Consider the following 55,879-nt stretch of genomic DNA (forward strand, 5'->3'; position numbering starts at 1 on the left):
GGCTGAAGGACGCCGGTGTCGACGGCATCGTGCTCTCCAATCACGGCGGGCGTCAGCTCGACCGCGCGCCGATCCCGTTCCGCCTGCTTCCGCACGTGCGCAAGGCCGTCGGCGACGATTTCACGGTCATGGTCGACACCGGCATCATGAACGGCGCCGACATCGTGGCATCCGTCGCCCTCGGCGCGGACTTCACGCTCATCGGACGCGCCTACCTGTACGGCCTGATGGCCGGCGGACGCGAGGGCGTGGACCGCACCATCGCGATCCTGCGCACCGAGATCGAGCGCACCATGCGTCTGCTCGGCGTCTCCTCGCTCGCCGAGCTGGAGCCGGGGCACGTCACGCAGCTGGCGCGGCTGGTGCCCGTCGCCGGTGCGGCATCCGAGGCCGCCGTCCGCTGACGTCCCGCGGCGATGCCACATGTCCCAGTAGCGGTGGGTCGCGATGCTGCGCATCCGCCGCTTCTGGGACACGGTGGCTGACCGGGCGCAGAACGGGCGGGTCGACGGATGCCTGACCCGCCGCTGCTGGGACACTGCTCCGGATGCGATCAGCGGGCGACGGGCGCCGGCAGCGTCTCCAGCAGCGCATCGAGCTTGTCGGCGGTGTCCTGCCAGCCCTCGACGGCCACAGAGGGCACGCCGATCGCGAGCACGGGGTAGTCGTTGCCGCCCTCGTCCAGCCGGTCGCCGTAGAAGAGCATGTCGGTGAGCGCGATGCCGGTGTGCTCGGCGAGCTGACGCATGCCGAACGCCTTGTCGATCCCCGCGCTCGTGATGTCGATCGAGGTGGAGCCGCCCGAGCGCACCTCGAGACCGGGCAGGCGCGCCGCGACGGCATCGCGCAGCAGAGTGCGCTTCGCGCCATCAGGATCCCAGGCGTGCTTCGCCTCGCCCGGCGCCTGCTGGCCGAGGGCCGAGAACGTGATCTGCGAACCGCGGTCCTCGAGGATCTCGCCCCACGGCTCGCTCTCCCACAGGCCCAGACGTTCGGCCTCCTCGCGCAGGGCGGTGAGCGCGGCCGACTTCTCGTCATCCGTCAGATCGTGTGCGTAGACGGCGCTGAAACCGGCCCCGTCATGACGCAGGTAGCGAGTGCCGCACGTGGGCAGCAGATGCAGCCGGGACAGATCGGATGCTGCCGCGTCGGCCAGCTGCGCGATCACCTGCGTGCGGAACTGGTCCTCATTGCCGCCCGAGATGATGGCGACCTCCACGCGCTGCAGCAGAGCCAGCAGCAGGCCGGCGATACGGGCATCGATCCGTGCCTTGGAAGGCGCGAGCGTGTCATCGAGGTCGAAGGCGACCAGGCGAGGTGTCGTCATGATGAATTCAGGATATCGGAGGGGGCTGTGGGGATGGCGAGGGGGCCTCGGAGGCTGCACCTGCGCCGGCATCCGTTCGCCCGGTGCAGGGGTGGGCGGGAGGGTGGGTGCTCGCCGCTTCGCGGCATCGCGGAGGGCTCGGGACGTCTCGCCGCTGGCGCGGCTCCCCTTGTAGACCGTCTTGCGACGGGGTGCGTCCCCACCGCGCCCTCCACCCGCCGCTCGTCATGGAGACTCGTTGCGTCGGGTGTTCGGCGGCGGGCGGAGCCTCCTGCGCGGCGGGGCCCCGCTGTAATCGCTCGCGCATACGCAGAAGGACCCGCCCTGGAGGGCGGGTCCTTCTGCGTATGCGGTCGGGGTGACAGGATTTGAACCTGCGGCCTCTTCGTCCCGAACGAAGCGCGCTACCAAGCTGCGCCACACCCCGCTGTTGCAACCGTTCGAGTCTACATGTCGCGGGCCGCAACTCCGAATCGACGCGTGCGATCAGGCCGACCGCGCCGTCAGCGTGAGCAGCGTCGCCTCAGGACGGCAGGCGAAGCGCACCGGCGCGTAGATCGAATGCCCGCATCCGGCGCTCACATTCAGCGGCACGGTGCGCCCGCCATGGCTCCAGGTGCTCAACCCCTTGGCCTGCTTGAGAGGGATGTCGCAGTTCGCGACGATCGTCCCGTAGCCGGGAAGGCAGACCTGGCCGCCGTGGGTGTGGCCGCCGAAGACGGCATCCGCTCCGAAATCCACGAACCGGTTCAGCACCCGCTGGTAGGGTGCGTGCGTCACGCCCAGGACGGATGCATCGGACGGGCGAGACCCGAGCCCGGCCAGTGCATCGGGCAGCACGTCCAGCTCATCCCAGTCGCGGTGCGCGTCATCGACGCCGAAGAGGTCGACAGTGTTCCCGGCGACGTCCAGGCGCGCCGCGGCGTTGTTCAGGCCCTGCCAGCCGAGCTCCGCGGTGAAGAAGTCGTCCATCGCATCCGTGTCCAGAAGTTCGGGCTCACGGTGCTTCTGAGATGGCCCGCCGAAGTACTTCAGCGGATTGCGGGGCGAGGGCGCCTGCACGTCGTTCGAGCCGTGCACGAAGACACCCGGGATGCCCGCGAGAGGAGCGAAAGCCCGACGGATGCCGACCAGCCCGTCCCGGTGGCCCAGATTGTCACCTGTGTTCACGACCAGGTCGGGCTCGAGCTCTGCGAGCGAGGCCAACCAGTCCTGCTTGCGATGCTGCCAGGGCGCCATGTGCGCGTCCGACAGGTGCAGTACGCGGATCGGACGGCTTCCCGGGGTGAGCGCAGGGGCCGTCACCTCCCGGACCGTGAACAGATAGCGCTCGATGCCGATGCCCCACACAGCCGCAGCAGCACCAGCGGCCCCCACCGCGCCGAGCGCGATGAGGGCCGGGTGTGCTGACCGGTCAGAGGTCAATGCCCGTCTCCGCAGACGAGCATGATCTTCGTCCCGGCCGGGACCTCGGAGTCCGCTCCCGGGTTCTGTCCTGTCACGTCATCGCCGCCCTTGCATCCTGCGCCGTCCACCGAGAGCCCGGCATCCTCAAGGGATTTCTTCGCCTGGGAGAACTTCGCCCCGGTGACGTTCGGTACCTTGACGGAAGGGGGCGCGGGTGCCTTGCCCGTGCTCGGCATCAGAGTGACCGTGGTGCCGCCGGGAACGCTGCCTGCGCCCGGAGTCTGCTCGGCGACCAGGCCGGCTGCGACCGTGCTGTCGACGGGGGTGCCGAGCTGCACGGAGAAACCGGCATCCTCGATGATGGTCGTCGCCTCTTCGACGGACTTGCCGATGACGCTCGGCAGTTCCTTCAGGACATTCCGCGTGAGGTTCTTGTCCGGGGCGGGGAACCGTTCGGCGGGGTAGAAGCGGTCGGCGGCGCGCTGAAGGTCGCGTGCGAGCGGGTACCGGATGTTGTTGAGCCGGGTACCGTTCGCCTGGAAATCCCTCAGCGCCTTCTGGCCGGTGACGTTTCCGACCCAGACAGCGGTCGCCACCCTCGAGCTCGACTCGACGAGCATGGTGTGCTCCAGCTCGGCCGTACCGGTCTTGCCGATCACCTGGGTGCCGTCGTTCGGGTTGGCGCCCGCGCCCGTACCGCCCTCCATCACACCGCGCAGAGCGAAGGCAGCAGTCGCGGCGACCTCGGGAGAGATGACCTGCGTGCAGCTGGTCTTCGGCAGATCCATCTCCTCGCCATCCGCTCCGATGATCTTGTCGAGTGCACGCGGCTCGCAGAAGATGCCCTTGTTGGCCACCGTGGCGTACGCCCCGGCCATCTGGATCGGCGCGATGGACTTAGAACCGAGCACCGTCGGGAACGGGTCGTTCGCGTCGGTGTGGACGCCGTCCTTCACGGAGTCCTTCAGCACGTTGTTCCCGTCGAGTCCGTAGGTGGTCACGTCGCCGCCGTCGCCCCAGTGCACGCCCAGGCGCTTAGCCATCTTGTTGATGTCGCACAGGTCGAGCTGCTGGGCCATCGCCAGGAATCCGGTGTTCAGCGATGCGGCGGTGAAACGCCGCACGTTGCTGACCGAGCCCCGACCCTGGCCGAAGTTGCCGACCACTTCGGTCTGGGTGTAGGTGCCGCCGCATTGCGAGAACTTCCCGAAGTTGCGAACCCGTCCATCGAGCACCTCGTTGACGGAATGGCCGTCCTCCAGCCACTGCAGCAGGGTGAACAGCTTGTATGTCGAGCCGGGACCGAATCCCGAGCCACCCGAATGGTATTTGTCGGCGGCGAACACCTGCGACGACTGCCCGTTGGCCAGGCTTGCGCCCGCCGATTCGTTGAACGATGTGTTCTGAGCGATCGCGAGGATGCGACCCGTGTTGGCCTCGATGGATACGCCGGCGCCGCCGAGCACGATGCCTTCCATCTTGGCGGGCACGCGCTTGTGCATGGCCTCGACGGCAGGCTTCTGCACGCGCATGTCGAGCGAGGTGTAGATCTTCAGGCCGCCACGCTGGAGCATGTCGCGACGCTCTGCAGACGTCTTGCCGAAGGCAGGGTCCCTCTTGATGATCGATGTGGCGTACTGGCAGAAGTAGGCCTGGTCGCCGGCGCCGCCGCACCCCTGCGTGGTCGGATGGATGTTCGGTGAGATGGGCAGGGCCACGGCATCGTCGTGCTGCTGCTTGGTGATCTTGCCGTCCTTGAGCATGCGGTCGAGCACGTAGTTGCGACGCAGCTTGGTGTCGGCGTAGCCGCTTTCCTCGGTGTTGCGCACCTTGCCGGTGCTGTCGGTCCAGGTGCCGGTCTTCTTGTCGAAGCGGAAGCGATTCGGATTCTGCACCATACCGGCCAGGGTGGCGGCCTGGTCGAGCGCGAGATTCTTGGCGGTGGTGCCGAAGTAATAGTTCGCCGCCGCCTCGATGCCATAGGTCTGACCGCCGAAGTTGGCGACGTTCAGGTACCCCAGCAGGATATCGTTCTTCGAGAAGTCCTTCTCGATCTGGATCGCGTAGCGCATCTCCTGCAGCTTGCGCTCCACGCCATCGGCGCCCTTCGCATTGGTGGCATCGGTCCAGCACTTCGCGAGCTCGGCCTCGTAGCCATCACCCGGCTTGGCGTCCTGTTCGCACTGCTGGATCAGCACGTTCTTGACGAACTGCTGGCTGATCGTCGAGGCGCCGCGAGACGAGGTCTGGCGCAGGTTGTCGACGACGGCCTTGACCGTGGCGCCGAGGTTCACCCCACCGTGCTCGTAGAAGCTCTTGTCCTCACTGGAGAGCACGGCGTCGTACAGCAGCGGCGAGACCTGGTCGAACGTGACCGGCACGCGGTTCTGGTCGTAGAACTTCGCCAGCTCGAACGGCTTGCCGTCCTCGCCCGTCCCGTAGACCACGGTCGGCTCCATCGGCGTCCCGGGGGTGAGGCTGTCGGGCAGGTTCTCGAAGATCGAGAGCGCCTGGGATCCGGACACGCCCGCGATGGCGATGGCGGGAGTGACAGCGGCGGTCGCCAGCACACCGGCGACTGCGCTCAGGCCGACCAGGCCCAGCAGCCCGCCGAGGACGCCCTTCACCGTGCGATTCTTTTGAGGCATACGCTTGATGCTAAGGGATTTCCCTGAATAGAAGCCTCGATGGGCGGCATCCGCTGCGCCCTCGTCGACCCGCAGGAGTGCCATGACCACGTGGGAGTATCTGACCACCCCGCTGCTGATCCACAACACCGCCGCGATCCTCAACAACTGGGGAAAGCAGGGCTGGGAGCTCGTCCAGGTGGTGCAGGGCCCGGAGGGCGGCCTGGTCGCCTATCTCAAGCGCCCCGCCACGACCGATCAGGCGACCAACGCCGGCCTCGCCGCAGCCGCAGAAGCATCACGCCAGTTCGAGGGAGACAGCAAGTGAGCATCGCCACCCGCCTGGAGGAGCTCGGCATCGAGCTTCCCGCCGTCGCCGCCCCGGTCGCCGCCTATGTGCCGGCCGTCGTGCACGGCGGACTCGTCTACACCTCCGGCCAGCTGCCCTTCGTCGGCGGCGCCCTGCCGGAGACCGGGAAGGTCGGCGCCGAGGTCGACGCGGATGCCGCCAAGGGTTACGCCCGCACCTGCGCACTGAACGCACTGGCGGCTGCGGCGGCTGCGGCCGGCGGCGTCGACCGCATCGCCGGTGTGCTGCGGGTGGGCGGCTTCGTGGCATCCGATCCCGCCTTCACCGGCCAGCCCGGCGTCGTCAACGGCGCCAGCGAGGTGCTCGGCGAGATCTTCGGCGACGCCGGCAAGCACGCCCGTGCCGCAGTCGGTGTCGCAGTGCTGCCGCTGGACACCCCGGTCGAGGTCGAGGTCACCTTCATCCTCGCCTGAACTCACCTTCACGCCGTCGGCGTGGATCAAAAATGCACCCCGGAACGTATTCCGGGGTGCATTTCTGATCCAGCCTGCGACTTCGGCGCGCGCTGGCAGTTCGCGTCTGCCTACTTGACCTGCTTCGAGATCGTGCTCATCACCAGGGTGTCGGCAAGCGTCGTCGTGTCGCCGACCTCACGGCCCTCCGCGACGTCGCGCAGCAGGCGGCGCATGATCTTGCCCGAGCGGGTCTTGGGCAGCTCGCCCACGATGTACACGTCACGGGGGCGTGCGATCGGGCCGATCTGCTCCCCGACCCACGCCCGCAGCAGGGCAGTCAGGCCCTCGGGGGAGTGCTCGTCGAGGTAGCTCTGCTTGATGATCACGAATGCCACCACGGCCTGGCCGGTGGTCTCGTCCGCGGCTCCGACGACCGCGGCCTCGGCGGTGGCCTCGTGCGCCACCAGCGACGACTCGATCTCGGTGGTCGACAGGCGGTGGCCCGACACGTTCATCACGTCGTCGACGCGGCCGAGCAGCCACAGGTCGCCGTCCTCGTCCAGCCGAGCACCGTCACCGGCGAAGTAGTAGCCCTTGTCCTGGAACTTCTCCCAGTAGGTCTCCTTGAAGCGCTCCGGATCGCCCCAGATCCCCCGCAGCATGGCGGGCCAGGGTTCGGTGATCACCAGCAGGCCGCCGTTGCCGTTGCCGACCTCGTTGCCGTCGTCGTCGGTGACATCGATCGAGATGCCGGGGATGGCCACCTGCGCGGATCCCGGCTTGGTGGCCGTGACTCCCGGCAGCGCCGACACCATCATCGCGCCGGTCTCGGTCTGCCACCACGTGTCGACGATCGGTGCGCTGTTCGCGCCGATCACCTCGCGGTACCACATCCACGCCTCCGGATTGATGGGCTCGCCCACCGAGCCGAGCAGGCGGATGCTGGACAGGTCGAACTTCTGCGGGATCTGGCGGCCGAGCTTCATGAACGAGCGGATCGCGGTCGGCGCGGTGTAGAAGATCGTCACGCCGTACTTCTCGATCAGCTCCCACCAGCGACCCGGGTGAGGTGCATCCGGAGTGCCCTCGTACATCAGCTGGGTCGCGCCGTTGGCCAGCGGGCCGTACGCGACATAGGAGTGTCCGGTGACCCAGCCGATGTCGGCCGTGCACCAGAACACGTCGGACTCCGGATGCAGGTCGAACACGTACTTGTGGGTGAACGCAGCCTGTGTCAGGTAGCCGCCGGTGGTGTGCAGGATGCCCTTGGGCTTTCCGGTCGTGCCGGAGGTGTAGAGGATGAACAGCGGGTTCTCTGCGGGGAAGGACTGCGGCTCGTGCTCGGCGGATGCCGCCGGAACCGCGTCGTGCCACCAGATGTCGCGGCCCTCGGTCCAGTCGACCTCGTTGTCGCCGCGCTTGACGACGAGCACATGCTCGACGCTCTGCTGCTCGCCCTCGCCGTTGCGGTCGCTGAGCGCCTGATCCACGGCGGGCTTGAGCGCGGAGACCTTGCCCTTGCGCCAGCCGCCGTCGGCCGTGATCACCAGCTTGGCGCCGGCGTCGTCGATGCGCGAGCGCAGGCTGTCGGCGCTGAAACCGCCGAACACGACGGAGTGGATGGCGCCGAGACGTGCGACGGCCAGCATGGAGATGACGGCCTCGGGGATCATCGGCAGGTAGATCGCGACGCGGTCGCCCTGGCCGATGCCGAGGTCCGTGAGCACGTTCGCGGCGCGCTTGACCTCGTCGGTGAGCTCGGCGTAGGTGATGCTGCGGGAGTCGCCCGGCTCACCCTCCCAATGGATGGCGACGCGGTCGCCATTGCCGGCCTCCACGTGGCGGTCCAGGCAGTTGTAGGCGACGTTCAGCTCGCCGTCGTCGAACCACTTCGCGAACGGCGGGTTCGTCCAGTCGAGGACCTGCGTGAACGGCTTGCTCCATGCGAGCAGGTCGCGGGACTGCTCGCCCCAGAAGGCCTCGCGGTCCGCAGCGGCGCGCTCGTACAGCGCCGGGTCGTCGATGGTCTGGGCGACGAACTCCTCGGACGGCGGGAACTTCCGCGACTCATCGAGGAGGTGGTCGATCTGGCTGCTCATGGCACTTCGCTCCTTTGCGCGGGCTGGTGGACGCGTGGGGGCGCGTCCGTGACACGGCGAATCTAGTCGGATGCCACGTGCCGGGCCTACCGCCGAAAGTCGGTAGTGCGTCTCGTTTGCGTCGTCCATCCCGCGTGCATACACTGACCTCAGCCGAATCTTATTCCGGCTTCAGCGCGCCCGATACCCCTTTGCGCGGCGCGCGCGTGGGCGGCATCTCATTCCCCCCGTGAGGTGCCGCCCTTTCGCATCCCCGAGGTCTGTGCGCCGGATGCGGGCATTCCTCCTGCACCGCGGTGGATCCTGCCGGCTTGTCCACAGGCGCCGGGAACAGTGCTCCGCGGCGTCCGCACGACGACCTACCGTCGTGGCATGCCAGATCCGTTCGTCCTCCGTCCTCGCTCCGCCGTGGGCCGCGCGCCCGACGCGTCGGCGCCGATGGCCGTCGACCCGGCCTTCGGTGCGCTCGCCGAGCACGTGCGCGACGAGCGCGTCACCGACATCTTCGTCAACGGCACGCAGGGGCTCTTCGTCGACCGAGGAGCGGGAGCCGAGCAGATCCCGGACTGGCGTGCCTCCGAGCGGGAGGTGCGCGATCTCGCGGTCGCCCTGGTGGGCGCCGGAGGCCGGCACCTGGACGACCAGTCACCCTGCGTGGACGTGCGACTGGACGACGGCATCCGCGTGCACGCCGTCCTCGCGCCGATCGCCACGTCGGGCACGGCGCTCTCCATCCGCGTGCCGCGCGTGCTGGGGGCCGATCTGGACGCGCTCGCGCGATCGGGAACGTTCTCACCGGCGCAGCGCGCGTGGCTCGGCAGGCTGGTTGCCGAGCGTGCGAACATCCTCATCACCGGAGGCACCGGCACGGGCAAGACCACCCTGCTCGCGGCGCTGCTGTCGGAGACGGGTCCGGGGGAGCGCATCGTCACGATCGAGGATGTCGCCGAGCTGCGGCCGCGGCATCCGCATCACGTCGCGCTCGAGGCCCGGCAGCCGAACCTCGAGGGCGCGGGCCGGATCACCCTCGCGATGCTCGTGCGCGAATCGCTGCGCATGCGCCCGGACCGGCTCGTGGTCGGTGAGTGCCGAGGCGAGGAGGTGCGTGAACTGCTGACCGCTCTGAACACCGGACATGACGGCGGAGCCGGCACGCTGCACGCCAGCGGATTGGTCGATGTCCCCGCGCGATTGGAGGCGCTGGGTGCCCTGGCGGGCATGGATGCCACGGCGCTGGCGCGCCAGGTGGTCAGCGCCTTCACGATCGTGCTGCACCTGGAGCGCTCCTCCGACGGGCGACGGCGCATCGCGCACGCCGGCAGGTTCGTCCTCGCCGACGACCGCCTCGGCATCGAGGAGGTGGCGCCGTGGTGAGGGGGCTGCGCCGGCGGGTGCCGGATGCCGGGACTGACGCCGCGGATGCCGCCGCGACCGTGCGCATGCTGGCCGTGCTGCTGCAGGCGGGGACGCGACCTCCTGCCGCCTGGCGACACCTCGCGGATGCGGGCGAACCGGTCGCCGTGCGCGTCGTCGAGCGCTGCGCGGACGGTGTCGAGCTCGCCGGCGCTCTCGATGCAGAGGGCGGCGCCTGGAAGGATGTCGCCGCGGCCTGGGAGATCGCCACGGTCGTCGGCGCGCCTCTGGCGGAGGTGCTGGGCTCGCTCGCGGAATCGATGCAGGACGCGGCATCCGCGGCCGATGATGTGCGCATCGCGCTCGCCGAGCCGGCGGGCACCGCACGGCTGCTGCTCTGGCTGCCGTTCGCGGGACTGCTGCTCGGCTTCGCGCTCGGCTTCGACACGATCGGCGTCCTCGTCACCAACCCGTTCGGCACCGCGTGCGTGATCGTCGGACTGGCGCTGGTTCTGATCGCGCGGTGGTGGACGGGGCGGATGGTGCGCACTGCCCAGCCGCGTGTCGGCACGCCCGGAATGCGCGCCGACCTCGTCGCCGTCGCGCTCTCCGGAGGCGCGGGGATGCCGCGGGCGCTGCGCCTGGTGGAGCAGTGCACCGCCGAGCTGATCGATGACGTCACCACGACCCAGGCGGTGCTCGAGCTCTCCCGCAGTGCGGGAGTGCCTGCGGGCTCGCTGCTGCGCGCGTCGGCTGCCCGGCTGCGGCAGGAAGCGCGCGTACAGGGACGCATCCGTGCCGCTCGTCTGTCATCGAAGCTGCTGCTCCCGCTGGGCGCCTGCACCCTGCCCGCGTTCCTGCTGCTCGGCGTCGCGCCGCTGATGCTCAGCGTGCTCGGCTCCACGCCCCTGCCCATCTGAACCTGCCCCAGCCCCGGGACGAGAAGCGTCCCCGAAAGAAAGAAGAAGCACATGGAAGAGAACGACCTGCCACCGCTCACCCGCAGACGCGCCGCACGGCTGTTCGCCGATGAGACCGGCGCCGCGACGGCGGAGTACGCGATCACCACGATGGCGGCCGTCGCCTTCGCGGGACTGCTGGTGGTGATCATGCGATCCGACGAGGTGCGGGGCATCCTCACCGACCTCATCCGGCGGGCACTGACGGTGTCCTGATGCGAGCGGCCCGGTGCGGACGCCTCGCTCGCGGGCTCAGCGTCCGGCTCGGCGGTGATCGGGGATCCGTCGCCGCCGAGCTCGCGGTCGCCCTGCCCGCGGTCGTGCTCGCGCTGCTGCTGGGCGTCGGCGCGCTCGGTGCCGCGGCCACGCAGGTCGGCCTGCAGGATGCCGCGGCCGATGCCGCCAGACTGCTCGGTCGAGGCGAGGCCCCCTCCCGCGCGGCCGGCGTCGTTCACGCGGTCCACGATGCACGGATGGCGTCCCGCGAGGCCGGCGACCTGGTCTGCGTCACGGCATCCGCCGACTTCCGGGTCGGCCGGCTCATCAGCATCCCGCTGCACGCGCAGAGCTGCGCCCTGTCGGGCGGCCTGTGAACCCGGGTGGGGCCGACGAGGTCTTGAGAGAAAGGAGTCCATCTGATGGCAGGAACCGCGCTCGCCGCCGGCGTCCTGACGGTGGCCGCGACCCTCTCGCTGGGACTGGCGGCCGTCGGCGGTGCGGCCGTCACGGCGCAGCGGACCGCCGGCGCGGCGGATGCGGCAGCTCTCGCGGCGGCCGACGCGGCATCCGGCGCCGTGATCACCGACGAGGATCCCTGCGGTCTGGCGGTCCGAGTCGCTGCGGCTTCCGGCGCGACCGTGGCTGCATGCACGGTGCGCGGCCTCACGGCGACGGTGGAGGTCCGTACCGCGTACGCTGGTCTCGTCGCCGTCTCCCGCGCCCGAGCTGGGCAACCCGAGGGCTGACGCGATTTCCGCTCACCGCAGACCTCTCCCCGACGACACCGTCCCCCGACGCTGTGTCCGCTCCTGGAGTGCGGTGTGTATGGTGTGCTTCGGAGAAAGGACGCACTCTTGGCACAAGGCAAGAAGCTCGTCATCGTCGAGTCCCCGACGAAGATGCGATCGATTCAGGGATACCTCGGCGACGGCTACGAAGTGCTGAGCTCCGTCGGGCACATCCGCGATCTCGCCGACAAGAAGGACATCCCCGCCGCCGACAAGCAGGCGTACGGGAAGTACTCCATCGACGTCGAGAACGACTTCGACCCCTACTACGTGGTCTCGGATCGCAAGACCAAGACCGTCGCCGAACTGCGTCGCGCCGTCAAGACCGCCGACGAGGTCCTGCTCGCTACCGATGAGGACCGCGAAGGCGAGGCGATCGCCTGGCATCTGCTGGAGACCCTCAAGCCCAAGGTCCCCGTCAAGCGCATGGTCTTCCACGAGATCACCAAGGACGCGATCCAGGCCGCTGTCGGCCGCACGCGGGAACTCGACCTGGCGCTCGTCGACGCACAGGAGACCCGCCGCATCCTCGACCGCCTGTACGGCTGGGACATCTCGCCCGTGCTCTGGTACAAGGTCAAGTCGGGTCTGTCCGCCGGCCGCGTGCAGTCCGCCGCCACCCGCATGATCGTCGACCGTGAGCGCGAGCGCATGGCGTTCGTCTCCGCCGAGTACTGGGATGTCGAAGCCTCGGCATCCGCGACCGGGCAGGCCTTCGGCGTGCGCCTGGTGCGCGTCGACGGCGGTCAGCTCGCCCGTGGCACCGACTTCACCGACACCGGTGCGCTCAAGAAGGCCGTCGTCGTGCTCAGTGAAGCCGATGCCACCGCGCTCGCCGCGGCCATCGACGAGGCCGGTGCCGCGACGGTCAGCAAGGTCGAGGCCAAGCCCGGCACCCGCAGCCCCTATGCGCCGTTCACCACCTCCACCATGCAGCAGGAGGCCGGGCGCAAGCTCTCGATGAGCGCCAAGCAGGCGATGAGCGCCGCCCAGCGCCTGTACGAGAAGGGGTACATCACTTATATGCGAACGGACTCGGTCTCGCTGAGCACGCAGGCCGTCCAGGCCGCGCGCAGCCAGGCCGTGGCCTTGTACGGCGATGCCGCCGTGCCGCTGAAGCCGCGCGTGTACAAGTCCAAGAGCAAGAACGCGCAGGAGGCGCACGAGGCGATCCGCCCGTCTGGTGAGACGTTCCGCACCCCGGCATCCGTCTCCTCCTCTCTCGACCGCGACGAGCAGCGCCTCTACGACCTGATCTGGAAGCGCACCGTCGCCAGCCAGATGTCGGATGCGAAGTACGAGACCACCACGGTGACGCTGGAGACCGTCGCCGACGGCAAGAAGGTCGAGTTCACGGCATCCGGAACCGTCTACACCTTCAAGGGCTTCCTCGAGGCCTACGAAGAAGGACGCGACGAGAAGCGCAACGCGCAGGACTCCGCCGAGAACCAGTCGCTGCCCGCCGTCGCCGTCGGCGACGAGCTGGCGATGTCGGATGCCACGGCCAAGGGCCACCGCACCGCTCCGAAGCCCCGCTACACGGAGGCCTCGCTGGTGAAGGCGCTCGAGGAGCACGGCATCGGCCGCCCCTCGACCTTCGCGAGCATCATCGGAACCGTCATCGACCGCGGCTACGCCATCAAGCGCGGTCAGGCGCTGGTCCCGACCTGGCTGTCCTTCAGCGTCGTGCGCCTGCTCGAGCAGCACTTCGCCGATCTGATCGACTACGACTTCACGGCAGCCCTCGAGGACGACCTCGACGCGATCGCCCGCGGCGAGCAGAACCGGGTGGAATGGCTGAAGTCGTTCTACTACGGCTCGGACTCGCACGTCGGACTGCGGCAGGTCGTCGACAACCTCGGCGAGATCGACGCGCGCGCGCTGAACTCCACCCCCATCACCGACACCGCGACGCTCCGCTTCGGAAAGTACGGTCCCTACCTGGAGGTCGCCGACCCGGCGAACCCCGACGACAAGCCGCGCATCGTCAACGTGCCGGAGGACCTTGCTCCCGACGAGCTGACCGCCGAGAAGGCGCAGGAGCTGATCGACGCTCCCGTCGCCGGCGACCGCGTGCTGGGCGAGAACCCCGAGAACGGCAAGGTGATCGTCGTCAAGGACGGCCGCTTCGGTCCGTACGTGCAGGAGAACGACCCGGTGTCCGAGGAGGACGCCGCGGTCGACACCGCCACCGGTGAGGTCGTGGACGCGCCGGCCAAGAAGAAGAGCACCAAGAAGGATGCCGCGCCCAAGCCGCGCACCGCATCCCTCTTCCGCTCCATGTCGGTCGACACCATCGACCTCGACACCGCGCTGCAGCTGCTCAGCCTGCCGCGCGTGGTCGGCGCCGACCCGGAGTCCGGCGAGGAGATCACCGCCCAGAACGGCCGCTTCGGACCGTACCTGAAGAAGGGCGCTGACTCGCGGTCGCTGGAGAGCGAATCGCAGATCTTCGACGTCACGCTCGAGAAGGCACTCGAGATCTACGCGCAACCGAAGTACGGCGCCCGCAAGGCATCGAGCGCTCTCAAGGAGTTCGAGGCCGATCCGGTCAGCGGCAAGCCGATCCGCATCCGCGACGGCCGCTTCGGCGCCTACGTCACCGACAGTGTGACGAACGTGACGATCCCGCGCGGTCAGACGCCCGACGACATCACCTTCGAGATCGCCGTGCAGATGCTCGCCGACAAGCGCGCCAAGGGCCCGGCTCCCAAGCGCGGTGCCGCCAAGAAAGCTCCGGCGAATAAGGCCCCCACGAAGACCGCCGCCAAGAAGGCTCCGGCGAAGAGGGCTCCGGCGAAGAAGGCGGCATCGAAGTCGGCGGCGACGAAGACGGATGCCGAGAAGGCCGCCGCCCGCTCCGCCGCAGCGAAGAAGGCCGCCGCAACGCGGGCCGCGAACGCCGCCAAGGCGAGGTCGTGACCGAGGGCCTCTGGATCACGTTCGAGGGCGGCGACGGCTCGGGCAAGTCGACCCAGGCCGCGCTGCTCGCCGAGTGGATCGCCGACCGCGGACGCGCCGTCGTGCGCACCCGTGAGCCCGGTGGCTCGGAGGTCGGCGTGCTGGTGCGGGACATCGTGCTGCATCACCGCGGCGACATCGCCCCGCGCGCCGAAGCGCTGCTGTACGCGGCCGACCGCGCGCACCACGTCGCCACGGTCATCCGCCCGGCGCTGGAGCGCGGCGACGTCGTCATCCAGGACCGCTACCTCGACTCCTCGGTCGCCTACCAGGGCGCCGGTCGGGTGCTGGATGCCCAGCAGGTGCGGGACCTGTCACTGTGGGCCGCCGACGGCGCGCTGCCCGACCTGACCGTGCTGCTCGACATCGACCCGATGCTCGCGCGGCAGCGTCTCGACGCGGACGACAAGCCGTTCGACCGCCTCGAGGCCGAGAAAGCGGACTTCCACGCCCGGGTGCGCGAGGCGTTCCTGGCTCTGGCCGCCGCCGAGCCGCAGCGCTTCCTCGTCGTCGACGCGACCCTCGATCCCGACGACCTCGCGGTGCTGATCCGCGCGCGCGTCGCGGGTCTGCTCTGACGGTCTGCGCGACCCTCGAACGGGGAGAGCGGATGTCGACCGCGCGGTTAGGCTGGAGACCATGACCGCCGCCCTGACCGCGCCCTTCCCGTGGTCCGACGTGTGGGGGCAGGATGCCGCCGTGCAGACCCTGCGTCAGGCCGCGTCCGATCCCGCTGCGCTGTCGCATGCCTGGCTGATCACCGGCCCGCCCGGATCGGGGCGCTCGACGCTCGCCTATGCCTTCGCCGCGGCCCTCATCGCCGATCATCCGGACGATGAGAACGCCATGCGCCAGGTGCTCGCAGGCACGCATCCGGATCTGACCGCGCTGCGCACCGACAAGATCATCATCACCATCGCCGAAGCGCGTTCCCTGGTCGAGCGCTCCTACTTCGCGCCGTCCGCGGGCCGCTACCGGGTGATCGTCGTCGAGGACGCCGATCGCATGGTCGAGCGCACCTCCAACGTGCTGCTGAAGGCGCTCGAGGAGCCGCCCGAGAACACGGTCTGGGTGCTCTGCGCTCCCAGCGAGGCCGACCTGCTGCCCACGATCCGCTCCCGCGTGCGCGCAGTGCGCCTGCGCGAGCCCGAAGTCGCCGACGTGGCACGCCTGATCGCGTTGCGCACAGGGATCGACGAGGCGACCGCCGAGCAGGCCGCCCGCCATGCGCAGCGCCACATCGGCATGGCGCAGCGCCTCGCCACCGACGAGGGTGCCCGCCGCCGCCGGGACGAGACCCTGCGCGCCGTACTGGGCGTGCGTGGCGTCGGCACCGCCGTCGAGGTGGCCGGACACATCATCCAGGCGGCGACCGACGACGCCAAGACGCTCACCGCCGAGCGCGATGCCGCCGAGCGCGCCAGCCTGCTGCGCACGGTCGGGGTCGCCGAGGGGCAGGCAGTGCCGCCCGCGCTGCGCTCCCAGCTCTCGGCGCTCGAAGACGATCAGAAGAAGCGCGCGACCCGCAGTCTGCGCGACGGCATCGACCGGGTCCTCACCGACCTGCAGTCGATGTATCGCGACGTCATCATGCTGCAGTTCGACCGCGACGACGCACTGATCAACAGCGAACTGCAGGCCGACCTCGCCGCCCTCGCCGCCGCCTGGCCGGTCGAGCGCACACTCATCGCCCTGGACGCCATCTCCGACACCCGTGAGACGCTGCAGCGCAACGTGTCGCCGCTGCTGGCGACCGAGAGTCTTCTGGTGACCATCTCCAGCGGAAGGACCCCGTGATCTCCCGAGCACCGCGCAGCCTGCGCCGAATCCTCGCCGTGCTGGCCGGACTGGCGGTGGCATCCGTCGCCCTGTCCGGCTGCCTGTACGCCCAGATCCCGGAGGCATCTCCCTCGGTGACGCGCACACCGGATGCCACCGGCGTGCCTCCTGAGCTGATGTCGTACTACACGCAGAAGCTGGACTGGTCCTCCTGCGGAGCAGGGCTCGACTGCACCGAGGTCACCGCCCCGCTGGACTGGGAGAAGCCCGCCGACGGGGACATCTCCCTCGCGATCGTTCGCCATCAGGCCACGGGCAAGGCTCAGGGGTCCCTGCTGATCAACCCCGGCGGACCCGGCGCGAGCGGCTACGATTTCGTGGCCGACAGCCTCACCTATGCCGTCGGCGAGGACCTGATCAAGAGTTTCGACGTGATCGGGTTCGACCCGCGGGGCGTGGGCCGCTCCACCGCCGTGGCCTGCCTCGACGCGAAGGCGATGGACGAGTACAACTACGGCGTGGTCGACGAGCCGCGCAACACCCCCGCGTGGGAGGCGGCACTGACCGCCCGCAACAAGACCTTCGCCGAGGCGTGCGAGGCGAACAGCAGCGGCATCCTGCCGCACGTCACCACCGTGAACTCCGCCCGCGACATGGATCTGATCCGCGGCGTGCTCGGGGACACGACGCTCAACTACCTCGGCTACTCCTACGGCACGTTCCTCGGAGCCACGTACGCGAAGCTGTACCCCGAGCGCGCCCAGCGTCTGGTGCTGGACGGCGCGCTCGACCCGTCCGTGCCGGGGCTCCAGGTGGGTGCCACGCAGGCGGCCGGGTTCGAGTCGGCGCTGCGCGCCTACCTCGAGAACTGCCTCACCACTCAGGACTGCCCGTTCAACGGCACGGTCGACGAGGCGCTGTCCGACTTCCGGGCGCTGCTGGCGAGCATCTCGCGCACACCGCTGAAGAACAGCGACGGGCGCGTGCTGACCGTCGACACGATGGTCACCGGAACCATCACCGCGATGTACAGCGAGCAGAGCTGGCAGTACCTCACCCAGGGGATCACCGCAGTGCTGCAGGGCGACCCGTCGGTGATGATGGCGCTGGCCGACCAGTACAACAGCCGCGGTCCCGACGGGAACTACATCGACAACACCGCCGAGGCGTTCCGCGCCTACAACTGCATGGACTATCCGGTCGAGGACGACAAGGCCGCCGAGGACGCCACGATCAAGGAGATCGAGAAGACGGCGCCGACGTTCGCCCCGTACTGGCAGGCGCCGGATCCCTGCGAGGTGTGGCCGTACCCGCCCGTCGGCGTGCGAGAGCCGATCGCCGCATCCGGTTCCGGGCCGATCGTCGTCGTCGGAACCACCAATGACCCCGCCACCCCGTACGCGTGGTCGAAGGCTCTGGCGGAGCAGCTCGACAACGGCGTGCTGGTCACCCGGGTCGGCGAAGGGCACACCGGCTACAACAAGGGCAATCGCTGCGTCGACACCGCGGTCGAGTCGTTCCTGATCGACGGGACGGTCCCGAACGACGGGCTGCGCTGCGAGTGACGACGGGACCTCGGTTTCGCGGTCACCACGTCGTCGTAGTAGGATCATTGATCGTGCCGCAGTTCGCTGCGCACGCCACCTTAGCTCAGTGGTAGAGCATCCCACTCGTAATGGGAAGGCCGTCAGTTCAATCCTGACAGGTGGCTCCAGCAAGGCCCGGGATGCATCATCCCGGGCCTTTCTCGTCCTACAAGAGCCCCGTCAGATGATGCTGCGGTTCTCGGCCTTCGCCTCGCGGGCCTCCTTGATGAAGGCGCGGACGATGATGTAAAGCGCCCCCGCGACGACCACGGGCCAGACCAGCACGTAGGCGGTCAGAGCGACGGTGGACAGTTCCATGTCATCTCCTCTCGTTCTCAGCGGCGGCTTCCGTGAGCTCCACCAGTTCCGCGTCGAGCTCGGCGGTGTCGACGGAGTCGAAGTCGCCGGTGCGCTGCTTGATCAGGTCGAAGTCGAAGTCCTCCTTCTTGCTGGGCAGCGTGAGGGCGACGCAGACGATCGTCGATACGGCGTACGCGATGAGCGAGCCGGACAGCACCGGATACGTGTGCAGGAAGCCGATCGCGAAGGGGCTCGCGATGACCGTGGAGGCGATGCCCACGATCAGGGCAACCCGCTTGCCGAAGAAGCCGAACGACATGAGACCCAGCACCACGCCGATCCCGATCGTCGCCAGCACGTCGGAGACGATACCGATCGGGCCGGTCAGGTCGATCCACTCGAAGCGGACCGGCAGGAACGCCGCGAGTGCCACGACGACGGACACCGAGAACGCCAGGTTGGTCACACGCTTCCAGTAGAAGCTCGCGATGACAGGGAACACCAGCGCGCCCCACAGGGCTCCCACGAACACCAGCAGGTCGAGGATGTTGAACTGGCTGCCGGCGAAGTAGAGCCCGATGACCATCGCGACGACCATCGTGATCCTGCCGACCAGCACCATCGTGCGCGGGTTGGCATTCCTCTTTCCGGCGAGGTTCTGCCCGTAGATGTCGGCCATCACGATCGAGGACAGTGCCGTCAGGTCGGCATCCGCCGTCGAGGACAGTGAGCCGATGATCATCACGAAGAACACGCACAGCAGCAGCGGCGACAGGTAGGTCGCAGCCATCTGCGGGATGAGATTGTTCACATCGCCGCCGACCGGGGAGACGCCCGCGTACAGGGCGATGACCCCGAGCATCCCGATGCCGATGATCGTGGCGCCGTAGCCGAAGGTCGCGGTGATGAAGGTCTTCTTGATCAGGTCCTCACGCACGGCGAACAGACGCTGCGCGATGGTCTGGTTGCCGATCGCGTAGGCGAGCACGGCGGCGATGTACGGCGCGCCCTGGTTGAAGAACGCGTCGGACGAGAAGAAGTCGCCCTGCTGCGGGGTGAGGTTCGCAGCGCCGGTCTCGAACAGGCCCGGACCGCCCGCGGCGAAGAACACGATCGGGATGATCACGACCACCGCACCCAGCATCGCGCACACCTGCGCGAAGTCGGTGAGCACCGACGCACGGAAGCCCGACCACAGTGTGTACAGCAGCACGCCCGCGCCGATCGCGAGGATGCCCTGGCTGAACGTGAACGGCGACAGCATCGAGATCAGCGCGCCACCGGCGATGAGGTTCGAGGTGAGGCTGATGATGCTGCCGAGCACGTTGGATCCGGCCAGCATCAGCTGGCTGGAGCGGCCGTGCCGAGCGAACATCACCTCGGCGATCGTGTGCGCCTTCGGTGCGACCTGGCGGATGCGTCTGCCGAAGGGGTAGATCAGGAGGATCATCAGAGCGCCCCACAGGCCGTAGTGAATGGGCCCGGAGATGCCGTACGTGTAGCCGGAGGTGGCGGAGGCGTACATCGATGACGCCCAGATCCAGGTGGCTGTCATGGAGGCGGCGGAGATGCCGAATCCGATCTTGCCGCCGCCGGTCATGTAGTCGTCGGCGTTCTCGGTGCGCTTGCGGATGCGCAGCGACATGTACAGGCTGCCGCCGAAGAACAGCAGGATCAGCAGGACCACGACCGGGCCTGCGAGGGTTTGCAGATTTTCCATGTTCGTCTCTCTCGTCGAAGGGACCGGCTTCGGTGCCGGATCGGGGAAGCGGAGAGCGAACTAACGTTGGGGGAGGGTGGCGAGCAGTGGGCCGGAGTCGAGGATGGCGTCTGTGGCGAGAAGGGGCGGTAGGCAGGCCGGCATGCAGTTCCGATCGTCAGCGGGCACGCGCGCAGTCGTCTCCTCTGCCAGCGAGGTGACGCGCGCATGCGCGAACGACATCCGCGTTCGCACGAGACCGGAGGAGCATCAGCGGCTGTCCACGACATGGCACAGTCATGGCGCACCTGCGACAGGGCTTTCAGGCCCTGATCGGGCGGGCGCGCGCACACGACAGCGGCGCTGCGAGCGCGTCCGGCCCGCCTCTCCAACGTAACAAGCCCCCGGGGCAAGTCAAATCCTCGACCGGGCGACCGGGCGACCGGGCGACCGGATGCCTGATGCGGAGCATCCGCGTACCCTCGAGTCATGAGCAGAGCACTTCTCATCGTCGACGTGCAGAACGACTTCACCGAGGGCGGGGCGCTCGCCGTCGCGGGCGGGGATGCCGTGGCATCCGGCATCAGCGATCTCCTCGCCGCCCATGCGGGGGACTACGCGGTCGTCATCGCCTCCCGGGACTGGCACGACGCGGACGGCGACAACGGCGGTCACTTCTCGGCGACTCCCGACTACGTGGACTCCTGGCCGGCGCACTGCGTGGCCGACACCGAGGGAGCCGCGTACGATCCGCTGCTGGTCACGGATGCCATCACGCATCACGTGCGCAAGGGGCAGGGCGTCCCGGCCTACTCGATGTTCGAGGGCGCCGCGGAGGACGGCTCGACCGTCGGCGAGATCCTCTCGGCGCACGGCGTGACGGAAGCGGATGTCGTGGGCATCGCCACCGACCACTGCGTCCGGGCATCGGCTCTGGATGCCATCGCGCACGGCGTGCACGTGCGGATCCTCACGGATCTGGTGGCGGGCGTCGGCGCGGACAGCAGCGAGGCCGCCCTCGCCGAACTGGCGCACGCGGGGGCAGAGCTCGCCGAGAGCCCTTCGATGGGCTCAGGGGCCCGGTGACGGTCCAGCGCTGCGCACTGCTGCTGCGCGCGGTGAACGTGTCCGGCCGCAATCGCGTGCCGATGGCCGAGCTGCGCGCTCTGCTGGCGGAGCGGACACCGCTGCAGAACGTCTCGACCTACATCGCCAGCGGCAACGTCATCGCCGATGTGCCGGGGGAGATCGACGCCGCATGCACGCAGGTGCGAACGCTGATCCACGAGGCCTTCGACGTCGAGACCCCGGTGATCGCCCGCACCCATGAGCAGCTGGTCGCGGCGCACGAGGCGAACCCGTTCCCGGACGCGGCGGCCGACAAGATGCTGCACGTCATGTTCCTGGAATCCGACCCGCTCCCCGGCGGACTGGAAGCCCTGCGCCCACGGCTGCTGCCCGGTGAGCGCATCGCCCTGAACGGGCGGGACCTGTGGATCGACTATCCGGCGACGGGGGTCGCGACCACCAGACTCACCAAGGCCGTGCTCGATCGCGCACTCGGCGTCGCCGGCACCGCCCGCAACCTGCTGACGCTGCGAAAGCTCGTGGAACTCACCGCCTGAGCATCCGGAACTGAGCGCTCGCGTAGCCTGAGGGGGTGCCGCAGCCCACCCGCCCCTCGACGATCGCCGCGGCCGTCGAGCACGAGCTCGTGATCCGCAAGTCGCGATTCCTCACGCACATCGCGCCGGTCGTGTCGCCCGAGCAGGCCGACGAGACGATCGCGGCCATCCGCAAACGGTACTGGGATGCCAGGCACAACTGCAGTGCGCAGGTGACGGGCCTGGACGGCGACCGCGCGCGCTCCTCCGACGATGGAGAGCCCTCCGGCACAGCGGGGATGCCGATGCTCGAGGTGCTGCGCAGGCGCGAGCTCACCGATGTGGTCGCCGTCGTCACGCGCTACTTCGGCGGCATCAAGCTGGGTGCCGGGGGACTGGTGCGGGCGTACTCGTCCGCGGTCTCCGAGGCGCTGGATCAGGCATCCCTCGTCGATCGCCGGGTGCTCGCACAGCTGACCATCGCCGTGCCGCACGCCGACGCCGGCCGCTTCGACAACCTCCTGCGCGACTGGACGCATCGCAGCGGCGCCGTTCTGGGCGAAGCGCGCTACGAGTCCGATGCCGTATTCGAGGTCTGGAGTCCGGCGGAGGGCACCGCTGGACTGCAGGCCGAGGTCGCCGCGGCATCCGGTGGTACCGTCACCGCATCCGTGACGGGCATCGAGCGTGTGGTGGACGTGCCGCGCTGACCGCGGTGCGAAGGAGAGGAGAATCGGCGCATGGACCTGGGACTCAAGGGAAGATTCGCGGTCGTCACGGCGTCGAGCGCCGGGCTGGGCTACGCCTGCGCCGCACAGCTCGCCGCGGCCGGTGCGACGGTGGTCATGAACGGCCGGGACGCGGCGACGCTCGGGAAGGCCGCGGAACAGCTGCGTCGTGAGACCGGCTCCGAGGTGATCGCCGTGCCGGGCGACGTGTCGGATGCCGCGGTGCAGCAGGCGCTCGTCGACGCAGTGCCGCAGGTCGACATCCTGGTCAACAACAACGGAGGTCCGCCGTTCCGCGACTTCCGCGAGGTCGATCGGGATGCTCTCCTCGCCGGAGTCACGGCGAACATGGCCACGCCCATCGAGCTCGTCCAGCGCGTGATCGACGGCATGATCGAGCGTCGCTTCGGGCGGATCGTGAACATCACCTCGTTCTCGGTGAAGATGCCGATCGCGGGTCTGGACCTGTCCAGCGGTGCGCGCGCGGGACTCACCGGCTTCCTCGCCGGCGTCGCGCGGGATGTCGCGCACGCGAACGTCACGATCAACTTCATGATGCCCGGCTACTTCGCCACCGGCCGGCTGCGCTCGCTGCATGCGCGGGAGGCCGCGGATCGCGGCATCGCCGCCGAGACGGTGAGTGCGGAGGGCGCCGAGAAGATCCCCGCCGGGCGCTTCGGCGACCCCGCGGAGTTCGGCGCGGCGTGCGCGTTCCTGTGCTCGCAGCAGGCGGGCTACATCACCGGGCAGAGTCTGCTCATCGACGGCGGGGCGTATCCCGGCATCCTCTGATCGGCCTTTAATCGGCACACGCGATGTGGCTCTGCGCTGTCGGAGGCAGGCTGCCGGCGCCGCGCAGGTCCACGCGTCGGGCGCCGCATCCGACGCAGCGCACGTAGACGACTTCGCCGGCCGAGGTGCGGTGCGAGGACTCACTGATCCACGCGTGCTCGTGCAGCAGCTGCGGGCTCGGGATGCTGATCGGAAGAGTGTGCGATGCGGTCATGTCTCCACGATGATGTAATGCTCTTATGCATCTCAACCCTTACGGCGAGTACGCGGTCCTGCTCGCGGCATCTCTGGCCAACGACTGGCCGACCGATCGGGAAGGGATCGAGCAGCGCACCCGAGACTTCGGGATGACGATGGCGTTCGATCCGATGCCCGGTGATCACGAGCGCTCCCGCGCGGTCCTGGAGGCCTGGCTCGGCGTGGTGGATGCACCTGACGACACGGCCCGCGCTGCAGCCCTGAACGCCCAGATGGCGGCGGCGGCCGCGTACCCGCAGCTGACCGACCACGACGAGGAAGGCTGGCACCTGCACTACCGCGCCGAGCGGCTCCGGTCACTTCCCGACGTGCTGGAGGCGATCTTCAGCGTCGGAACGGCACTGCACCTCACGGAACGCGGCATGCACCGGATCGGACGATGTGCGGCCTCACCGTGCGAGAACGTGGTCGTCGACGTCACCCGGAACGGGCGTCAGCGCTACTGCTCGGTGCGCTGCGCGAACCGGGACGCCGTGCGACGGCATCGGGCGCGCGGCGCTTAACGTCCGGTCGGCAGCGCCGCCAGCACGGCATCCGACAGCGGCGGCCACGCCTCGATCGCCCACGCCCCGAAATCCCGGTCGGCGAGAACCACGCACGCGACCTGTGCCTGCGGGTCGACCCAGAGGAACGTGCCACTCTGTCCGAAGTGTCCGAACGTGGCGGGGGAGTTCGCCGCCGAGGTCCAGTGCGGACTCTTGCCGTCGCGCAGCTCGAAGCCGAGACCCCAGTCGTTCGGGCGCTGCGAGCCGTAACCGGGCAGGACGCCGTCCAGCCCGGGGAACGCGACCCGGGTCGCGGCGGCGAGCGTCTCTGGTGCGAGGAGTGTCGGACGCTGCAGCTCGGCCGCGAAGCGCGACAGATCGGCGGCGGTCGAGACCGCATCCGCGGCGGCCGAGCCCTCCAGCCGCGAGGACGCCATGCCGAGCGGTGCGAGCACGGCCTCGTCGAGATAGGTCGAGAACGCGATGCCCGAGTGCTCGAGGACGGCATCGGCCAGCGCGTCGAAGCCGCGGTTGGAGTAGATGCGCCGGGTGCCGGGGGCGGCCCTCACACGGTCCTCGGTCATGTCCAGGCCGGAGGCGTGCGCCAGCAGGTGCCGAACGGTGGATCCTTCGGGTCCGGCGGGCGTGTCCAGCGCGAACACGCCCTCCTCGATCGCGACGAGAACGGCGTATGCCGTGAGCGGCTTGGTCACCGATGCCAGCCGGTAGGGCCGGTCGGTGTCGCCGTGTGAGGCGAGAATCGTGCCGTCGAATGCGATCACCGCGGCCGCCGCATTGTCCACCGGCCAGCCGTCGAGAAGGCCGAGTGCCTCGTCCAGGGTCGTCATGTCTCCTCCGCGGATCCTCGCGTGCCGGTCACTCGGGTCGCGTCCGAATCCTCCCACACCCGCCGGTGTCCTGCAGAAGGCAGGTCAGGATGCCGCCACGAGTTCCGCGTCGACGCGATCTTCCGAGACGTTCCGCTCCTGCGAGCGGAACGTGCGCCGGTAGCGAGACGGCGAGACGCCGAAGGTGGCGGCGAAATGGCGACGCAGCACGGCGGGGTCGCCGAAGCCGACCGCGGTCGCCAGCTGCTCCACGGGCGTGTCCGAGGACTCCAGCAGCCACCGTGCCCGGTCGAGTCGCTGCTGCGTCAGCCAGCGTGCGGGGCTCAGGCCCGTCTCGGCCCGGAAGCGTCGCGTGAATGTGCGCACGCTCATTCTCGACGTCGCGGCCAGCGCCTCCAGTGGCAGCGGCTCTGCGAGATTCTCCAGGGCCCAGGCGCGTGCAGGGGCCGTGCTGCTGTCGGCCGCCGGTGGTGTGGGCAGCTCCAGGAACTGTGCCTGGCCCCCGTCGCGCCACGGGGCTGCGACGCAATGCCGTGCGGCCGTGTTCGCCACCGCCGAGCCGTGGTCACGGCGCACGAGATGCAGGAGCAGATCCACGCCGGCGGCACCGCCCGCGCCGGTGAGGATGCGCCCGGAGTCCACGAAGAGCACATCGGGGTCGAGGCGGACGGCCGGGAAGAGGCTGCGGAATCGTGACACATGGGCCCAGTGGGTGGTCGCCGTGAGTCCGTCCAGGAGTCCGGCTGCGGCGAGGATGAACGCCGAGGTGCACAGGCTGACAATGCGCGCATGCGCCGGGATGAGCGCGAGGGCGGCGGCGAGCTCGGGATCGAGGACGCCTTCGTGCAGGAGCCGACCGGTCGGCTCCTGGGTCGCGATCACGACCGTGTCTGCTGTCGCCAGCGCGTGCTCGTCATGGGCGGCGGCCAGCAGCAGATCGGTATCGGTGCGCACCGGGCGGCCGCCGATCGTGCACGTGACGACCTCATAGAGCCGCTCGCCGTTCTCGCCCAGTGCCTCGTTGAGCACGCGAGACGTGATGCCGAGGTCGAAGGCGATGACGGAGTCCAGGGCGAGGACGACGACGCGATGAGTCATGTCCTTCAGCGTACCCATCGGACTATGCGGGATCACAGGAGGTGCACAAACTGGCTGGAATCATGCGGCTCGTGGCCGGCGGGCCACTTCTGTCGTCTCCATCGAGGCGTGAGACTCATCACATGAACAGCGAATCCCCTGCGCGGACCATGACCGTCATCACCCAGAACGCCTTCGGCGGACCGGACGTCCTCACCCTCGGGGAAGCCCCGCGCCCTCGCCCGCTGGCCACCGAGGTCCTCGTCCGAGTCGAGGCGGCCGGTGTGAACCCGGTCGATTGGAAGACCCGCGCAGGATCCGGCATGGCAGGCGTGCTGGGCGAGCCGCCCTTCATCCTGGGCTGGGATGTCGCGGGCGTCGTCGAAGAGGTCGGGTTCGGAGTCACCACGCTGGCCGTGGGCGATCGTGTGTTCGGGATGCCCTGGTTCCCGCGCTCGGCCGGAGCGTACGCGCAGTACGTCACCGCGCCCTCGCGTCAGTTCGTGAAGATGCCCGAGGGTCTGTCGTTCGAGGAGGCCGCGGCCGTACCGCTGGCCGCATTGACTGCGTGGCAGGCCCTGGTCGACACCGCCCACGTGCAGTCCGGGCAGACGGTGGTCGTCACCGCCGCAGCCGGGGGCGTCGGCCACTTCGCCGTGCAGTTCGCCCATCAGCTCGGCGCGCGGGTGATCGCCGTCGCGAGTGCTCGTCACCACGAGTGGCTCCGCGCTCACGGCGCAGCGGAGGTCGTCGACTACACGCAGACGCGTTTCGAGGACGAGATCAGTGGAGCCGATGCCGTGATCGAACTCGTCGGAGGCGGACCCGATGACACCACGCGCCGCGCGGTCAGCACGCTGCGCGCCGGCGGAATCCTCGTCGCCGTCCCCGGGGGCGTCTCGGCGCCGGTGGTGAAGGCGGCCGCAGAGGCCGGGGTGCGGACGTCGGCATTCCTCGTCGAGCCAGACGGAGCCGGAATGACGGCCATCGCCGGCATGCTCGCACGTCACGAAGTCGTAGTCGAGGTCGCAGAGGTCTTCGAACTCGCGGATGCCGCGCGCGCCCACCAGTCCGGTGAGACCGGCCGCACGCGCGGCAAGATCGTCCTGCGCGTGCAGCACTGAGGACATACGGTGGGCCCCGTGGGGCTCGAACCCACGACCCGCGGATTAAAAGTCCGATGCTCTGCCGACTGAGCTAGAGGCCCGTGCCTCCAGTCTAGGGCGACAGGAAAGTGCCCGCCGACGATCGTCGGCGGGCACTCGGCCGGTTCGTGCGCTCCCCACCGCGGTCCCGGCTATGGGCATCGATCCTGATCGACGCCCCGTTCCTCACTCGGCCGGCGGCATCAGCACCGAGTCGATGAGGTAGACGGTCGCGTTGGCGGTCTGCACGCCACCGCAGATGATGTTCGCGTCGTTGACCTTCCACGAGTCGCCCGAGCCGGTCACGTCCAGCTCAGCGCCCTGAACGGTCTTGTGCATGCCGGCGATGTCGGCGGGGGCGATCTGACCGGGCACGACGTGGTAAGTGAGGATCGACGAGAGCGTCGCCGAGTCGGTCTTCAGGCCCTCGATGGTCGCGGGGTCGATCTTCTTGAACGCGTCATCCACCGGCGCGAACACGGTGAACTCGCTGCCGTTCAGGGTGTCGACCAGGTTCACATCAGGGTTCAGCTTGCCGCTCACCGCTGCGACGAGCGTGGTCAGAAGCGGGTTGTTCGATGCGGCCACGGCCACCGGATCCTGCGCCATGCCCTGGATCGAGCCGCCGCCGTCCGGAACCTGCTCGGCGTATGCCGCGCAACCCGGGCCGACGAGGTTCGCCGCGGGATCCATGGTCTCGGGAGCAGCCTCCGACGTCTCGGGAGCCTTCGGCTCCTTCGACGGCGAGTCCGTACCACTGCCCATCGAGCAGCCGGCGAGGACGAGGACGCCGATGAAGCCGAGTGAGAGAGCTGCGCTGATCTTCTTCTTGGTGCTGAACATTTCAACCTCCGGGGTTCGCAGCCGCGGACTTCCCGCGGCGTCGAGTGTTGTTCGGAACACCTCCTCGATCGGATGGGAATCAATCCGATCCGATGTCCGGAGCCGAAGAACGAGTGATTCTCGATCGCACCAGCGGGAGTGGCGTCGAGCAGGAGAGTGGTGGATGCGGCATGCTTACGGAGATGGTGATCGACGGCCTGGATGTGCCGGAGGACGGCTCGGCGCGGGACAGCGCCGCCGACCTCCTCGTCCGCGTCGCCGGAGGAGACCAGCGAGCCTTCGCAGAGCTCTACGATCTGCTCTCCCCGCGGGTGTTCGCCCTGATCCTGCGCGTCCTGGTGAACCGCTCTCAGAGCGAAGAGGTGCTGCAAGAGGTCTTCCTGGAGATCTGGCAATCCGCTGCGCGCTTCGCTCCGAACAGAGGGCAGGGCAGGTCGTGGATTCTGACGATCGCGCACCGCCGGGCCGTCGACAGGGTGCGGGCCTCGCAGTCCAGCACCGACAGAGACGTGCGCGTCGGGGTGCGGGACCACGCGGATGCCAGGAACGTCGTGGAGGAGGCGGTCGAGGACCGGCTGGAGGGCAGCAGGGTCGTCACAGCGCTCTCCGGATTGCCCGAGGCGCAGCAGGAAGCCCTGATCCTGGCCTACTACGGCGGTTACAGCCAGAGCGAGATCGCGGCGATGATCGGGGCACCGCTGGGAACGGTCAAGACCAGGATGAGAGACGGGCTGACGCGATTGCGCAGCGAACTGGGGGTGTCGACATGAACGAGCGGGAATTCCACGAGCTCGCCGCGGGGCATGCCCTGCACGCGCTCTCCGAGGCCGACGAGCGGCGCTTCGCTCTCGCGAGGTCCGAGCATCCCGAATGGCAGACCGAGGTCGACCACGACGAAGAGGCCGCTGCGGCGCTCGCCGCGACGCTGGAGCCGATCGAGCCTCCGGCCGCGCTGCGTGCGGCGCTGCTCGCGCAGATCTCGACGCTCGCGCAGGACCCGTCCGGGGCCGCTGCGCCATCCGCAGACGCCGTCGCGACGGGGCCCTCGGAACGCACCGTTCCCGCCCCGTCCGGCACAGACGGTCGGCGACGATGGTCGCGCATCATGTTCACGCTCGCGGCGTGCCTCGTCCTGCTCGTCGGCGGCGGCATCGCGACCACCATCGTCGTCTCGCAGCTGCAGCGACCGGCATCGGTCGTGGCTCTGGACGACATCCGTTCCGCATCGGATGCCGCACAGGCCACCGTGCGCCTGGAGTCGGGGGCGACCGCCACTGCGCACTGGTCCGGAAAGCTGGGCGAAGCGGTGCTCGTGACAGACGGCCTCGACCGGCCGGAGAAGGGCAAGACGTACGAGCTCTGGTTCGTCCGTGGCGACCAGGCGGTCTCCGCCGGGCTGTTCGAGACCGTCGACGGGAAGGCGACCGCCCTGCTGACGGGGGACATGCAGGCCGGCGATGCGATCGCCGTGACCCTCGAGCCGACGGGCGGATCACCGACCGGTGCGCCCACGAGCGATCCGATCATCGTCATCCCGACTGCCTGAAGCACGCGTACCCTGGACGGATGCCTGAGCAGTTCCACCGTCCCGTCCGGCGTCCACCCGCAGCCTTCGACAACCTCGTCGGCGCCGCCGACCCGGCCGAGAAGTCGCGTGTCGCGCACGCGACGGCATCCGCTCTGCTCCGACGCGCACGACAGGACGAGACCGGCGAGACGACGGAGCGCTTGATCGCGTTCACCGCCGAACACGGGATCGACGACATCGCCGAGCTGTGGTCGCTCGCGCCGTCGCGGTCGCTGCCGGGGGCGCTGTGGCGCCTGTACCTGCTGCAGATCGCGATCCGCAGCGACTCCGCGACCGCCGCGCTGCTGTACGAACGCGGACGTGTGGAGTTGAGATCGGCGGATGCCGCGATCGCCGGAGCGCCCACACCGGCCAGCCCGGATGAGCTCACCGCGCTGGTCGACACGATCCTGCGCGGAGTCTTCCAGGGAGATTTCTCGGTGGCGCTGGACCGCGCAGCCGCGTACTGCCGGGTGCAGGCCTCCGGGGCCACGCACACCGCCGACGACTACGAGTCGACCGAGCCGGGGCGGGCGAGCGACCTCACCCGCCGGGCGCTGCGGCTGAGCGGTTACGCAGACGACCTGTCGGCCGCCGCCGGCCTGTGGCGCAGCGGCGCCCTGACCTGATTCAGGGCATGAAAGAGCCGGACCGCAAGAACGCCTCTCGGCGGAAGGCCGCTCGCAGCGGCAGAATTTGGAGCCCGGGGTTATGCGGCCCGGCCGATCAAGTGTAACGCCTCTCGGGCGCTGGTATTCCGCGTCGCCCTAAGCTGTGGACATGCCCCAGCGCTTCGCACTGATGATCACTCCCGTCGACGCCGCGGACGCGCGCGACGACTATTCCGACACCTTCGCGCCGATGGATGTCGAGGCCCCCGCGCTCAGCGTGGGGGAGTTCAGCACCCAGCGCGGAGACGGAGTGTTCGAGTCGATCGGCGTGATCGACGGGCACGCCAACGAGGTCGAGGCGCACGTGCAGCGGCTGGCCCATTCCGCGGAGATCTGCGATCTTCCCGCACCCAACCTCGAGCAGTGGCGGCAGGCCGTGGCGACCGCGGCGACACTGGTCCCGGCCGGGGAGGCCGTGGTCAAGCTGATCCTCAGCCGAGGCGTCGAGCACGGCCCTGCGCCGACCGCCTGGGCGACGGCGTCTCCCGCGCCCGACTTCGCCGCCGTGCGGCGCGGCGGCGTGCGCGTCGTGACCCTCGATCGCGGCTACGACCTGGATGCCGCACGGCGCGCGCCGTGGCTGCTGCTGGGCGCGAAGACCCTGTCGTACGCCGTGAACATGGCCGCGCTGCGCGAAGCGCACCGACGCGGGGCTGATGACGCGGTGTTCGTCACGCGCGACGGGCACGTGCTGGAAGCACCCACCGCATCCCTGATCCTGCGCATCGGCGACGAGTTCGTCACGCCGGCGCCGTCGGGCGGGATCCTGCACGGCACCACTCAGCTGAGCGTGTACGAGCACCTGGAGTCACGCGGCTTCCGCACGCGGTACGCCACGCTCACGGCATCCGATCTGGCGGCGGCGGATGCCGCGTGGCTGGTCTCCAGCATCCGCCTCGCGGTGGCGATCACCGCTGTGGACGGCGCACCGCTGGCATCCGATCCGGCGCTGACCGCCGAGCTGAACGCCTTCCTGCTCTCACCGCGCTGACCGACCCCGGGACAGGTCGCTCCAACTACGGATGTCGGCTCAGACGACGGATGTCGGCTCAGATCGCGAATTCCGGCCGACATCCGTCGGATCCGCCGACATCCGTGGAGTCTTGGCGGGTCAGCAGAGCGCAGATCACCCGAAGCGGCCGGAGACGTAGTCCTCGGTCGCCTGCACGGAGGGCGTGGTGAAGATCGTCGCCGTGTCGTCGTACTCGATGAGCTTGCCCGGCTTGCCGGTTCCCGCGATGTTGAAGAACGCCGTCTTGTCGGACACACGGCTGGCCTGCTGCATGTTGTGCGTCACGATCACGACCGTGTACTCGTTCTTCAGCTCGCCGATCAGCTCCTCGATCGCGAAGGTCGAGATCGGGTCCAGCGCCGAGCACGGCTCGTCCATGAGGATGATGTCCGGGGATACCGCGATGGCGCGTGCGATGCACAGGCGCTGCTGCTGACCGCCGGACAGACCCGAACCGGGCTTCTCCAGACGGTCCTTGACCTCGTTCCACAGGTTCGCGCCCTGCAGCGACTTCTCCACGAGGTCGTCGGCGTCGGACTTGGAGATCCGGCGGTTGTTCAGCTTGACCCCGGCGAGCACGTTCTCACGGATCGACATCGTGGGGAACGGGTTCGGCCGCTGGAACACCATGCCGATCTGACGGCGCACGAGCACCGGGTCGACACCAGGGGCGTACAGGTCCTTGCCGTCGACGAGCACCTGGCCCTCCACGCGGGCGCCGGGGATGACCTCGTGCATGCGGTTGAGGGTGCGCAGGAACGTCGACTTGCCGCAGCCCGAGGGGCCGATGAAGGCGGTGACGCTGCGCGGGCGGATGTCGATGTTGACGTCTTCCACGGCGAGGAAGTCGCCGTAGTAGACGTTCAGGTCATTGGTCTCGATGCTCTTGGACATCTGTGTGCTTTCCTTACGTTCGGGCTCGGGAACCGTCGGGAGCGGTCAGCGCCCGGTGATCTTCGGGGCGAGGAACTTGGCGATCAGTCGGGCGATCAGGTTCAGCAGCATGACGATCAGCATCAGCGTCAGCGCAGCGGCCCACGCGCGCCCGTAGGCCGCCTCGGGGTTGGTGCCCGGGTTGGTGTACTGCGTGTACACGAAGACAGGAAGCGTCATCATCTGATCCTTGAAGAGGTTCAGATTCATGCTCTGGAAGTAGCCTGCGGTGAGCAGCAGCGGCGCGGTCTCGCCGATGACGCGGGCGATGGCCAGCGTCACCGAGGTCATGATGCCGGCGATGGAGGTGGGGAGCACGACCTTCAGGATCGTGAGCCACTTCGGCACTCCGAGCGCGTACGCGGCCTCGCGCAGTTCGTTCGGCACGATGCGGAGCATCTCTTCCGAGCCGCGCACGACGACCGGGATCATCAGCACGCTCAGTGCGAGCGCGCCCATCAGACCCATGCGGACACCGGGACCCATGATCAGCGCGAAGACCGCGTAGATGAACAGGCCGGCGACGATCGAGGGGATGCCGGTCATGATGTCGACGAAGAAGGTGATCGTCTTGGCCAGACGTCCTCTTCCGTACTCGACCAGGTAGATCGAGGTCATCAGACCGATCGGAACCGAGACGACGGTCGCCGCAAGCGTGATCAGGACGGTGCCCCAGATCGCGTGCAGCGCGCCACCCCCGTCACCGATGATGTTGCGCATCGAGTAGGTGAAGAACTCGATGTCGAAGCGCCCGATCCCATCGGCGAGAACCGTCCACAGCACGGATACCAGCGGAAGGCACGCGATCACGAAGGCAGTCGACACGAGCGCGGTCATCAGGCGGTCGACGGCGTGACGGCGGCTCTCCACGATCGACGAGATCGTGAGGATCAGGGCGATGTAGATCACCATGCCGACGAACAGAGTGCCGGCGATGTTGAAGTCGGCCAGCGTGCCGCCGACGTTCATGATGGCGAACAGCACGCCGGAGATCACCATCGCGACCGCGAGGAGACCCCAGGGTGCGGCGGCCGGAAGGTGTCCGGCAGTGATCGTGCGGGTCGGGGGAGTGGCGACAGTGGTCATATCAGTTCGCTCCCGAGAACTCGGCGCGGCGGCTGACGATCCAGCGCGCGAGGGCGTTGACCGCGAAGGTCACGATGAAGAGGATGAGGCCGGTGGCGATCAGCGCGTTGACGCCGGTGTCGTGGGCTTCGGGGAAGTTCAGGGCGATGTTCGCCGGAATGGTGCTCGGGTTCGTGGAGGTGAGCAACTGGAAGGACACCACGCCCGACACCGAGAGCACCATGGTCACGGCCATCGTCTCGCCGAGCGCGCGGCCCAGGGCCAGCATCGCGCCGGAGACCATGCCGCCGCGGGCGAAGGGGAGCACCGCCATGCGGATCATCTCCCAGCGCGTCGCGCCCAGCGCGAGGGCGGCCTCCTCATGCAGCTTCGGAGCCTGCAGGAAAACCTCGCGGCAGATGGCGGTCATGATCGGCAGGATCATCACGGTGAGCACGAGGGAGGCGGTCAGCAGGGTCTTGCCTGTCGGCGACGGCGTGCCGGCGAAGAGCGGGATCCAGCCGAAGTACGTGTTAAGCCACACGAAGAAGGGCTGGATGAAGGGGGCGAACGTCAGCGCGCCCCAGAGCCCGAAGACCACCGAAGGGACGGCGGCCAGCAGGTCGATCACGTAGCCGAGGACGGCGGCGAAGCCTCGCGGCGCATAGTGCGAGATGAACAGCGCGATTCCGATCGCGATCGGTGCCGCGACGATCAGTGCGATCACCGAGGACCACAGGGTTCCGAACACGAGCGGCCAGACGTAGTCCCAGAAGGACCGCCCGCCGAGGATCTGGTTGTCGGCGGGATCCTCGGTGAACGCTGGGATCGACTGGATGATGAGGAAGGCCGCCACGGCCGCGAGGACGACCAGGATGATGATGCCGGCTCCGACTGCGGTCGCTGAGAACGTCACATCTCCTGCGCGTCGCTTGGCCCGGACGGCACCGGTGGGTCGGTGGGCGTCGGTTCGCGTTTCGGGCGGCGAGGCTGGTGCGGACGTGGTCATTTTCTCCGGTCCTCATTCGGGCGATTCGGATCCACTGCCTCGGGCGGCAGTGACAGGGTCGTGCACAGACGGTGTCCGCTGCGTCGTCCGCCGGAGATCATCCGGCGGGCCGATGCAGCGGACACGGTCTGCTTGTTCAGTTGTGCGACGATCCGGGGATCGGCGGGACTACTTGGTGACGATGCGGTCGATCGCGGCCTGAGCCTTCTCGCGCACGGCGTCGGAGATCGGCGCGCTGCCCGCGTTGTCCGCTGCGGCCTTCTGGCCGTCTGCGGAGATGATGTACTCGAAGTAGGACTTCACCAGGGTGGCGATGTTCTTGTCCTCGTAGTTCACGCAGCCGATCGCGTAGGAGACCAGGGCGATCGGGTAGGAGCCGCTGGCGGCGCTGGCGGGGTCGACGTCGAAGACGATGTCGGACTCGCCACGGCCGGTCGCGAGCGGTGCGCTCTCGACGAGTGCCGCGGCGGCCTCAGCGGAGTATGCGACGAAGTCGTCGCCCGACTTGACGTGGACCTGTCCGGCGCCGTCCGGGATCTGCGAGGCGTCGAGGTAGCCGATGGTGCCGGCACCTGCGCTGATCGCCTGCGCGACGCCCGAGGTCTGCTGGGCGGACTCGCCGGACTGGATCGGCCAGGTGTCGTCGTCCTCCCACGTCCACACGTCGGGCGCGGTCGCGTGCAGGTAGGCGGTGAAGGTGCCGGTGGTGCCGGACTTGTCCGAGCGGTGCACCGGGGCGACCGGGGCGTCGGGCAGCTTCGCGTCGGGGTTGAGCGCGGCGATCGCAGGGTCGTTCCACTTGGCGATCTTGCCGGCGAAGATGGAGGCGATGGTCGTCGCGTCCAGGTTCAGCGTCTCGACGCCCTCCAGGTTGAACGCGAGAGCGACGGGCGAGATGTAGACGGGAACCTCGACGATGTCGTCTGCCGTGCAGGTCTTGAACCCGCCGGCGGCGATCTCCTCGTCGTTGAACGCGCGGTCCGAGCCGATGAAGTTCGATGCGCCGGAGAGGAAGTTCTCGCGGCCGGTGCCGGAGCCGGTGGGCTCGTAGACGACGGTCGCACCGGTGTTCGCCTCCTGGAAGGCCTTGGTCCAGGCCTCCTGGGCGGCGGTCTGCGAGGAGGCGCCGGTCGCCTTGATCGTGCCCTCGAGCGTGGAGGCGGACGGAGCGTCCGAACCGGCAGGGGTGCTGGGCTCGTTCGCGGCGCAGCCGGCGAGTGCGAGTGCAGCGATGGCGCCGATGGCGCTGATGCGAGCGATGCGGGAGATCTTCACTGTGGTCCGTTCGATCGAGGGAAGGGTACTGGCCCGGTGCAGGGCACACAGTGACAGTAGGAGCCTCGGTTAACGAGAGTGACGCCCTCGGGTGAACGGGAGGTGAACGGGGTGCGACCGGTGTCCTTCGGGCGCGGGGGCTCAGATCTTGGGTGCGTGCGTCTCGATCGAGATGATCCCGGAGCCGGGATTGGTGGCCGAGAGGTGAACGACGGAGAACCCCGCGGGTTCCAGGGCGCTCGCGCTGCTCACGTACGAGCCGTGCACGGTGCCGGTGGCCAGCGCCACCTCCGAGAGGATCGCCGGCAGCACCGGACGGTGGCTGCAGAGCACGGCCGCCTTGCGTGAGCGGATACGGTTGCCGACGACGGAGCGGATGTCGGCGGCACCCTCGTCCCAGGCGTCCTGACTGATCCTGGTCGTGACCCGCGCCGCGTGAGAGACCTTCTTCTGCAGCGGCGCGATCGTCTTCAGGCACCGCTCGGCGTCGCTGGAGACGATGCGACGCACGCCGAAGGCCCTCAGCGGCGCGGCGATGGCCTTGGCCTGGGTCTGCCCTCTCTCGGTGAGCGGACGGGTGGCATCGGCCCCGTCCCAGTCAGCGCGCGCGACGGCCTTGGCATGACGCAGCAGGATGAGCGGGAAGGTGTGCAGCACGCCGTCGTCGACGAGGCCGGCGAAGCTGTCGAGGATCTCCACGTCGACCGGGTAGCTCAGGCGCGCCCGCGCCTTCTTCAGGCTCAGCCACTCGATCGCGGCGATCTCGCCGTTCGGCACGAACGTCGACGCGCGGATCGCGTCATCCGTGGCCTCGGCCGCCCAGTAGTGCACGACCTTCTGCCGCTTGGGTCGCATCCAGTACTTGCTCACTCCCACCGGCACACCGAGCGCCACCTTGATCCCGGTCTCCTCATGCACCTCGCGCACGGCGGTCTGCGCCAGCATCTCGCCCGGGTCGACCTTGCCCTTGGGCAGGGTGACATCGCGGTACTTGGTGCGGTGGATGAGCAGGATGCGCAGCTTGCCCTCGACCAGGCGCCACACGACGGCGCCGGCCGCGAACACCGCGGTGTCCGTCATCGGACCGATCGCTTGCGACGTCGGCCCTGCACGGCGGACATCGTCCGATCCTGCAGATCCACGAGCGGTTCGTCCTCGGTTCCGACAGCGCGCTTCCAGACACCGCCCTCGCTCAGATGCCAGGAGCTCGTCCCCGGGTCCATGGCCAGGTCGAACAGGTCGTGCAGCTCCTGGATGTGCTCGGGCGCGGACAGCCGCACCAGAGCCTCGACGCGGCGGTCGAGGTTGCGGTGCATCATGTCCGCACTGCCGATGTAGACGACAGGATTGCCGTCGTTCTCGAAGGAGAAGATGCGCGAGTGCTCCAGGTAGCGTCCCAGGATGCTGCGCACGGTGATGTTGTCGCTCACGCCGGGCAGATCCACGCGCATGCTGCAGATGCCGCGCACCCACACCTCGACCTTCACGCCGGCCATGCTGGCGCGGTACAGCGCGTCGATGATCTGCTCGTCGACCATCGAGTTGACCTTGATGCGCACGCGCGCGGGCTTGCCGGCCTCGGCGTTCTTGGTCTCGTTGTCGATCTGGCGCAGCAGACCCTTGCGCAGGTGCAGGGGCGCGACGAGCAGCCGCTTGAACTTCTTCTCGATCGCGTACCCGCTGAGCTCGTTGAAGAGGCGGGTGAGGTCCTTGCCGATCTGCGGGTCGGCGGTGAACAGGCCGAAGTCCTCGTACATGCGGCTGGTCTTGGGGTTGTAGTTGCCCGTGCCGACGTGCGAGTAGTGGCGCAGCACGCCGTCCTCCTCACGGATCACCAGCGCCAGCTTGCAGTGCGTCTTCAGACCCACCAGGCCGTACACGACGTGCACGCCGGCCTTCTCGAGCTTGCGCGCCCACACGATGTTGTTCGCCTCGTCGAAGCGGGCCTTCACCTCCACGAGGGCCAGCACCTGCTTGCCGGCCTCGGCCGCGTCGATCAGCGCCTGCACGATGGGGCTGTCGCCCGAGGTGCGGTACAGCGTCTGCTTGATGGCCAGCACATGGGGGTCGCGGGCGGCCTGGTCAAGGAATGCCTGCACACTGGTCGCGAACGACTCGTACGGGTGGTGCACGAGGACGTCGGCGCGGCCGATGGCCTTGAAGATGTCGGGCCGCTCGTTGCTGTCGCCCGGCTGGAACGCCACGGCGGTGGTCGGCAGGTGCGGCGGGTAGCGCAGGTCGGGGCGATCCACGCGTGCGAGCCCGAACAGGCCGCGCAGATCCAGCGGTCCGGGGAGGCGGTAGACCTCCTGATCGGTGATGTCGAGCTCCTTGATGAGCAGCTCGAGCGTCACGTCATCCATGTCGTCGGTGATCTCGAGCCGGATCGGCGGACCGAACCGGCGACGCAGCAGCTCGGCCTCGAGGGCCTGGATGAGGTTCTCGCTCTCATCCTCCTCGATGTCGAAATCCTCGTTGCGGGTGAGGCGGAACGCGTGATGGTCCAGCACCTCCATGCCGGGGAAGAGGTCGTCCAGGTGGTTGGCGATCAGCTCCTCGAGGCGGATGTAGCGCAGGATCTCACCGGCACGTGGAACCTCCACGAAGCGGGGGAGCATGGGCGGCACCTTCAGGCGTGCGAAATCCTGACGGCCGGTGCGCGCGTTGCGGATGCGGATCGCCAGGTTCAGCGACAGTCCTGAGATGTACGGGAACGGGTGCGCCGGGTCGACCGCCAGCGGCATGAGGACAGGGAAGACCTGTGCACCGAAGTACTCGCCGAGTGAGTCGCGCTCGGCATCCGTCAGTTCGGACCACTCGATGATCTCGATGCCGGCGTCCGCGAGCGCGGGCCGGACCTCGTTGGTCCAGACGGCGGCGTGGCGCAGCTGCAGGGCGTGCGCCTCGGCCGAGATGTCGGAGAGCACGTCGGTCGCAGCACGCCCGACGTTGGTCGGCACGGCAAGACCGGTGAGGATGCGGCGCTTGAGTCCGGCGACGCGCACCATGAAGAACTCGTCGAGGTTGCTGGCGAAGATGGCCAGGAAGTTCGCTCGCTCCAGCTCGGGAAGCGTCGCGTCCTCGGCGAGCTCCAGCACGCGCTGGTTGAACGCCAGCCAGCTCAGCTCGCGGTCGTGGTAGCGGTGGTCCGGAAGGACGGCATCCGGCGCCTCATGCGCATCGAAGTCATCGTCCTCGGCATCCCCGAGTCCGGCGTCGACAAGTACGGGATCGATCATGGGGTACATCCTTGCACCCGTGGGTGACGGATGCGTGAACTCAGTCGTCCGCGTGATGGTCTTCGTCGTGCAGGTTGAAGCGGTAGCCGACGTTGCGGACCGTTCCGATTATCTGCTCGGCGTCGCCGAGCTTGGCCCGCAGACGCCGCACGTGCACGTCGACCGTGCGCGTGCCGCCGAAGTAGTCGTACCCCCACACGTCGCTGAGCAACTGTTCGCGGGTGAAGACCCGGGACGGATGCGTGGCCAGGAAGTGCAGGAGCTGGAACTCCTTGTAGGTCAGATCCAGCGGACGGCCGTGCAGCTTGGCGGCGTAGGACTGCTCGTCGATGGTGATCCCGGATGCCTGCACGCGCACCGGCTCGTCGTCCTCGGCCTGCGCGATGGCGAGCCGGATGCGCGCGTCGATCTCGGCGGGACCCGCGGTGGCCAGGATGAGGTCCGCGAAGCCCCAGTCCACCGATACGGCACTCAGGCCTCCTTCGGTGACGATCAGCAGCACCGGGACGGTCGCGCCCGCGGTGCGCAGCAGTCGGCACGCGGCTCGGGCGCCGACGAGGTCTGTGCGTGCGTCCAGCAGGACCGCATCCGATTCGGGGAGGGAGAGCAGGTGGCTGGGATCCATCGGGTGTCGACGGATGCTGTGCGACAGCAGCTCGAGCGCGGGAAGCACCGGCTCCGCGTCGGGAGCAGGGCTGAGCGCGAGCAGCAGGGCCACGCGACAATGTTAGTCAACGCGCGCGCCCTCCTCTGCCGAGAAGTCGTGATCGATGAGAAGTACGATGGCCACATGTCTGACGCCGTCCTCGCACCGCGCAATGCCTTCCACGGCGTGATCGCCGTGTGGGCGGTCTCCCTGATCGGCGCGATCGCGCTCGGGATCGCGCTGCCCGAACAGGATCGCGTCACCTGGCTGGTGATCGCGTTCGGCGGCGTGATCCTGCTCTCCTTCGCGGTGCAGCTCGGATACGGCCGGGCTCAGGGATTCATCGTCCGGGTGGCGGCGAGCTGCGTCGGCTCTCTCATCGTGATGGGACTGGTGTCCGCCGCCTTCGGCCTGGCGGCATTGGCCGCCGCGCTCTGAGGCGCCCGGCGCGTCGTCAGCGGCTACACTGAGGGACATGGATCCCGTCGCGCTCGAAATCTTCTTCCTCGGCCTGCTGGGGCTCGCGAGTCTTGCCATCGTCTTCGTCTCCGGCGTCGTGCTCGTGAACCTGTTCCGCGGCCAGCGCTGATCCGACTTCCGTCGTGATCGAGCTGCCCACGGATCTGCCCGCCGACCTCGCGCCGCTGTCCTGGTTGCTGGGCGTCTGGGAGGGGACCGGTGTCATCGAGTACTCCGCGGAAGGCCGGCGCTACCAGGGCGAGTTCAGCCATCGCGTGAGCTTCAGCCACGACGGCGGTCCGTTCCTGAACTACGCGGCCACGGCATCCTTCCTCGGGCTCGAGGGCACGGATGCTCCCGTGCAGCTGCTCGCCGAGACCGGATTCTGGCGGCTCTCCCGCCCCCGCACGGACGCCGATCCCGGGCCCGCGCTGCTGCCGCCCGCCGAGCAGGCGGTGCCGCGAACGGTCGACGATGTCGAGCAGCTGCGCACCGATGACGGATTCCCCATCGAGGTCTCGGTCACGCACTCCGACGGCACTCTCGAGCTGTACCTCGGCCGGATCTCCGGCCCCCGCGTCGACATCGCCACGGATGCGATCGTCCGCCCGGCCGGCGCGAAGCAGTACACGGCCGCCACCCGCATGTACGGCCTCGTCGACGAGCACCTGCTGTGGGCGTGGGACATCACCGCACTGGGCGAGCCGTTGAAGTCGCACGCCTCGGCACGTCTCGCAAGGATCTGACATGGCTCTGTTCGACTCCCTCCCCGGTGCCGTCCGCGACGGCGACCTGATCACCCACTTCGGCAACCCGCTGATCGAGCAGCGCGATCTCGCCGCCGGGCGGGCGATCTCGCCGCTGACCGACCGCACCGTCATCGAGGTGGCGGGCGAGGACCGGCTGAGCTGGCTGGACTCCATCACCTCGCAGTCCGTCGGTCACCTGCACCCCGGAGACAGCACCGAGCTGCTGGTCCTCGACCCGCAGGGCCGCGTCGAGCACGCGGCCGGGGTCTTCGAGGACGGCGCCGGCGTCTGGCTGATCGCCGACGACGCGGATGCCGAGAAGCTGGCCGCCTGGCTGCAGCGCATGGTGTTCCGCTCCCGGGTGACCGTCACGGTGCGACCGGATGCGGCCCTCGTCGGCTTCCTCGCCGGAGGCGAGGCCGAGAAGCGCATCACCGCATCCGCGCCGAACGGCGTGCCCGTGGTGTGGCGGGACCCGTGGCATCAGGTGCAGCCCGGCGGGCATCAGTACGCGCTGGTCGATCAGCATCCGGGGTCCGAGTACCCGTGGAGCGTCGCGCTGGTCGACGATGTCGATGCGCTGGGCGGCCCGTTCGCCGGCGCGCTCGCCGCCGAGGCGCTGCGCGTGGCCGCCTGGCGTCCGCGCTGGTCGCACGAGGTCGACGAGCGCACGATCCCGCACGAGTCGGACTGGATCCGCAGCGCGGTGCACCTGAGCAAGGGCTGCTACCGCGGGCAGGAGACGGTCGCCAAGGTGCACAACCTCGGGCATCCGCCGCGTCGACTGGCCGCACTGCACCTCGACGGAAGCGATGTCGTCCTGCCGGTGCGCGGGGATCTCGTGTTCGATGGTGAGACCGAGGTGGGGACGATCACATCGGCCGTCCTGCACTTCGAGGAGGGGCCGATAGCGCTGGCGGTCCTGTCGCGGCGCGCCTCGACCGGTGAGCTGACCGTGCGCTCGGAGGGCATCGACATCGCCGCCGCGCAGCAGGTGATCGTGCCGGCCGACGCCGGCGCCACCGCCGGCGTCCCCCGTCTGACGCGTCTGTCCCGCCGCCCCACAGCCGAGGACCCCCGCACCGCGCGCTGAGCCTGGCGCCGGCGCCACCCGGATAAGGTCGACGGATGACGGATGCCGTGAAGACTCGGATGCTGTGGACCGACCTCCCCACTGATCTCGTGGCGCGCATCGAGCGGATCCTCGGCTCCTCCGTGGTGTCGGCCATCAGCCAGGCGGAGGGTTTCTCACCGGGCAGCGCCGATCGGGTGGCGACTGCGGCCGGACGGCGGGCGTTCGTGAAGACGGCGCACCGCGGGCACAACGAGGGCGCGTACGACCTGCACCGGCGTGAGGCCGACGTGATGCGTCTGCTGCCGCCGGAGGTGAGCGCACCGGCGCTGCTCGGCTCCGTCGTCACCGATGACTGGGCGGTGCTCGTCGTCGAGGACATCGAGGGGCGGCATCCGGGACGCGCGGGGGACGGGTCGGAGATCGTCGCCGTGCTCGACGCGTTCGCCACCCTGCCACGGCTCACGGAAGGAGCCGGCGCGGCGATCCGGCCCGCCGCGGATGAGTTCATGGCCGAGCAGGACAGCTGGCGGATGATCGAGGAGGGATCGATCCGGGTGCCGGAGTGGGCTGTCGCGAACCGCGCTCGGCTGCGCGCCGCAGCCGAGGGGGTCCTCGACGTGGTCGCGGGGGAGCATCTGCAGCACCTCGACGGGCGCGCGGACAACGTTCTGATGGATGCCGAGGGGCGTGCCTGGCTGATCGACTGGCCTTGGGCCGCCGTGGGCGCACGCTGGTTGGACGGCCTGTTCTACGTGTTCGACGCACGCGTGCGCGGGGAGTCGTTCGACGCCGAGGAGACCCTGCGGAGCCACGCGTTGTTCGAGGGTGTGGATGACGCGGACATCGACGCGGTGCTCGCCGGGGTGGCGGGGAACTCGTTCGTGAAGGCGAGTCTTCCCGCACCGCCCGGCATGCCCACCATTCGCGCGTTCCAGCACACCTGGGGCGTCGAGGGGACGCGCTGGCTGGAGCAGCGCTGGGGCTGAACTCGGACCTCAGTCCGAGCAGTCACTCTGCAGGGGAGACGGCGTCCCAGGGGACGGTGAGCTCGCCGAGACGCCAGCGCGTTCTGGTGCCCTGCACGGGAACGCCCTGTGCTTTGAGTGCGGTGACGGTGGCGAGCCATCGCTGCACGGCGCCGAAGGTCGACAGCGGCGCCGCGCGTTCCCACTCTCGGTCCAGCGCGGTCAGGAGTGCGTGGATGCGCTCGCCGGGTACGTTGCGGTGGATGAGCGCCTTGGGCAGGCGTTCGGCGACGATTCCCGGATGCTCGAGATCAGCGAGGCGCAGCGAGATCGTGAAGCGCACCGGAAGGCCGTCGGATGCCACGTCCACCCAGCCGGCGATGCGACCGATCTCGTCGCACGTGCCCTCGACCAGCATCCCGCCCCGCGCCAGCCGCGAGGCCACGCTCTTCCAGGCGTCGGCGACGTCGCTCTCGTCATACTGACGCAGCACGTTCATCGCGCGGATCACCGCGGGGCGTCGCCCGTCGGACAGCGGCACTTCGAAGCCGCCGCGTGCGAACGACACGGGAAGGTCGGATGCGAAGGGCGTGCGCCCTGCGCGCACCTCGTCCAGCTGTTCGCGTGCCTTCGCCACGCGGGCCGGGTCGAGCTCGAGGCCGATCACCTCGGCATCCTGCCGCGTGCGCCTCAGCCGCTGCGCGAGCTCGAAGGCGGTCACGCCGCTGGCGCCGTACCCGAGGTCGATGACGAGAGGGTCCTGCGCTTTCCGGAAGGCATCGGATGCCGCGATCCACCGGTCGTTCCGCCGCAGCCGGTTGGTTCCCGTCGTCCCCCGCGTGGCCTGCCCGACCGGTCCCTTTCCCATTCCTCCATCTTTCCTTACTCCCTCACACCCCTTCCACGTCGCCGGAGCTCCTCATGCAGTCGAGGGCGCAGTGACGTTCCCGGAGCGAGCATCGGGGAGGGACCCGCGAAGCGGGAGGGGCACCCGCTCTGCGAGCGAAGGGAACGTCACGGAGCCCGCCCCACAATGTCACCGACCACAGACATCGAAGGCAGAAAAGATAGGCTGGCTCCATGACCCGCACACTGATTCTTCTGCGTCACGGCCAGAGCGAATGGAACCAGCTCAACCTCTTCACGGGCTGGGTCGACGTCCGCCTGACCGAGCAGGGCAAGGGCGAGGCCCGCCGTGGCGGCGAGCTGCTCGCCGAGGCCGGCATCCTTCCCGACGTGCTGCACACCTCGCTGCTGAGCCGCGCGATCCAGACGGCGGACATCGCGCTGGATGCCGCCGACAGGCTGTGGATTCCGGTGACCCGCTCGTGGCGTCTCAACGAGCGCCATTACGGTGCTCTGCAGGGCAAGGACAAGGCGCAGACTCTGGAGGAGTTCGGTCCCGAGCAGTTCCAGCTGTGGCGTCGTTCGTTCGATGTGCCGCCGCCCCTGCTCGATGACGCGAGCGAGTTCAGCCAGGTGAACGACCCGCGCTACGCCGGCATCGACGGCGAGGTGCCTCGTACCGAGTCGCTCAAGCTCGTCATCGACCGGCTGCTGCCCTACTGGGACAGCGCGATCGTCCCCGACCTCGAGGCCGGCAAGACGGTGCTGGTCACAGCGCATGGGAACTCGCTGCGCGGTCTGGTGAAGCACCTCGACGGGATCAGCGACGACGACATCGCCGAGCTGAACATCCCCACGGGCATCCCGCTGGTCTACGAGCTGGACGAGAACAACCGCCCCACCGCTCCCGGCCGCTACCTCGACCCCGAGGCCGCTGCGGCGGGAGCTGCGGCTGTGGCCGCACAGGGCAAGAAGTAGCACGGACCTCAGAATCCTGAACGTGAAAGGGCCCCTCTCCGGATCCGGAGAGGGGCCCTTTCGCATGGGCGGATGCTCAGGCGTCGCCGGGCTCCTGCCGATGCTCCTGCTCCTGTGCGGCGATGGCGATGTCGGCTTCCTCGACGGCCCAGTCGCCGGTGGCGAGGTAGACGACCTTCTTCGCGACGGCGACGGCGTGGTCGGCAAAGCGCTCGTGGTAGCGGCTGGCGAGCGTGGCGTCGACGGTGGCGGTGGCCTCGCCCTTCCAGTTGTCGCTGAGCACCTTCTCGAAGACCCGGGCGTGCAGTTCGTCGACGTCATCGTCCGCGTTGCGGATGGTGTCGGCGAGGCGCAGATCCTCTGTGCGCAGCAGTTCGGCCAGGGTGCGCGAGATCTCCACGTCCAGCTCGCCCATGCGGCGGAATGTGCTCTTCAGACCCTTCGGGATCGCGCGCTCGGGGAAGCGCAGGCGGGCCAGCTGGGCGATGTGCTCGGCCATGTCGCCCATGCGCTCCAGCGAGGCGCTCACGCGCAGCGCGGTGATGACGATGCGCAGATCGCGCGCCACCGGCTGCTGGCGGGCGAGGATCTCGATGGCCTGCTCGTCCAGCAGGACGGCGAGCTCATCGATCTGGGCGTCGTTCGCGATGACCTCCTCGGCCAGGGCGACGTCGCTCTCGGCGAATGCGGTGGTGGCCTTCTCTATGGCGACCGTGACCAGATCGGCGATCTCGGCGACTCGTGACTGCAGCTCTTCGAGAGACTGGTGGAAGACTTGGCGCATGTCGGCGCAACCTTTCGTCGTGGGGTCGGCGTGGACGCCGAGCAGGCACGCGCTCACGCGGCCAGCGTCGATTGTCCCCATCGAAGGTTAACGAATGGTGCCGGAAACGTGAACACTGACTCCGCAGCCATGTGACCGGGCTCTGAACGGCGGATGACCACCCGGGTGGGCCCTACGCTGGAGCCATGCCATCGCCCCAGCTCGCGCTGTTCGCGCTCGCCATCGGTGTGATCATGGGCGCCGGAGTGGTGCTGCTGGTCACCTGGGCGTACCGCATGCGCCAGCAGGCCATGCAGGAGACGACGACGGCGATCCCTGCGGGGATCACCGACGTGCTGAACGGTATGGACGACGCCGCCTGCGTGGTGGATCCGTCCGGGCTGGTCGTGGCAACGACGGCTGCTGCGGCGCGCTTCGACATCACCCAGGGGGCGGTGCTCGAGAACAATGAGCTGAGACGCCTCGTCCGCGGGGTCCGCACCAGCGGGGTCGGCGAGACCGAGACGCTGCGCATCTCCGCGGGCGCCTCGCTCGATCCCCGTCTGGTGTCGGCTCGCGCGAGCACGGTCGGCCCGCGGCTGATCCTCCTGATCGTCCGCGATGTCACCGAGCGCGAGCGTCTCGATCAGATGCGCACCGACTTCGTGGCCAACACCAGTCACGAGCTGAAGACTCCCGTCGCCTCGGTGAGTCTGCTGGCCGAGGCGATCGAGTCCGCGGCGGACGATCCCGATCAGGTGCGCATCTTCGCCGCCCGGATCACGGCGGAGGCCGGTCGGCTGGGTCGGTTGACCGGACGCATCATGAGCCTGTCCCGACTGCAGGCCGCGGAGAGTCTTTCGCAGGTGGAACCCGTGTCGATCGATGAGGTCGTGGCGGCGTCGATGGAAGCGCATGGCGTGCAGGCCGATTCCGCCGGTGTCGAGCTGCATCGCGGTGGAGACCGCGGTGCGTGGGTGCGCGGTGACGCGCAGGTGCTCGTCGAGGCGGTGGGGAACCTGCTGGCCAATGCCATCCTGTACTCGCCGAAGGGCTCCCGGGTGGGCGTGGGCATCAAGGTCGCGGGCGATGTCGTGGAGATCGCCGTGACGGACCAGGGCATCGGGATATCCGAGGGTGATCGCGAGCGCATCTTCGAACGCTTCTACCGCGCTGACGAGGCACGGTCACGGCGCACCGGTGGGACTGGGCTGGGACTTTCGATCGTGAAGCACGCCACGCAGCGCCACGGCGGCGAGGTGCGGGTGTGGTCGCGCCAGGGGAAGGGATCGACCTTCACCATGCGACTGCCGCTCATCGACGCGCCGGAGCCCGCGACGCCGAAGAAGAGATCCAAGAAGAAGTCCAAGAAGCGCGCCGGTGGGGACGACCAGCCGAGCGCGACTGTGCGAGATGGAGAGAGCGAATGACCCGAATCCTGCTGGTAGAGGATGAGCCCGATCTCGCCGACCCGCTGGCGTACCTGCTCAGGCGAGAGGGTTTCGAGGTCGAGATCAGCGACGACGGACCCGGCGCGCTGGAGGCGTTCCGCGAGCGCGGTGCGGACATCATCCTGCTGGACCTGATGCTGCCGGGCATGCCGGGCACCGAGGTGTGCCGTCAGGTGCGTCAGTCCTCGGCTGTGCCGATCATCATGCTCACCGCCAAGGACTCCGAGGTCGACATCGTCGTGGGGCTCGAACTCGGCGCCGACGACTACGTCACCAAGCCCTATTCGTCGCGCGAGCTGCTGGCGCGCATGCGCGCCGTGCTGCGCCGCGTCTCCCAGGCGGAGGCGGACCTCGACGAGCGCGTGCTCGACGGCGGCCGGGTCAGTCTGGACATCGACAGGCACACCGTCGCGGTCGACGGCGGCGAGATCAACATGCCGCTCAAGGAGTTCGAGCTCCTCGAGGTGCTGATGCGCAACGCCGGCCGCGTGCTCACCCGCGGGCAGCTGATCGACCGGGTGTGGGGCAGCGACTACTTCGGTGACACCAAGACGCTGGACGTGCACATCAAGCGCATCCGCTCGCGCATCGAGAAGAACCCCGGCGACCCGGTCATGCTCGTCACCGTCCGCGGGCTCGGCTACCGGTTCGAGGGCTGAGTCAGTTCGAGGGCTGAGCTCCCAGGTGGACGCAGAAAGAGGCCGGCTCCTCGGAGCCGGCCTCTTTCTCATACCGCCTGTGCCGTGGTGGTCTTGTTCAGCTCTCGCTGGGGACGAGGTCCTTGTACATCGGCAGCGTTCCGTCGAGCACGGGCACGTGGAGCGGCTGCGCGTCGTCGTCTCCCGAGCGGAACAGGATCTCGACGGTGGCGCCGGGCTTCACGTCGAGGTTCTCGATGAGCAGGGGGTCCTCGTCGGCTCCCAGACTGACCCGCTCGTTCGCGGGCACGCGCACATCGAACTGCTTGCCTGCGACGTCCACGGTGAGAGTCGCGCCCTGGTCGCTCTCGTTGACCAGCGCGGCCACGAGGTTGCCGGCGGAGCCGTCCTCGGTGGCGATGACGAGGGCGTTGCGCACGACGACCGGACCGCCGGTGGACTCGACGTTGACACCGTCGGAGGCGGGGTAGGAGATCGTGGTCGCCTGGTGAGTGATGAACGTGCAGCCGGTGGCGCCGAGCGCTACGGTGGCGCCGAGGGCGATGGCTGCGATGAGACGCGGAGCGATGGACGCAGCAGAGCGCGAGTTCACGGATCCTCCTGAGGTGCGACGGGTGTCCTGGTTCAGTCTAGTGGGTCGACCCGTCTGTTCCGAGACGCCCCGGAGGCGCATCGGCGCAAACCTTAGTGCATATTCGCTGTGGTATCCTGGAGATTGCCGAAAGGACACGTTTTTATGCTTTTTGAGGTTGGCGAAACCGTCGTCTATCCGCACCACGGGGCTGCGACGATCATCGAGGTCAAGGACCGGGTGATCAAGGGTGAGACGAAGAAGTATCTCAAGCTGAATGTCACGCAGGGTGACCTGATCATCGAGGTGCCCGCAGAGAATGTCGACCTGGTCGGCGTCCGCGATGTCATCGGTCAGGAGGGGCTGGACCACGTCTTCGAGGTGCTGCGTGCACCGTTCACAGAGGAGCCGACCAACTGGTCGCGTCGCTACAAGGCGAACCTCGAGAAGCTGGCGTCCGGTGACGTCATCAAGGTGAGCGAGGTCGTGCGCGACCTGTGGCGTCGTGACCAGGATCGCGGCCTGTCTGCGGGTGAGAAGCGGATGCTGGCCAAGGCCAGGCAGATCCTCGTCTCCGAGCTCGCACTGGCCGAGAAGGTCGACGAGGACAAGGCGGGCGCACTGCTCGACGAGGTTCTCGCTTCCTGAGCACGATCAAGAGGATTCTCTGAGAGAGGGCGGATGCTTCGGCATCCGCCCTCTCTCGCATCCGCTCGTCCGCCTCGGGTCCGCCGTCTCCGCGCGGTAGCGTGAGAGCGTGACCGAACACCGTGCCCCGACCACCGCGATCATCGTCGTCGCCGCCGGCTCCGGCACGCGGCTGGGCGCCGGGATGCCGAAGGCGCTGGTCGACCTCGACGGACGCTCGGTGCTGCGGCACGCCCTCGACGGCGTCTTCGCCGCCCGACCGATGCACGTGATCCTCGTCGCACCGCCCGGTCACGAACAGGCCGTCGCCGACGAGCTGGCGAAGGCGAACGGGGAGCCGCATCGGCGCGCCACCGTGGTCATCGGCGGCGAGACGCGGCAGCAGTCGGTCGCGGCAGGACTGGAAGCGCTGCGCAGCGGGACCGACGTCGTCCTCGTGCACGACGCCGCCCGTGCCCTCACTCCCGCCGCGCAGATCGACGCGGTCGCGGCCGCTGTGACGGCGGACACGGGGGTCATTCCGGCGCTCGCGGTCATCGACACGCTCAAACGCGTGGACGGCGACGTCGTCGTGGATGCGGTGGACCGCTCGGTGCTCGCCGCCGCGCAGACGCCGCAGGGCTTTCCTCGGGCGGCGCTGGAAGCCGCCTATGCGCACGCCCTCGAGGCGGGTGAGGAGCACACCGACGACGCCGCACTGTTCGCCGCGGCCGGCGGTGCGGTGCGACGCATCGCGGGCTCGGAGCACGCCTTCAAGATCACCACGCCCGCCGACCTCGAGCGTGCGCGGATGCTGCTGCACCCGACAACCGTCCCTTCGGTGCCGCGCATCGGCGTCGGCACCGACGTGCATGCGTTCGGCGGCGACGGGAACCTCTGGCTGGCAGGTCTCGAATGGCCGGGGGAGCAGCCGCTGTCGGGCCACTCCGATGGTGATGCCGTCGCGCACGCGATCGTCGACGCCCTGTTGGGAGCGGCCGGACTCGGCGACATCGGCGAGCATTTCGGCACCGCGCATCCCGAGTACGCGGGCGCGCACGCCGACGTCTTCCTGGCCCGCACCGCACGGATGCTGGCGGATGCCGGTTTCACGATCGGCAACGTCTCCGTGCAGTTCCAGGGCAACCGTCCACGGTTCAGCGGCCGGCGCCAGGAGGCGGAGGCCGCGCTGTCGAGGGCGCTGGGCGGGGCATCCGTCGCGGTGTCGGCGACCACCACCGACGGACTGGGGTTCACCGGACGCGGCGAGGGCATCGCCGTGACCGCGACCGCACTCATCCTGCCGTCAGCAGCGGCCCGGTAGTCTTGTGCGGTGACGATCCGCCTCTACGACACCCGCGCGCGTGAGCTGCGCGACTTCGTCCCGCTCGATGCCTCGAACGTGACGATGTACGTCTGCGGACCCACGGTGCAGTCCGGACCGCACATCGGGCATGTCCGGGCCGCGCTGAGCTTCGATGTCCTGCGGCGCTGGCTGACCTACCGTTTCGGCCGGGTGACCTTCGTGCGCAACGTCACCGACATCGACGACAAGACCCTCACCAACGCGACCGAGGACGAGCCGTGGTGGGCGCTCGCGTATCGCATCGAGCGGGAGTTCACGCAGGCGTACTCCGCGATCGGCATCCTCCCGCCCTCCTACGAGCCGCGTGCGACCGCGTTCATCCCGCAGATGCAGGAGCTGATCGCCACCCTGATCGAGCGCGGCAACGCGTACGCCGCGCCCGACGGATCGGGTGATGTCTACTTCGACGTGCGCTCCTGGCCCGCGTACGGTGCGCTCACGCACCAGTCTGTGGATGCCATGGAGGCGGCCGCCGATGCCGACCCGCGCGGCAAGCGCAACCCGCAGGACTTCGCCCTGTGGAAGGGCGCCAAGGAAGGCGAGCCGGCGGATGCCGTATGGACCTCGCCCTGGGGCGAGGGGCGTCCAGGCTGGCACATCGAGTGCTCGGCGATGTCCAAGCGCTTCCTGGGGTCGGAGTTCGACATCCATGGCGGTGGACTCGACCTGCGCTTCCCGCACCACGAGAACGAACTGGCCCAGTCGACAGCGGCCGGCGACGGCTTCGCCCGCTACTGGGTGCACAACGGACTGGTGACCGTCGGCGGACAGAAGATGTCCAAGTCGCTGGGTAACTTCACCCTCGCTCTGGACTTCCTCGACGGCGTGGACCCGCTCGTGGCGCGCTACGCGCTGCTCGCCGCGCACTACCGCTCGAGCCTGGACCTCAGCGCGTCCACCCTGACGGAGGCGGAGGCCGCGCTGGGGCGCATCCGCTCGTTCATCGAACGTGCGACGCGCGCCCTCGCACGCAATGCGCAGCGTCGGCGCGACCAGGACCCGTCGGCCGAGGATATCGAGTACATCCCGCTGATCCCCGCGGAGTTCGCCGCTGCCATGGATGATGACCTCGGCGTGCCGCAGGCGCTCGCCGTGCTGCACGAGCGCGTGCGACACGGGAACCAGACGCTGGATGACGGCGATGATGCCGCCGCCGAACGCGCGCTGCTCGAGGTGTGCGCGATGGTCGAGGTGCTGGGTCTCGACGATGCCTCCGGTGCTTCGGAAGGTGCGGGCGCCACGGCATCCGCCCTCGACGCGCTGGTGCGCACCATGATCGACCAGCGTGCGCAGGCGCGCGCTGACAAGGACTGGGCCGCGGCCGATCGCATCCGCGATGCGATCGCTGCGGCAGGGATCACTCTGGAGGATTCTCCGGACGGAACACATTGGAGTACTGATGGTTAAGCCTGGCCGCCCCGGAGCGGGCAACAGCAAGAAGAAGGGTGCCACCAAGGGCACCGGTGGTCTCGGACGCAAGTCGCTCGAGGGTCGCGGGCCGACGCCCAAGGCGGAGGACCGGAGCTGGCACGTCGCCGGCAAGCGCAAGGCCGCACAGGAGCGCTTCGCCGCCGCGGGCGGCAAGGGCAAGGCCGGGCAGCGCCCGCAGTCGGGGTCGAACCCCAACCGCAGCTCGCGCGGCTCGAAGCCGGCGGACGACACCGAGACGGTCACCGGCCGCAACTCGGTGCTCGAGGCGCTGCGCACGAAGATCCCCGCCACGGCGTTCTACATCGCCCAGCGCGTGGAGATGGACGACCGGGTCAAGGAGATGCTGGCGATCGCACGGCACCGCGAGATCCCGATGCTCGAGGTCACGCGACAGGAACTCGACCGGATGGCCGGGTTCGACGGCGTGCACCAGGGCGTGGCGCTCAAGGTGCCGCCGTACGAGTACGCGCACCCTCAGGACCTGCTCGAGCAGGTCATCAGCCGAGGGGAGAAGCCGCTGTTCGTCGCGCTGGACGGCATCACCGACCCGCGCAACCTCGGTGCGATCATCCGCTCCACGGCCGCCTTCGGCGGACACGGCATCCTGCTGCCGCAGCGCCGCTCCGCGAGCGTGAACTCCGCCGCCTGGAAGACCAGCGCCGGTGCTGCCGCGCGCATCCCGGTCGCGATCGCCTCGAACCTCACCTCGATGCTCAAGGAGTTCAAGAAGCAGGGCGTGTTCGTCCTGGGTCTGGACGGCGGGGGAGACGTCTCGCTGCCGGCCCTCGAGCTCGCGGACCGTCCGGTCGTCATCGTGATCGGCTCCGAGGGCAAGGGTCTCTCGCGCCTGGTCACGGAGACCTGCGACCAGATCGTCTCGATCCCGATCTCGGCGGCCACCGAGTCGCTCAACGCCGGTATCGCGGCCTCCGTCGCGCTGTACCAGGTGTCGACGGTGCGCGCCGGGCGCGGCTGACGCACGAACGGGAATAGCCCGGCCGCTGCCGGGCTTGCACCTTTCGGACGCACGTCCGCGAACCAGAAGGAGTCTGCATGTCCCGCATCGTCGTCATCGGAGGAACCGGCTACGCCGGAGCGCACATCGCCCGCGAGGCGGTCGACCGCGGACATCAGGTGACGGTGATCGCGCGCAACGTCCCGGACGCCCCGATCGACGGTGTCGACTACGTGCAGGGCTCGGTGCTCGATCTCGCCGGACTCGGAGACGTCTTCGACGGAGCGGATGCCGTGGTGTCCGCGCTCTCGCCGCGAGGCGACATGGAGAACGCGGTGCTCGGCGCCATGCGCGAACTGATCGCGAAGCTCACAGGGACGAAGACGCGCATCGGCGTGGTGGGCGGCGCCGGCGGCAGCCTCGTCTCCGAAGGCGGACCGCGCCTGTTCGATCAGGACTTCCCCGAGGAGTACAAGCACGAGGCCCAGGTCGGCATCGACACGCTCGAGCTGCTGCAGGCGTCGGACGAGAGCCTGGACTGGTTCTTCATCCACCCCGCCGAGGTGTTCGGCCCGTGGGCTGAGGGTGTTCGCACCGGCGCCTACCGCGACGGCGGGGACGTGCTCGTGCGGGCGGCGGACGGCAGCTCCACGATCTCCGGTGCGGACCTCGCAGTCGCCATCGTCGACGAGATCGAGTCGCCCCAGCACTCGCGTGGCCGCTTCGCCGTCGGCTACTGATCACAGAACCCGTCTGTATGGCGCGAACCGCCCCGATTCTGCGCGAATCGGGGCGGTTCGCGCCATACAGCGGGGCTCGCGGGTGACTCAGACCAGGTCGCGCCAGTCGATCGCGGCCGTGTCGTCGGAGACCTCGATCGCTCCGGTGACCACGGGCAGGCTCGTCGTCTCGGTCGGCGGGCCCATGATCGTCGCCTCGTCGCGGCGATGCCGCAGCACCTCGTTGATGTAGCTGGTGAGCACCTCGGCGAGGGGCACGGAGCGACCCTGCGCCTGTGACAGGTACCACCGGTGCTCGAGCACCTGGTGGTAGACCTCGGCGGGCTCCAGCTTGGCGCGCAGATCGTAGGGGATGGCGCGCACGACCGGCTCGAAGACCCGCGTGAGCCATTCGTGCGCGTACATCTCCTCTTCCGCGAGCTTCTTGTTCGAGCGCACCCGGAACTCGTCCAGGTCGTTCAGCAGGCGCCTGGCCTGGTTCTCCTCGACGTCGAGTCCGGTCAGACGTATGAGGCGGCGCTGGTGGTGACCGGCGTCGACGACCTTCGGCTGGATGCGCACCGCGGTGCCGTCAGGCGTGGTCACCATCGACATCTCGTCGATGTCGAAGCCGAGCGCGTTGAGCCGCTCCACGCGCTCGGTGATGCGCCACGTCTCCTCGGTCGAGAAGGACTCCTCGTCGGTGAGCGCGTTCCACAGCGAGTGGTACGACGAGACGATGCCGTCGGCGATGGCCAGGGCGTCAACGCCGAACTCCAGGCGTCCGCCCGCGGCGAGGTCCATGATCTCCCCGGCGATGTTCGTGCGGGCCAGATCCAGGTCGTAGGCCCGCTGTCCGTCGGTGAGGCCCTCCTCGTGGAGTTCGCCTGTCTCGGCGTCGACGAGGTAGGCCGCGAAGGCGCCGGCGTCGCGGCGGAAGAGCGTGTTCGACAGGGACACGTCGCCCCAGTAGAAGCCGACGTTGTGCAGCCGCACGAGCAGCAGGGCGAGAGCGTCGACGAGGCGGTCGGCGGTGTCGGGGCGCAGCACGCGGGTGAACAGCGCGCGGTACGGCATCGAGAAACGCAGATGGGAGGTGACCAAAGCCGCGGGCAGCGCCTTGCCGTCGGCATCCGTCCGTCCGGCGATCACCGCCACCCGGCTGACGCACGGCACGTCGAGCTTGGCGAGGCTGCCGAGCATCTCGTACTCGCGTGTGGCCATCTCCTCGGTGGTCTCCTTGACGGCGACGACGCGGCCGGACAGATCCGCGAAACGCACCAGGTGTCGTGAGAGGCCCTTCGGCAGCGACACGATGTGCTCCGAGGGCCACTTGCCGAGCGGTGTGGTCCAGGGCAGCGAGAGCAGCCCCGGGTCGATCGCGCTCGCGCTGATGCGCAGCGACTCCTGCATCATGGTTCCTCCTCCGCACAGGACGGGGCGGATGCCGTCGGCATCCGGAAACACCGCGGCGCGGGTGACCCGAAGGTGCACCCGCGCCGCTGAGATCGAACGATCAGGCCGAGATGACCGGCTTGTCGTTCAGGCGAACACCCGACTCGATGTCGAACGCGTGCACGTGGCCAGCGGTGGCCGCCAGGGTGACGGTCTCGCCGGCGTTCGGGTGGCTGCGGCCGTCGACGCGTGCGACGAGGTCGGCGCGCTTGCCGTTGATGTCGGCGTGACCGTAGAGGTAGCCGTCGGCGCCGAGCTCCTCGACCAGGTCGATCGTGACCGAGAGGCCCTTGCCATCGGCCGGACCGACGACGATGTCCTCGGGGCGGACACCCACGGTGACCTTGCTGCCGTTGGCGCGGCCGACGGTGTCGCGGTCGAGCGGGACGACCTCGTTGCCGAACATGACGCCGCCGTCGGCGAGGTCGGTCTCGAACAGGTTCATCGCGGGCGAGCCGATGAAGCCGGCGACGAAGAGGTTCTCGGGCTTCTCGTACAGGTCGCGGGGCGTGCCGACCTGCTGCAGGATGCCGTCCTTGAGGACTGCGATGCGGTCACCCATGGTGAGGGCCTCGGTCTGGTCGTGCGTGACGTAGACCGTGGTGACACCCAGGCGGCGCTGCAGCGACGCGATCTGCGTACGCGTCTGCACGCGCAGCTTGGCGTCGAGGTTCGACAGCGGCTCGTCCATGAGGAACACCTGCGGCTGACGGACGATGGCGCGGCCCATCGCGACGCGCTGACGCTGACCACCCGAGAGGGCCTTCGGCTTGCGGTTCAGGTACTCCTCGAGGTCGAGGAGCTTGGCCGCCTCGAGGACGCGAGCTGCGCGCTCCTCCTTGTTGACGCCGGCGATCTTCAGGGCGAAGCCCATGTTCTCGGCGACGGTCATGTGCGGGTACAGCGCGTAGTTCTGGAACACCATCGCGATGTCGCGGTCCTTCGGCGGCACGTCGGTGACGTCGCGGTCACCGATCAGGATGCGGCCGGCGTTGACCTCTTCGAGGCCAGCGAGCATGCGCAGCGAGGTGGACTTTCCGCAACCCGAGGGGCCGACCAGAACAAGGAACTCGCCATCGGCGATGTCGATGTTCAGCTTGTCGACCGCGGGGCGCGTGCCGCCGGGGTACAGGCGGGTGGCGTCATCGAACGTGACAGTAGCCATTGTTTCTCCTTCACCGGCAGGTACGTGCCGGACGATCCGTTGTGATGGAAGCGGTGGAACATTCCACCGTGACCCTTCTTCGGGTCGTGATCAGTATTGCATGACCTGGGGCGTCTGGGTATTTCCCAGACTGTCTCGTTAACATCGAGATCGTGCCGCTTCCCTTGCGGCCGTGGGATCACCCATCCCAACCGATCTTCAAGAGGAACGATGTCGAGCGACGAAACGCCGAACGTCCCTGCCGCTCGCAATACGCGTGACGCGGTGCGGGAGAAAGCACAGCTTGTGCACGCCCAGCAGTCGCGCGCCCGCATCATGCGACGAGTCATCATCGGACTCGTCGCGGCTGTGGCCGTCGGCTCCATCGGCACCGCTGTCGCTCTCGCGGTCAGCTCCTCGATCTCCGAGCCCGCCCTCAACCCGAGTGGCATGACGCACGACGGAGTCACGGTCAGCGAGGTGTCGCCCGCTTCCGGTGCGGCCGGAACAGATGCCACGCCCACGCCGCAGCCCAGCGACGCGGCGGCGAGCCCCGCGCCTACGCCGAAGACCACGGAGCCGGCCGCGGAGCCGACCGAG

57 protein-coding genes and 3 tRNA genes (2 of these 60 only partly in view) are annotated in these 55,879 nt (G+C 68.8%); 36 read left to right on the forward strand and 24 right to left on the reverse strand.

The annotated features are described in order from the left end of the window. Positions 1-404 carry the 3' end of an alpha-hydroxy acid oxidase gene (locus QF046_RS16680; RefSeq protein WP_307371974.1) on the forward strand. The gene continues 856 nt to the left of window position 1, outside the view, so 404 of the gene's 1,260 nt are visible here — the last part of the coding sequence; the start codon falls outside the window, past its left edge; the stop codon is at positions 402-404. 149 nt (positions 405-553) lie between these two features. Here the strand turns inward: QF046_RS16680 and QF046_RS16685 are convergent, their stop codons facing one another. From QF046_RS16685 to QF046_RS16700, 4 genes are all read right to left on the reverse strand, one after another. Next, positions 554-1,327 (reverse strand): HAD-IIB family hydrolase, encoded by a 774-nt coding sequence (locus tag QF046_RS16685; protein WP_307371976.1) that lies wholly within the window; start codon positions 1,325-1,327, stop codon positions 554-556. Between the two features lie 353 nt (positions 1,328-1,680). Continuing rightward, a tRNA-Pro gene (locus QF046_RS16690) sits at positions 1,681-1,754 on the reverse strand. A gap of 59 nt (positions 1,755-1,813) precedes the next feature. Further along, positions 1,814-2,752: a metallophosphoesterase gene (locus tag QF046_RS16695; RefSeq protein ID WP_307371978.1), complete on the reverse strand. Its 939-nt coding sequence runs from the start codon at positions 2,750-2,752 to the stop codon at positions 1,814-1,816. Next, the gene (locus QF046_RS16700; protein WP_307371980.1) at positions 2,749-5,382 is read right to left on the reverse strand and encodes a transglycosylase domain-containing protein; all 2,634 of its coding nucleotides are present in this window, start codon (positions 5,380-5,382) and stop codon (positions 2,749-2,751) included. The genes QF046_RS16695 and QF046_RS16700 overlap by 4 nt, the downstream gene beginning before the upstream one ends. A gap of 82 nt (positions 5,383-5,464) precedes the next feature. Here QF046_RS16700 and QF046_RS16705 point away from each other — a divergent pair, with 82 nt between their 5' ends. Together QF046_RS16705 and QF046_RS16710 are read left to right on the forward strand one after the other, a co-directional pair. Further along, complete coding sequence (locus tag QF046_RS16705; protein WP_307371982.1) at positions 5,465-5,689, forward strand: hypothetical protein; 225 nt, start codon at positions 5,465-5,467, stop codon at positions 5,687-5,689. Beyond that, complete coding sequence (locus tag QF046_RS16710) at positions 5,686-6,144, forward strand: RidA family protein (protein ID WP_307371983.1); 459 nt, start codon at positions 5,686-5,688, stop codon at positions 6,142-6,144. Before QF046_RS16705 ends, QF046_RS16710 begins: the two co-directional genes overlap by 4 nt. 110 nt (positions 6,145-6,254) lie before the next feature. On the opposite strand, the gene acs is transcribed toward QF046_RS16710, so the two are convergent. After that, positions 6,255-8,225 carry an acetate--CoA ligase gene (acs, locus tag QF046_RS16715; protein WP_307371985.1) on the reverse strand — a complete coding sequence of 657 codons (1,971 nt, stop codon included), beginning with the start codon at positions 8,223-8,225 and terminating at the stop codon, positions 6,255-6,257. A 372-nt stretch (positions 8,226-8,597) separates the two neighbouring features. Between acs and QF046_RS16720 the strand changes: the two genes are divergently transcribed. The 10 genes from QF046_RS16720 (at position 8,598) to QF046_RS16765 (ending at position 17,998) form a co-directional block, all read left to right on the forward strand. Continuing rightward, positions 8,598-9,599 carry a TadA family conjugal transfer-associated ATPase gene (locus tag QF046_RS16720; protein WP_307371987.1) on the forward strand — a complete coding sequence of 334 codons (1,002 nt, stop codon included), beginning with the start codon at positions 8,598-8,600 and terminating at the stop codon, positions 9,597-9,599. Then, positions 9,593-10,498, forward strand: coding sequence for a type II secretion system F family protein (locus tag QF046_RS16725; RefSeq protein WP_307371989.1), 906 nt, complete (start codon positions 9,593-9,595; stop codon positions 10,496-10,498). Before QF046_RS16720 ends, QF046_RS16725 begins: the two co-directional genes overlap by 7 nt. Positions 10,499-10,549: 51 nt before the next feature. Next, positions 10,550-10,753, forward strand: a complete 204-nt coding sequence (locus QF046_RS16730; RefSeq protein WP_307371991.1) for a DUF4244 domain-containing protein — start codon at positions 10,550-10,552, stop codon at positions 10,751-10,753. Next, the gene (locus QF046_RS16735) at positions 10,753-11,130 is read left to right on the forward strand and encodes a TadE family type IV pilus minor pilin (protein WP_307371992.1); all 378 of its coding nucleotides are present in this window, start codon (positions 10,753-10,755) and stop codon (positions 11,128-11,130) included. Before QF046_RS16730 ends, QF046_RS16735 begins: the two co-directional genes overlap by 1 nt. A 45-nt stretch (positions 11,131-11,175) precedes the next feature. Beyond that, a complete protein-coding gene (locus QF046_RS16740; protein WP_307371993.1) occupies positions 11,176-11,502 on the forward strand; it encodes a helicase in 327 nt (108 codons plus the stop codon). Positions 11,503-11,610: 108 nt separating this feature from the next. After that, positions 11,611-14,466: a type I DNA topoisomerase gene (gene topA, locus QF046_RS16745; RefSeq protein WP_307371994.1), complete on the forward strand. Its 2,856-nt coding sequence runs from the start codon at positions 11,611-11,613 to the stop codon at positions 14,464-14,466. After that, positions 14,463-15,083, forward strand: a complete 621-nt coding sequence (gene tmk, locus QF046_RS16750; RefSeq protein ID WP_307371995.1) for a dTMP kinase — start codon at positions 14,463-14,465, stop codon at positions 15,081-15,083. Before topA ends, tmk begins: the two co-directional genes overlap by 4 nt. Before the next feature lie 61 nt (positions 15,084-15,144). Further along, positions 15,145-16,302, forward strand: coding sequence for a DNA polymerase III subunit delta' (locus tag QF046_RS16755; RefSeq protein ID WP_307371997.1), 1,158 nt, complete (start codon positions 15,145-15,147; stop codon positions 16,300-16,302). After that, the gene (locus QF046_RS16760; protein WP_307371998.1) at positions 16,299-17,849 is read left to right on the forward strand and encodes an alpha/beta hydrolase; all 1,551 of its coding nucleotides are present in this window, start codon (positions 16,299-16,301) and stop codon (positions 17,847-17,849) included. The genes QF046_RS16755 and QF046_RS16760 overlap by 4 nt, the downstream gene beginning before the upstream one ends. A 74-nt stretch (positions 17,850-17,923) precedes the next feature. Beyond that, positions 17,924-17,998: transfer RNA gene (locus QF046_RS16765), tRNA-Thr, on the forward strand. Between the two features lie 52 nt (positions 17,999-18,050). Here QF046_RS16765 and QF046_RS16770 read toward each other — a convergent pair. Together QF046_RS16770 and QF046_RS16775 are read right to left on the reverse strand one after the other, a co-directional pair. Next, on the reverse strand, positions 18,051-18,188 hold the full coding sequence (locus tag QF046_RS16770) for a putative transporter small subunit (protein WP_307372000.1): 138 nt from the start codon (positions 18,186-18,188) through the stop codon (positions 18,051-18,053). A 1-nt stretch (position 18,189) separates the two neighbouring features. After that, complete coding sequence (locus tag QF046_RS16775) at positions 18,190-19,890, reverse strand: sodium:solute symporter family protein (RefSeq protein WP_307372001.1); 1,701 nt, start codon at positions 19,888-19,890, stop codon at positions 18,190-18,192. 468 nt (positions 19,891-20,358) lie between these two features. Between QF046_RS16775 and QF046_RS16780 the strand changes: the two genes are divergently transcribed. From QF046_RS16780 to QF046_RS16795, 4 genes are read left to right on the forward strand one after another with little or no spacing between them, the layout of a single operon-like run. Then, positions 20,359-20,955, forward strand: a complete 597-nt coding sequence (locus QF046_RS16780; RefSeq protein ID WP_307372002.1) for an isochorismatase family protein — start codon at positions 20,359-20,361, stop codon at positions 20,953-20,955. Further along, positions 20,952-21,494 (forward strand): DUF1697 domain-containing protein, encoded by a 543-nt coding sequence (locus QF046_RS16785; RefSeq protein WP_307372003.1) that lies wholly within the window; start codon positions 20,952-20,954, stop codon positions 21,492-21,494. The genes QF046_RS16780 and QF046_RS16785 overlap by 4 nt, the downstream gene beginning before the upstream one ends. Positions 21,495-21,529: 35 nt before the next feature. Beyond that, positions 21,530-22,183 (forward strand): YigZ family protein, encoded by a 654-nt coding sequence (locus QF046_RS16790; protein ID WP_307372004.1) that lies wholly within the window; start codon positions 21,530-21,532, stop codon positions 22,181-22,183. Positions 22,184-22,213: 30 nt separating this feature from the next. Then, positions 22,214-22,993, forward strand: coding sequence for an SDR family oxidoreductase (locus QF046_RS16795; protein ID WP_307372005.1), 780 nt, complete (start codon positions 22,214-22,216; stop codon positions 22,991-22,993). Positions 22,994-23,000: 7 nt separating this feature from the next. Here the strand turns inward: QF046_RS16795 and QF046_RS16800 are convergent, their stop codons facing one another. Continuing rightward, complete coding sequence (locus QF046_RS16800) at positions 23,001-23,207, reverse strand: hypothetical protein (protein ID WP_307372006.1); 207 nt, start codon at positions 23,205-23,207, stop codon at positions 23,001-23,003. 25 nt (positions 23,208-23,232) lie between these two features. On the opposite strand from QF046_RS16800, the gene QF046_RS16805 reads away from it, so the two are divergent. Beyond that, positions 23,233-23,754 (forward strand): CGNR zinc finger domain-containing protein, encoded by a 522-nt coding sequence (locus tag QF046_RS16805; protein WP_307372007.1) that lies wholly within the window; start codon positions 23,233-23,235, stop codon positions 23,752-23,754. On the opposite strand, the gene QF046_RS16810 is transcribed toward QF046_RS16805, so the two are convergent. Together QF046_RS16810 and QF046_RS16815 are read right to left on the reverse strand one after the other, a co-directional pair. Then, positions 23,751-24,584 (reverse strand): serine hydrolase, encoded by an 834-nt coding sequence (locus QF046_RS16810; protein WP_307372008.1) that lies wholly within the window; start codon positions 24,582-24,584, stop codon positions 23,751-23,753. The genes QF046_RS16805 and QF046_RS16810 overlap by 4 nt on opposite strands. A gap of 84 nt (positions 24,585-24,668) precedes the next feature. Then, a complete protein-coding gene (locus tag QF046_RS16815) occupies positions 24,669-25,682 on the reverse strand; it encodes a GlxA family transcriptional regulator (protein WP_307372010.1) in 1,014 nt (337 codons plus the stop codon). Positions 25,683-25,804: 122 nt separating this feature from the next. On the opposite strand from QF046_RS16815, the gene QF046_RS16820 reads away from it, so the two are divergent. Continuing rightward, entirely contained in the window at positions 25,805-26,785 is a 981-nt protein-coding gene (locus QF046_RS16820; protein WP_307372011.1) for an NADP-dependent oxidoreductase, read from the forward strand. A gap of 10 nt (positions 26,786-26,795) precedes the next feature. Here QF046_RS16820 and QF046_RS16825 read toward each other — a convergent pair. Continuing rightward, positions 26,796-26,868: transfer RNA gene (locus QF046_RS16825), tRNA-Lys, on the reverse strand. A gap of 124 nt (positions 26,869-26,992) precedes the next feature. Beyond that, positions 26,993-27,649, reverse strand: coding sequence for a fasciclin domain-containing protein (locus QF046_RS16830; RefSeq protein ID WP_307372012.1), 657 nt, complete (start codon positions 27,647-27,649; stop codon positions 26,993-26,995). A gap of 170 nt (positions 27,650-27,819) precedes the next feature. Here QF046_RS16830 and sigK point away from each other — a divergent pair, with 170 nt between their 5' ends. The 4 genes from sigK (at position 27,820) to QF046_RS16850 (ending at position 30,878) form a co-directional block, all read left to right on the forward strand. Beyond that, positions 27,820-28,419, forward strand: coding sequence for an ECF RNA polymerase sigma factor SigK (gene sigK / locus QF046_RS16835; protein ID WP_307372014.1), 600 nt, complete (start codon positions 27,820-27,822; stop codon positions 28,417-28,419). Beyond that, entirely contained in the window at positions 28,416-29,195 is a 780-nt protein-coding gene (locus tag QF046_RS16840; protein WP_307372017.1) for an anti-sigma factor, read from the forward strand. The genes sigK and QF046_RS16840 overlap by 4 nt, the downstream gene beginning before the upstream one ends. 20 nt (positions 29,196-29,215) lie before the next feature. Beyond that, complete coding sequence (locus QF046_RS16845; protein WP_307372019.1) at positions 29,216-29,845, forward strand: DNA-directed RNA polymerase subunit beta; 630 nt, start codon at positions 29,216-29,218, stop codon at positions 29,843-29,845. Positions 29,846-29,996: 151 nt separating this feature from the next. Continuing rightward, entirely contained in the window at positions 29,997-30,878 is an 882-nt protein-coding gene (locus QF046_RS16850; RefSeq protein WP_307372021.1) for an aminodeoxychorismate lyase, read from the forward strand. Between the two features lie 135 nt (positions 30,879-31,013). On the opposite strand, the gene pstB is transcribed toward QF046_RS16850, so the two are convergent. The 7 genes from pstB to QF046_RS16885 form a co-directional block, all read right to left on the reverse strand. Beyond that, positions 31,014-31,793, reverse strand: coding sequence for a phosphate ABC transporter ATP-binding protein PstB (pstB, locus tag QF046_RS16855; RefSeq protein ID WP_307372022.1), 780 nt, complete (start codon positions 31,791-31,793; stop codon positions 31,014-31,016). Between the two features lie 45 nt (positions 31,794-31,838). Then, positions 31,839-32,918, reverse strand: coding sequence for a phosphate ABC transporter permease PstA (gene pstA / locus QF046_RS16860; protein ID WP_307372023.1), 1,080 nt, complete (start codon positions 32,916-32,918; stop codon positions 31,839-31,841). 1 nt (position 32,919) lies between these two features. Next, the gene (pstC, locus tag QF046_RS16865; protein ID WP_307372025.1) at positions 32,920-33,906 is read right to left on the reverse strand and encodes a phosphate ABC transporter permease subunit PstC; all 987 of its coding nucleotides are present in this window, start codon (positions 33,904-33,906) and stop codon (positions 32,920-32,922) included. 168 nt (positions 33,907-34,074) lie between these two features. Next, complete coding sequence (locus tag QF046_RS16870) at positions 34,075-35,181, reverse strand: phosphate ABC transporter substrate-binding protein PstS (protein ID WP_307372027.1); 1,107 nt, start codon at positions 35,179-35,181, stop codon at positions 34,075-34,077. A gap of 141 nt (positions 35,182-35,322) precedes the next feature. After that, complete coding sequence (locus QF046_RS16875) at positions 35,323-36,261, reverse strand: NUDIX domain-containing protein (protein WP_307372029.1); 939 nt, start codon at positions 36,259-36,261, stop codon at positions 35,323-35,325. Then, positions 36,258-38,420: an RNA degradosome polyphosphate kinase gene (locus QF046_RS16880; protein ID WP_307372030.1), complete on the reverse strand. Its 2,163-nt coding sequence runs from the start codon at positions 38,418-38,420 to the stop codon at positions 36,258-36,260. The genes QF046_RS16875 and QF046_RS16880 overlap by 4 nt, the downstream gene beginning before the upstream one ends. 40 nt (positions 38,421-38,460) lie before the next feature. Continuing rightward, positions 38,461-39,138, reverse strand: coding sequence for a response regulator transcription factor (locus tag QF046_RS16885; RefSeq protein ID WP_307372032.1), 678 nt, complete (start codon positions 39,136-39,138; stop codon positions 38,461-38,463). Positions 39,139-39,210: 72 nt separating this feature from the next. On the opposite strand from QF046_RS16885, the gene QF046_RS16890 reads away from it, so the two are divergent. The 4 genes from QF046_RS16890 to QF046_RS16905 all read left to right on the forward strand — a co-directional run bounded on the left by QF046_RS16890 (position 39,211) and on the right by QF046_RS16905 (position 42,335). Further along, a complete protein-coding gene (locus tag QF046_RS16890; protein ID WP_307372034.1) occupies positions 39,211-39,504 on the forward strand; it encodes a hypothetical protein in 294 nt (97 codons plus the stop codon). Between the two features lie 164 nt (positions 39,505-39,668). Then, on the forward strand, positions 39,669-40,271 hold the full coding sequence (locus QF046_RS16895; protein ID WP_307372036.1) for an FABP family protein: 603 nt from the start codon (positions 39,669-39,671) through the stop codon (positions 40,269-40,271). Between the two features lies 1 nt (position 40,272). Continuing rightward, the gene (locus QF046_RS16900; RefSeq protein WP_307372039.1) at positions 40,273-41,367 is read left to right on the forward strand and encodes a folate-binding protein YgfZ; all 1,095 of its coding nucleotides are present in this window, start codon (positions 40,273-40,275) and stop codon (positions 41,365-41,367) included. Between the two features lie 35 nt (positions 41,368-41,402). Beyond that, on the forward strand, positions 41,403-42,335 hold the full coding sequence (locus tag QF046_RS16905; protein WP_307372041.1) for a hypothetical protein: 933 nt from the start codon (positions 41,403-41,405) through the stop codon (positions 42,333-42,335). Positions 42,336-42,357: 22 nt separating this feature from the next. On the opposite strand, the gene QF046_RS16910 is transcribed toward QF046_RS16905, so the two are convergent. Then, on the reverse strand, positions 42,358-43,182 hold the full coding sequence (locus QF046_RS16910; RefSeq protein WP_307372044.1) for a class I SAM-dependent methyltransferase: 825 nt from the start codon (positions 43,180-43,182) through the stop codon (positions 42,358-42,360). 212 nt (positions 43,183-43,394) lie between these two features. Here QF046_RS16910 and QF046_RS16915 point away from each other — a divergent pair, with 212 nt between their 5' ends. After that, a complete protein-coding gene (locus QF046_RS16915) occupies positions 43,395-44,138 on the forward strand; it encodes a phosphoglyceromutase (protein WP_307372046.1) in 744 nt (247 codons plus the stop codon). A 76-nt stretch (positions 44,139-44,214) separates the two neighbouring features. On the opposite strand, the gene phoU is transcribed toward QF046_RS16915, so the two are convergent. Then, entirely contained in the window at positions 44,215-44,922 is a 708-nt protein-coding gene (gene phoU / locus QF046_RS16920) for a phosphate signaling complex protein PhoU (RefSeq protein WP_307372048.1), read from the reverse strand. A gap of 185 nt (positions 44,923-45,107) precedes the next feature. Between phoU and QF046_RS16925 the strand changes: the two genes are divergently transcribed. Both QF046_RS16925 and QF046_RS16930 read left to right on the forward strand, forming a co-directional pair. Continuing rightward, positions 45,108-46,331: a cell wall metabolism sensor histidine kinase WalK gene (locus tag QF046_RS16925; RefSeq protein ID WP_307372052.1), complete on the forward strand. Its 1,224-nt coding sequence runs from the start codon at positions 45,108-45,110 to the stop codon at positions 46,329-46,331. After that, positions 46,328-47,011, forward strand: coding sequence for a response regulator transcription factor (locus QF046_RS16930; protein WP_307372054.1), 684 nt, complete (start codon positions 46,328-46,330; stop codon positions 47,009-47,011). Before QF046_RS16925 ends, QF046_RS16930 begins: the two co-directional genes overlap by 4 nt. A gap of 97 nt (positions 47,012-47,108) precedes the next feature. On the opposite strand, the gene QF046_RS16935 is transcribed toward QF046_RS16930, so the two are convergent. Further along, positions 47,109-47,603 (reverse strand): DNA modification methylase, encoded by a 495-nt coding sequence (locus tag QF046_RS16935; RefSeq protein ID WP_307372056.1) that lies wholly within the window; start codon positions 47,601-47,603, stop codon positions 47,109-47,111. Between the two features lie 144 nt (positions 47,604-47,747). On the opposite strand from QF046_RS16935, the gene QF046_RS16940 reads away from it, so the two are divergent. The 5 genes from QF046_RS16940 to QF046_RS16960 all read left to right on the forward strand — a co-directional run bounded on the left by QF046_RS16940 (position 47,748) and on the right by QF046_RS16960 (position 52,701). After that, complete coding sequence (locus QF046_RS16940) at positions 47,748-48,230, forward strand: CarD family transcriptional regulator (RefSeq protein ID WP_307372058.1); 483 nt, start codon at positions 47,748-47,750, stop codon at positions 48,228-48,230. A 109-nt stretch (positions 48,231-48,339) separates the two neighbouring features. Then, a complete protein-coding gene (gene ispD / locus QF046_RS16945) occupies positions 48,340-49,533 on the forward strand; it encodes a 2-C-methyl-D-erythritol 4-phosphate cytidylyltransferase (RefSeq protein WP_307372060.1) in 1,194 nt (397 codons plus the stop codon). A 9-nt stretch (positions 49,534-49,542) separates the two neighbouring features. Next, on the forward strand, positions 49,543-50,982 hold the full coding sequence (gene cysS, locus QF046_RS16950; RefSeq protein ID WP_307372062.1) for a cysteine--tRNA ligase: 1,440 nt from the start codon (positions 49,543-49,545) through the stop codon (positions 50,980-50,982). Then, on the forward strand, positions 50,975-51,982 hold the full coding sequence (gene rlmB, locus QF046_RS16955) for a 23S rRNA (guanosine(2251)-2'-O)-methyltransferase RlmB (RefSeq protein WP_307372064.1): 1,008 nt from the start codon (positions 50,975-50,977) through the stop codon (positions 51,980-51,982). The genes cysS and rlmB overlap by 8 nt, the downstream gene beginning before the upstream one ends. Before the next feature lie 77 nt (positions 51,983-52,059). Then, a complete protein-coding gene (locus tag QF046_RS16960) occupies positions 52,060-52,701 on the forward strand; it encodes an NAD(P)-dependent oxidoreductase (protein WP_307372067.1) in 642 nt (213 codons plus the stop codon). Between the two features lie 87 nt (positions 52,702-52,788). On the opposite strand, the gene QF046_RS16965 is transcribed toward QF046_RS16960, so the two are convergent. Further along, positions 52,789-54,093, reverse strand: a complete 1,305-nt coding sequence (locus QF046_RS16965) for a DUF4032 domain-containing protein (RefSeq protein WP_307372890.1) — start codon at positions 54,091-54,093, stop codon at positions 52,789-52,791. Positions 54,094-54,196: 103 nt separating this feature from the next. Beyond that, positions 54,197-55,300, reverse strand: coding sequence for an ABC transporter ATP-binding protein (locus QF046_RS16970; RefSeq protein ID WP_307372069.1), 1,104 nt, complete (start codon positions 55,298-55,300; stop codon positions 54,197-54,199). Positions 55,301-55,510: 210 nt separating this feature from the next. Between QF046_RS16970 and QF046_RS16975 the strand changes: the two genes are divergently transcribed. Next, on the forward strand, positions 55,511-55,879 hold the 5' end (the start) of the coding sequence (locus QF046_RS16975; RefSeq protein WP_307372071.1) for a thioredoxin domain-containing protein. Its footprint extends 606 nt past the window's final position; only the first 369 of its 975 coding nucleotides appear in the window; its start codon is at positions 55,511-55,513; its stop codon lies beyond the right edge, outside the window.

The organism is Microbacterium sp. W4I4 (assembly GCF_030816235.1).
Taxonomy (GTDB): Bacteria; Actinomycetota; Actinomycetes; order Actinomycetales; family Microbacteriaceae; genus Microbacterium.

Bases quoted from the DNA above. Each gene is read 5' to 3' on its own strand.
- QF046_RS16905 (WP_307372041.1), top strand. From the start codon at position 41,403: ATGACGGATGCCGTGAAGACTCGGATGCTGTGGACCGACCTCCCCACT.
- QF046_RS16800 (WP_307372006.1), bottom strand. From the start codon at position 23,207: ATGACCGCATCGCACACTCTTCCGATCAGCATCCCGAGCCCGCAGCTG.
- pstA (WP_307372023.1), bottom strand. From the start codon at position 32,918: ATGACCACTGTCGCCACTCCCCCGACCCGCACGATCACTGCCGGACAC.
- QF046_RS16805 (WP_307372007.1), top strand. From the start codon at position 23,233: ATGCATCTCAACCCTTACGGCGAGTACGCGGTCCTGCTCGCGGCATCT.
- sigK (WP_307372014.1), top strand. From the start codon at position 27,820: ATGCTTACGGAGATGGTGATCGACGGCCTGGATGTGCCGGAGGACGGC.
- QF046_RS16875 (WP_307372029.1), bottom strand. From the start codon at position 36,261: ATGACGGACACCGCGGTGTTCGCGGCCGGCGCCGTCGTGTGGCGCCTG.
- QF046_RS16890 (WP_307372034.1), top strand. From the start codon at position 39,211: ATGTCTGACGCCGTCCTCGCACCGCGCAATGCCTTCCACGGCGTGATC.
- acs (WP_307371985.1), bottom strand. From the start codon at position 8,225: ATGAGCAGCCAGATCGACCACCTCCTCGATGAGTCGCGGAAGTTCCCG.
- QF046_RS16970 (WP_307372069.1), bottom strand. From the start codon at position 55,300: ATGGCTACTGTCACGTTCGATGACGCCACCCGCCTGTACCCCGGCGGC.
- QF046_RS16940 (WP_307372058.1), top strand. From the start codon at position 47,748: ATGCTTTTTGAGGTTGGCGAAACCGTCGTCTATCCGCACCACGGGGCT.
- QF046_RS16780 (WP_307372002.1), top strand. From the start codon at position 20,359: ATGAGCAGAGCACTTCTCATCGTCGACGTGCAGAACGACTTCACCGAG.
- QF046_RS16845 (WP_307372019.1), top strand. From the start codon at position 29,216: ATGCCTGAGCAGTTCCACCGTCCCGTCCGGCGTCCACCCGCAGCCTTC.
- QF046_RS16930 (WP_307372054.1), top strand. From the start codon at position 46,328: ATGACCCGAATCCTGCTGGTAGAGGATGAGCCCGATCTCGCCGACCCG.
- QF046_RS16685 (WP_307371976.1), bottom strand. From the start codon at position 1,327: ATGACGACACCTCGCCTGGTCGCCTTCGACCTCGATGACACGCTCGCG.
- QF046_RS16830 (WP_307372012.1), bottom strand. From the start codon at position 27,649: ATGTTCAGCACCAAGAAGAAGATCAGCGCAGCTCTCTCACTCGGCTTC.
- QF046_RS16965 (WP_307372890.1), bottom strand. From the start codon at position 54,093: ATGCAGGAGTCGCTGCGCATCAGCGCGAGCGCGATCGACCCGGGGCTG.
- QF046_RS16840 (WP_307372017.1), top strand. From the start codon at position 28,416: ATGAACGAGCGGGAATTCCACGAGCTCGCCGCGGGGCATGCCCTGCAC.
- QF046_RS16820 (WP_307372011.1), top strand. From the start codon at position 25,805: ATGAACAGCGAATCCCCTGCGCGGACCATGACCGTCATCACCCAGAAC.
- QF046_RS16915 (WP_307372046.1), top strand. From the start codon at position 43,395: ATGACCCGCACACTGATTCTTCTGCGTCACGGCCAGAGCGAATGGAAC.
- QF046_RS16850 (WP_307372021.1), top strand. From the start codon at position 29,997: ATGCCCCAGCGCTTCGCACTGATGATCACTCCCGTCGACGCCGCGGAC.
- QF046_RS16880 (WP_307372030.1), bottom strand. From the start codon at position 38,420: ATGATCGATCCCGTACTTGTCGACGCCGGACTCGGGGATGCCGAGGAC.
- pstB (WP_307372022.1), bottom strand. From the start codon at position 31,793: ATGTCCAAGAGCATCGAGACCAATGACCTGAACGTCTACTACGGCGAC.
- QF046_RS16735 (WP_307371992.1), top strand. From the start codon at position 10,753: ATGCGAGCGGCCCGGTGCGGACGCCTCGCTCGCGGGCTCAGCGTCCGG.
- QF046_RS16755 (WP_307371997.1), top strand. From the start codon at position 15,145: ATGACCGCCGCCCTGACCGCGCCCTTCCCGTGGTCCGACGTGTGGGGG.
- rlmB (WP_307372064.1), top strand. From the start codon at position 50,975: ATGGTTAAGCCTGGCCGCCCCGGAGCGGGCAACAGCAAGAAGAAGGGT.
- QF046_RS16795 (WP_307372005.1), top strand. From the start codon at position 22,214: ATGGACCTGGGACTCAAGGGAAGATTCGCGGTCGTCACGGCGTCGAGC.
- QF046_RS16700 (WP_307371980.1), bottom strand. From the start codon at position 5,382: ATGCCTCAAAAGAATCGCACGGTGAAGGGCGTCCTCGGCGGGCTGCTG.
- QF046_RS16810 (WP_307372008.1), bottom strand. From the start codon at position 24,584: ATGACGACCCTGGACGAGGCACTCGGCCTTCTCGACGGCTGGCCGGTG.
- QF046_RS16925 (WP_307372052.1), top strand. From the start codon at position 45,108: ATGCCATCGCCCCAGCTCGCGCTGTTCGCGCTCGCCATCGGTGTGATC.
- QF046_RS16730 (WP_307371991.1), top strand. From the start codon at position 10,550: ATGGAAGAGAACGACCTGCCACCGCTCACCCGCAGACGCGCCGCACGG.
- QF046_RS16720 (WP_307371987.1), top strand. From the start codon at position 8,598: ATGCCAGATCCGTTCGTCCTCCGTCCTCGCTCCGCCGTGGGCCGCGCG.
- QF046_RS16960 (WP_307372067.1), top strand. From the start codon at position 52,060: ATGTCCCGCATCGTCGTCATCGGAGGAACCGGCTACGCCGGAGCGCAC.
- QF046_RS16775 (WP_307372001.1), bottom strand. From the start codon at position 19,890: ATGGAAAATCTGCAAACCCTCGCAGGCCCGGTCGTGGTCCTGCTGATC.
- QF046_RS16900 (WP_307372039.1), top strand. From the start codon at position 40,273: ATGGCTCTGTTCGACTCCCTCCCCGGTGCCGTCCGCGACGGCGACCTG.
- QF046_RS16705 (WP_307371982.1), top strand. From the start codon at position 5,465: ATGACCACGTGGGAGTATCTGACCACCCCGCTGCTGATCCACAACACC.
- QF046_RS16740 (WP_307371993.1), top strand. From the start codon at position 11,176: ATGGCAGGAACCGCGCTCGCCGCCGGCGTCCTGACGGTGGCCGCGACC.
- QF046_RS16770 (WP_307372000.1), bottom strand. From the start codon at position 18,188: ATGGAACTGTCCACCGTCGCTCTGACCGCCTACGTGCTGGTCTGGCCC.
- QF046_RS16910 (WP_307372044.1), bottom strand. From the start codon at position 43,182: ATGGGAAAGGGACCGGTCGGGCAGGCCACGCGGGGGACGACGGGAACC.
- pstC (WP_307372025.1), bottom strand. From the start codon at position 33,906: ATGACCACGTCCGCACCAGCCTCGCCGCCCGAAACGCGAACCGACGCC.
- QF046_RS16815 (WP_307372010.1), bottom strand. From the start codon at position 25,682: ATGACTCATCGCGTCGTCGTCCTCGCCCTGGACTCCGTCATCGCCTTC.
- phoU (WP_307372048.1), bottom strand. From the start codon at position 44,922: ATGCGCCAAGTCTTCCACCAGTCTCTCGAAGAGCTGCAGTCACGAGTC.